Raw genomic sequence first — 56,235 nt, forward strand, 5'->3', positions numbered from 1 at the left:
ACTGCATCATCGGCGCCAATTCGCTGATCGGCGAAGGCAAGGAAATTCCCGACGGCTCCCTGGTGATGGGCTCGCCGGGCAAGGTGGTGCGGGAGCTCACCGAGGCGCAGAAGCGCATGCTCGAAGCCAGTGCCGCGCACTATGTGCATAACGCCCAGCGGTATGCCCGCGACCTGGCTGAGCAGGAAGAATGAACCCGCTCGAACGCCCCGTCGCCTCGCCGTGCGTGAGTATTTGCGCGCTGGATGATGACGATATCTGCACCGGCTGCCAGCGCACCGTGGATGAGATCACCCGCTGGAGCCGCATGGACAACGCCGAACGCCGGATGGTGTTGGGGTTGTGCCATGAGCGGGCGGTGGCGAGCGGGTTGGTCTTTATAGTTTGTGCTAACCCCAGCGGCTGATCATTGAGGTGAAGCGCCGGGCAGTGGTCAGTCCGGTTTTGTGTGTGGTGAGCGGGCTTTCTGCGGTGAGCGGGCTTGCCCCGCGCTGGGCTGCGCAGCAGCCCCAAAACCTGACGCTCTGATCTACCTGAAAAAAAGCACGGCGGTCTTATCATGGCCGCTTCGCAGCCAGGCACGGGCAAGCTCGCTCGCCACATTCAGCGCAGTGCATTACCCTGTGCGGCATTACCCACAGGTCCATCCCCATGCTCTTCCTGATCGCCTATATCAGCAGCGTCGTGCTGATCAACTTCGCCTTCTCCACCGCGCCGCACCTGGATGTGATCTGGTCCGCCTGGGGTGGCCTGGTCTTTATCCTGCGCGATATGGTGCAAACCCGCTTCGGTCACGGCGCGATCATCGCCATGCTGGCGGCGCTGGTGCTGTCGTATATCACCTCGGACCCGGCCATTGCCCTGGCCAGCGCCACGGCGTTTGCGGTGTCGGAGTGCATCGACTGGCTTGTGTTCAGCATCACCAAGCGCCCCCTGCATGACCGCCTGTGGATAAGTTCGGCGCTGAGCATTCCCCTCGATACGTTCATCTTCTTCGGCCTGATCGGCGCCCTCACGCCGGCCGTGGTGGGCACCGCCCTGGCCTCGAAATTCGCCGGGGTCACGGCGGTGTGGCTGATCATGGCCTGGCGCCTGCGCAAACGGGCCGTCGCCAACTGAGGCCAATTTTTACAGTTCATGTAAAATGCCGGCCTTTCTCCCCCATGATCCGCTCCCCTGAGGACCTGAGATGACCCGAATCGGAACTCCATTGTCGCCAACCGCGACCCGCGTTTTGCTGTGTGGCTGCGGTGAGCTGGGCAAGGAAGTGGTAATCGAACTGCAACGCCTGGGCGTTGAAGTGATTGCCGTGGATCGCTACGCCAACGCGCCGGCCATGCAGGTGGCGCATCGCAGCCACGTGATCAACATGCTCGACGGCGCCGCCCTGCGCGCGGTAATCGAAGCAGAAAAGCCGCACTTCATCGTGCCGGAAATCGAAGCCATCGCCACCGCGACGCTGGTGGAGCTGGAAGCTGAAGGCTTCACCGTGATCCCAACGGCACGCGCCACCTCACTGACCATGAACCGTGAAGGCATCCGTCGCCTGGCCGCCGAAGAACTGGACCTGCCGACCTCGCCGTACCACTTCGCCGACACCTTCGAAGACTACAGCAAGGCCGTGCAAGACCTGGGCTTCCCGTGCGTGGTCAAGCCGGTGATGAGTTCGTCGGGCAAGGGCCAGAGCCTGCTGCGCAGCGCCGACGACGTGCAAAAAGCCTGGGATTACGCCCAGGAAGGCGGGCGGGCCGGTAAAGGCCGCGTGATCATCGAAGGCTTTATCGACTTCGACTACGAAATCACACTGCTGACCGTGCGCCACATCGGCGGCACCACCTTCTGTGCGCCGGTTGGCCACCGCCAGGAGAAGGGCGACTACCAGGAATCCTGGCAGCCGCAAGCCATGAGCCCGATTGCCCTGGCCGAATCCGAGCGCGTTGCCAAAGCGGTGACCGAAGCGTTGGGCGGTCGTGGCCTGTTTGGCGTGGAATTGTTCATCAAGGGCGATCAGGTGTGGTTCAGCGAAGTGTCGCCGCGCCCCCACGACACCGGTCTGGTGACGTTGATTTCCCAGGACCTGTCGCAATTCGCCCTGCACGCGCGCGCGATTCTCGGCCTGCCGATTCCTTTGATCCGTCAGTTTGGGCCGTCGGCTTCGGCGGTGATCCTGGTGGAAGGGCAGTCGACCCAGACCGCGTTCGCCAACCTCGGCGCCGCTTTGAGCGAGCCGGACACGGCGTTGCGTCTGTTTGGTAAGCCAGAAGTGAATGGACAGCGCCGCATGGGCGTGGCGTTGGCGCGGGACGAGTCGATCGAAGCGGCGCGAGCCAAAGCCACTCGTGCTTCCCAGGCGGTTGTTGTAGAGCTCTGAAAACATCGGGGGCAAGCTCCGCTTGCCCCCGACAGCGGTCTATCAGACGACCTTGTTCAAATCATTATCCCGCGTCTCTTTCAGGCACAGCACAGCAATCAAGCTGAGCAACGCCGCCGCCGACACATACCCGCCGACATAACTCAGGCCACCCATCGCCACCAGCTTGGTTGCGAAGAACGGCGCCGCCGACGCGCCAACAATCCCTCCCAGGTTATAGGCGGCCGAAGCGCCGGTATAACGTACGCGGGTCGGGAACAGTTCAGGCAGCAGCGCGCCCATCGGCGCGAAGGTCACGCCCATCAGAAACAGCTCCAGCGCCAGGAACAGCGCCACGGCCCAGGTCGAACCGTGGGTCAGCAGCGGCTCCATGGTGAAGCCCGACAGGATCGCCAGAATCGCACCGACGATCAGCACCGGCTTGCGCCCGTAGCGATCACTGGCCAGGGCCGCCAGGGGCGTGGCCAGGCCCATGAACAACACCGCGAAGCACAACAGGGCAAGGAAGGTTTCACGGCTGTAGCCCAGGGTCGACACGCCATAGCTCAGGGAAAACGCCGTGGTGATGTAGAACAGCGCATAGCACACCACCATTGACGCGGCGCCCAGCAGCACCGGCAGCCAATGCTGGCTGAACAATTCCACCAAGGGCACTTTTACCGGCTTTTCCTTGGCGACGGCGTTTGCGAATACAGGGGTCTCGTGCAGCTTCAAGCGTGCATACAGGCCGACCATCACCAGTGCCGCGCTGAGGATGAACGGGATGCGCCAGCCCCAGCTGCGGAACTGCTCGTCGTTGAGGCTCATGGCCAGGATCAGGAACAAGCCGTTGGCGGCAAGGAAGCCAATGGACGGGCCCAACTGCGGGAACATACCGAACCAGGCGCGTTTGCCTTTGGGCGCGTTCTCGGTCGCCAGCAATGCCGCGCCGCCCCATTCCCCGCCCAGGCCAAGACCTTGGCCGAAGCGCAGCACGCACAACAGAATCGGCGCCCACGCCCCGATGCTGTCATAGCCGGGCAGCAAGCCAATCAGCGTGGTGCACACGCCCATCAGCAGCAGTGAAGCCACCAGCGTCGACTTGCGGCCGATACGGTCGCCAAAGTGGCCGAACAGCGCCGAGCCCAGTGGCCGGGCGATAAACGCGATACCGAAGGTCAGGAACGACGCCAGCATCTGCGCGGTGCCGGAGGTCTGTGGAAAGAACACCGGGCCGATCACCAGGGCAGCGGCGGTGGCATAGATGTAGAAGTCGTAGAACTCGATGGCGGTGCCAACGATGCTCGCCGTGGCGACCCGTGCGGTCGAGTTGGTCGGGGCGGCGCTTGCCGTCTCGTTATAGGTGGTGCTCATGGCGGTATCCCTGATGGTCATTGCGCGTTTGGACGCGGATTATTATTGGTCGAACACCCATGGATCAGGGGTATGCGCGGGGCCGCTCGGGATGGGAGCGGGCACCGGTCAGACACGATAAGGCGGTGCCTGGACGCGTTTGGTGCGGGTAGCACACGGTCGGGCGGGGCTTTGGTAAGCCGAGCCGATTATAGGAAGGGGTTTGGAAATACAACAAGAGCTGGCACGCCGCAAATCAAAATGCGGAAGGGGGGGCGTGCCACGCTCCCCCGATTGGATCTTGAAGTGTCGGGAAGTTATACGGCCACCGGCACGTGACTGGTGTGCCAGATCAGCACCTTGCTGACCCGGTTGTCCTCGGTCTCGAGGATTTCCAGGCGATAGCGGCCGATCTTCAGGCATACCGCGCAATCGGGAATGGTCTCCAGCGCTTCAGTCACCAGGCCGTTGAGGGTCTTGGGGCCGTCGCTGGGCAGGTGCCAACCCAGGCTCTTGTTCAGCTCGCGGATGGACGCGGCGCCGTCGATGATATAGCGGCCATCGGGCTGTGCTTCGATGTGCGGGTTGTCCGCACTCTGTTCGCTTTCGAATTCGCCGACGATTTCTTCGAGGATGTCTTCCAGGGTCACGATGCCCAGCACTTCGCCGTATTCATCCACCACCATGCCCAGGCGCCGCTGCTGTTTGTGGAAGTTGAGCAGTTGCAGCTGCAGGGGCGTGCTTTCCGGAACGAAGTAGGGCTCGTGGCAGGCGGCAAGCAGCGCTTCTTTGGTCAGGCTGGCGTCGGACAGCAGATGTTGGATCTGCCGGGTGTTAAGCACTGCCTGGACCTGGTTGATATCGCTGTGGAACACCGGCAGGCGTGTGCGCGGGGACGTGCGCAGTTGTTCGATGATGGCGTCGATCGAGTCGTCCAGGTTGATACCGTCCACTTCGCTGCGCGGCACCAGGATGTCATTGACCGTTATGTTGTCCAGAGCGTGGATACCGGGCATACCGGGAAGGCGGTCGGCGTCGGCGTCCGACTCGGGTTCGTCATCGTGGTCCGGCAGCGGCTCGTCGCTCTTCTTCACCACGCCGGAGGTGCGTGCGAACGGGCGCAATAGCAGCAGGCTGATGCCATTGAGCAGCCAGGCCAGGGGATAAACGATTTTCAACGGCACGCCCAGCAGCGTATTGCCGAAGCCCAGCACCGCTTGTGGATAGCGTGTGGCCAGCGCGCGCGGCAGGTAATCGGCCAGTATCAGCAGCAGGGCGCAGGAAATCAGCCAGCCCAGCCATGGGCCGTTTTGCGCCCAGGCATAGATCGCCAGCAAGGTGCACAGAATTACCACCGCGGCGCGGCACAAGCTGTTGCACAGGATCAGGCTATGGCGTGGGAAGCTCAGGCGCGCGGCGGCCTTGTCACCCTGGCGGGTGCCGGGACGCAGGGCCAGCAAGTGTTGTTGTGCTGCTTCTATGGCGGTAAACAACGCCGCCCATAAGATCAGCAGGGCGATGACCGCAAGCATCGGCTCAAGGGGCAAGTTTTCCATAATCGCTGCCCGTCAGATATGCAGGATGTATTCGCGAACCAGCTTGCTGCCGAAATAGGCCAGCATCAGCAGGCAGAAACCGGCCAGGGTCCAGCGGATCGCCTTGTGCCCGCGCCAGCCGAGACGATTGCGGCCCCACAGCAGGACGCTGAACACAATCCAGGCCAGGCACGCCAGCAGGGTTTTGTGCACCAGGTGCTGGGCAAACAAGTTCTCGACGAACAGCCAGCCGGAGATCAGCGACAGCGAAAGCAGGGTCCAGCCGGCCCACAGGAAACCGAACAGCAGGCTTTCCATGGTTTGCAGCGGTGGGAAGTTCTTGATCAGCCCGGACGGGTGCTTGTGCTTGAGCTGGTGGTCTTGCACCAGCAGGAGCAGGGCCTGGAACACCGCGATGGTGAACATGCCATAGGCCAGGATCGACAACAGGATGTGAGCGAGGATGCCCGGTTCTTCGTCGATCACCTGCACCGTGCCGGTGGGCGCGAATTGCGCCATCAGCACGGTCAGCACGCCCAGTGGGAAGAGCAGGACGAGGAGGTTTTCGACCGGGATCCGATAACAGGCGATCAGGGTCAGTGCGATGACCGCCGCAGCGATCAGGCTGGCGGCGCTGAAAAAGTCCAGGCCAAGGCCCACCGGCGTCATCAGGTGGGTGAACAGGCTCGCGGCGTGGGCCAGCAGGGCGAGGACGCCCAGGCCTACCAGCAGACGTTTGTCGGCCTTGGTGCCTTGGGCCAGACGAGTGGCCTGATAGAAGGTCGCAGCGGCATACAAGATGGCGGCGGCGAGGCTGGGTAGCAAACTGGGTGACAAGGGGACCATAAATCCTGATAGACAAGCCCGAAAGGCGCTGAGTTTGGCACACCCCAGCGTTGCACGAAAGACTCCGAGGCCAGACAGCGGGTGTGCATGGGCGCAGTCTTCGCTATAATCCGCGACCTGCCCACGCCGCAGGCTCGCCGAGCGCTGTTTTTAATAGCGATTTACCACAGCCTGGGCCGCCATTACCTCGGTCTACCATTGCATTTCGATGAATTAGGGCCTGAAAGGATCGCGCATGTTTGAAAACTTGACTGACCGTCTCTCGCAGACGCTGCGCCATGTCACCGGCAAGGCCAAGCTGACCGAGGACAATATTAAAGACACCCTGCGCGAAGTGCGCATGGCGTTGCTGGAAGCCGACGTGGCCTTGCCCGTGGTCAAGGACTTCGTCAACTCGGTCAAGGAGCGTGCGGTCGGCACTGAAGTGTCGCGCAGCCTGACCCCGGGCCAGGCCTTTGTGAAGATCGTCCAGGCCGAACTCGAAAGCCTGATGGGCGCGGCCAACGAAGACCTGAACCTCAGTGCCGTGCCGCCGGCCGTCGTGCTGATGGCCGGTCTGCAAGGTGCGGGTAAAACCACCACCGCGGGCAAGCTGGCGCGCTTCCTTAAGGAGCGCAAGAAGAAGTCGGTGATGGTGGTGTCGGCGGACGTTTACCGTCCGGCCGCTATCAAGCAGTTGGAAATGCTCGCGGGCGAAGTGGGCGTGACCTTCTTCCCGTCCGACCTGAGCCAGAAGCCGGTCGACATCGCCAACGCGGCTATTAAAGAAGCCAGGCTCAAATTCATCGACGTGGTCATTGTCGATACCGCCGGTCGCCTGCACATCGACGAAGAGATGATGGGTGAGATCAAGGCGTTGCACGCCGCGATCAACCCGGTCGAGACGCTGTTCGTGGTCGACGCCATGACCGGCCAGGATGCGGCCAACACCGCCAAGGCTTTCGGTGATGCACTGCCGCTGACCGGCGTGATCCTCACCAAGGTCGACGGTGATGCCCGTGGCGGCGCCGCGCTGTCGGTGCGCGCCATTACCGGCAAGCCGATCAAGTTCATCGGTATGGGCGAGAAGAGCGACGCGCTCGAGCCGTTCCACCCTGAGCGTATCGCCTCGCGCATCCTCGGCATGGGCGACGTGCTCAGCCTGATCGAACAGGCCGAAGCGACCCTCGACAAAGACAAGGCCGACAAGCTGGCCAAAAAGCTGAAGAAGGGCAAAGGCTTCGATCTCGAAGACTTCCGCGATCAGCTGCAACAAATGAAGAACATGGGCGGCCTCGGCGGCTTGATGGACAAGCTGCCGAACATCGGCGGTGTGAACCTGGCGCAAATGGGCAATGCCCAGGGCGCGGCAGAGAAGCAGTTCAAGCAGATGGAAGCCATCATCAATTCCATGACCCCGGCCGAGCGCCGTGACCCTGAGCTGATCAGCGGTTCGCGCAAACGTCGGATCGCCATGGGCTCCGGCACCCAGGCGCAGGACATCGGTCGCTTGATCAAGCAGCACAAGCAGATGCAGAAGATGATGAAGAAATTCTCCGCCAAGGGCGGAATGGCCAAGATGATGCGCGGCATGGGCGGTATGTTGCCTGGCGGCGGCATGCCGAAAATGTAAAAAATTCGCGCGCAGGTTCGCTTGCGCTCCGACCCACAGGGATGTGGGATCTCCAGCAAACCCGCCGTTGGCGGGGGGCTGACTCGCCGTTTTAACCGACGGCTCTCTAGCAGATCTGAATGGCACGCGGTAGGCGCCAGAAAAAGACATTTGCAAAAGTCCGGATATTCCTTAGAATATGCGGCCTTTCGGGCACCTATGCCCGCTGTGCATTTAGATTTGCAGCACCGACTACAGGAACGATGTTCACATGCTAACAATCCGTCTTGCCCTTGGCGGCTCCAAAAAGCGCCCGTTTTACCACTTGACCGTAACCGACAGCCGCAACCCGCGCGACGGTTCGCACAAGGAACAGGTTGGTTTCTTCAACCCTGTTGCTCGTGGTCAAGAAGTTCGTCTGTCCGTGAACCAAGAGCGCGTAGCCTACTGGCTGAGCGTTGGCGCACAGCCATCCGAGCGCGTAGCAAAACTGTTGAAGGACTCGGCTAAGGCCGCAGCCTGAGCAATATGAACGCGACGCCAGCTGTTGCTGATGATTTGATCGTTATCGGCAAGATTTACTCTGTTCATGGCGTTCGCGGCGAGGTGAAGGTGTATTCCTTTACTGATCCGACTGAAAACCTGTTGCAGTACAAAACCTGGACGCTTAAGCGCGAAGGTAGTGTGAAACAGGTCGAGCTGGTCAGTGGACGCGGGAGCGATAAGTTCCTGGTCGCAAAGCTCAAGGGTCTTGATGACCGTGAAGAAGCTCGTCTTCTGGCCGGTTATGAGATCTGCGTGCCGCGCAACCTGTTCCCTGAATTGACCGACGGCGAGTACTACTGGTACCAGCTGGAAGGTCTGAAGGTTATCGATCAACTCGGGCAACTGTTCGGGAAAATCGACCATCTTCTGGAAACCGGCGCCAATGATGTAATGGTGGTCAAGCCTTGCGCAGGCAGCCTGGATGATCGCGAACGCCTGTTGCCCTATACGGAGCAATGCGTGTTGGCAGTCGACCTGGTCGCAGGCGAGATGAAGGTGGAATGGGATGCGGACTTCTAAGCGTGGCTAATCTGCGCATTGAAGTGATCAGTTTGTTTCCCGAGATGTTTTCCGCCATCAGCGAGTACGGCATCACCAGTCGGGCGGTGAAACAGGGGCTGTTGCAGCTCACCTGTTGGAACCCGCGAGACTACACGACGGATCGGCATCACACTGTGGATGACCGCCCATTTGGCGGTGGCCCTGGCATGGTGATGAAGATCAAACCCCTGGAGGACGCGTTGGCTCAGGCCAGGGCAGCAGCCGGGGAGAAGGCGAAGGTAATTTACCTGTCCCCTCAAGGCCGTCAGCTGAAACAGGCTGCGGTACGCGAACTGGCGAATGAGGAAGCATTAATCCTGATTGCCGGTCGCTATGAAGGCATTGACGAGCGTTTTATTGATGCTCATGTCGATGAAGAGTGGTCGATTGGGGACTATGTCCTGTCTGGCGGCGAGCTGCCGGCGATGGTCCTGATAGATGCGGTTACACGACTGCTGCCTGGAGCTTTAGGGCATGCGGACTCCGCGGAGGAAGATTCCTTCACGGATGGTTTGCTGGATTGCCCGCACTACACCCGACCGGAGGTGTATGCGGATCAGCGTGTTCCCGACGTATTGCTAAGTGGCAATCACGCACACATCCGGCGTTGGCGTTTACAGCAGTCCCTTGGTCGGACCTATGAACGACGCGCCGATCTTCTGGAAAGCCGCTCGCTTTCTGGAGAAGAGAAGAAGCTGCTCGAGGAATACATCCTCGCGCGGGACGATAGTTAACAACGTATCGATGGTAGGTCCATTGACTTACCTTAGGAGCACAGCATGACTAACAAAATCATCCTTGCACTCGAAGCAGAGCAGATGACCAAAGAGATCCCTACCTTTGCCCCAGGCGACACTATTGTCGTTCAAGTGAAAGTAAAGGAAGGCGACCGTTCGCGTCTGCAAGCGTTCGAAGGCGTGGTAATCGCCAAGCGTAACCGTGGTGTGAACAGTGCTTTCACTGTTCGTAAAATCTCCAACGGTGTTGGCGTAGAGCGTACTTTCCAGACCTACAGCCCGCAAATCGACAGCATGGCCGTTAAGCGTCGCGGTGACGTACGTAAAGCCAAGCTGTACTACCTGCGTGACCTGTCCGGTAAAGCAGCTCGCATCAAGGAAAAACTGGCTTAAGTCCAGCGTTCCGATGCAGAAAAAAGCAGCCTGCGGGCTGCTTTTTTGTGCCTGGGATTTGATCGTTCCCACGCTCCGCGTGGGAACGCATCCTGTGACGCGCTGCGTCACGACTTCAAGAGCGGACGCAGAGCGTCCAAGACGGCATTCCCACGCAGAGCGTGGGAACGATCTTACGCGCGACACAAATCCGTGTGGGAGCTGGCTTGCCTGCGATAGGATCTACCGGACATCACCGTCATCAGCCTGAGCCCCCATGCCCGCCATTGACCATCCCCTGATCGACCGCTTCCTCGACGCCCTTTGGCTGGAAAAAGGACTGTCAGACAACACCCGCCAGGCCTACCGCAGCGACCTCGCGCTTTTCAACGGCTGGCTACAAGAGAAAAACCTGGAGCTGATCAACGCGGGCCGCGAGCTGATCCTCGATCACCTGGCCTGGCGTCTGGAGCAGAACTACAAGCCGCGCTCCACGGCGCGATTTCTGTCCGGCGTGCGGGGCTTTTATCGCTACCTGCTGCGGGAAAAGTTGATCGGCGTCGATCCCACCCTGCAAATCGACATGCCGCAACTGGGCAGGCCCTTACCCAAATCCTTGTCGGAAGCCGATGTCGAGGCCTTGCTCGCGGCCCCCGACCTCAGCGAAGCCATCGGCCAGCGTGACCGCGCGATGCTGGAGGTGCTGTACGCCTGCGGCCTGCGGGTGACCGAGCTGATCAGCCTGACCCTGGAACAAGTCAATCTGCGTCAGGGCGTGCTGCGGGTGATGGGCAAAGGCAGCAAGGAGCGGCTGGTGCCGATGGGGGAGGAGGCCATCGTGTGGATCGATCGCTATATGCGTGATGCCCGTGGCGAATTGCTCGGCGGGCGCCCCAGCGACGTGCTGTTTCCCAGCCAGCGCGGCGAGCAGATGACCCGCCAGACGTTCTGGCATCGCATCAAACACCAGGCCAAGGTCGCCGGGATCGGCAAGACGCTGTCGCCCCACACGTTGCGTCATGCGTTCGCTACCCATTTGCTCAACCACGGCGCCGATTTGCGTGTGGTGCAAATGCTGCTCGGCCACAGTGACTTATCCACCACTCAGATCTACACGCACGTGGCGCGTGCACGCTTGCAGGAAATGCACGCCAAGCACCACCCGCGAGGCTGACATGGCGCACAATATTATTCGGGTGGGAACTCCCATTCTCGTAGCTCGCAAAGTTGGGAGAGGAAAACGAGATGTTCTACAGAGTTGACTTTTCCAAGTGGTTAATAGTACTTGGGAATCCCAATGCTAATGCTGGAACAAATCCATATAGCTCACCATCGTTCAGACGTCCTAATTTTTTTAGTGCATGTTGAAACGTATTGGAAATATCAAGGCCGTCCCTGGTTAATGATGCGAAAAAATTTTGGACGCCGATGTCTATGCGGTCGCCGAGAAAACGTGGGGTTCTGGATGAGCAATGCGCTACCGGACTAGAAATGGTAAGTGAGTCCCCAGTAGTTTCGCCCCAAAGAAACAAGTCGCCGAATGCGCTGATGGCGATAACATGATAGTTATCAGTTTTTGAGAATTTTGTTCCCTTGAGCCAATTGCTCAGTACTGCCTCATTAAGGCTGGGGTTGACGGTCCAAAACAGTCCGTCAGCATAGCCGCACCAACCATGCATTTTCCAATACTTTAATAACTGACTTGGAAGTTTGTTCTTGTAGAAGTTCAGGGTTTCATCTGTAACCTCCGTTTTATCGAAGCTTGGGCCAAATTCTTCCAGGAAGCACGCAAACGCATCATCCATATTTCCCTCCTTATTTACAGCGAGGCGGAGGTGCATTGATTTGCGGCCGAGCGGTGCAGCGCCGAGGAGCCGTTGTTGCGGCAGCTGGATAACCGCTAGGTGGCTTGCCACTATGCGAGACAATTTGTGGCCTGAAGCAACCAAGCCTCCCCCCTGTAGGAGCAGGCATCAGTTGAAATTAGCTCTGCCGCCCTTCCTGGCAGATTGCGCATCAGTTTGGCCGGAGGTTTTTCTTTTTTCTGCGACACCAAAAGTGCTGTTTTTAAAATAGGCAATTTACCCAGCGCATCGAATGTATCCGAAACTGCAAAACTATATTTTTGGAATTATCAGCTCTTCTAACTCGGACACCTGAGATAAAAAAGTCAGGTGTTCAACAGCGTTAACTTTCTCTATCCTTGCAAGCGTACTTTGACCGCCTAATGCAAGAGCCGGTGTAAATCCGTACATTTCCCCTTCGTGCAGTCTGCCTAATTTATTTTTCGCGACATCAAACAAATTTTCGTAGTCATTACTTTTAACAGTCAGGCCACTAAAAAAACACCGCACACCAAAATCAAACTGATCACCTGTAGAAATTGGCACTCGACGAATGTAATAGGCATCTACCGAGGATATTTTTAGAGAATATCCTGACTGCTCCCCCCACAAGTACAAAGTGCCAAAAGCGCTTCGAGCAATGACATGATACACATCGCCACCCCCTAGCTTTCTTCCTTTAAGCCATTCACCGACAACAGATTCATATTCTTGTGGATTTACGGTCCAGAAAGCACCTTCTGCATACCCACACCATCCGTAGGTTTCCCAATAGGTTAATAGTTGGTCGGGCAATTTCCCCCTATACCGGTCGATGGTCGAGGGGGGGACATACCGTCGATCATAACCGGGGCCGAAAGTACTTAGAAAAAAGTCGAAATCTTCATCCATAATTCACCTATTTACACCGTTTCAACTGAGTATTGATTTTTGTGCGCTCCTGCTCTACTTGGGCAATACTGCCCGCAACCTTATCCAATTCAGAAACCCTACTTCGCCATTGAGCTCCAATACTTGAATTTACTTGCCGATCACCAAAGTCCCCAATAACATCCATGCCCCCTGAATAAAGATCCGGATTATGAAGAGCGGCTAATTTTTTCATTTTTTCGCGCGCAATCTCTGTTGCCTTTGACATAGCGCTAGCGGGTGACCACTACATAATGCCAAGCGTCCATTTCTCTTACTCCCCCATTCTGCGTGGGTATGACCCGTTACTTTTCAGGGGAGGCTAACGACCTGGCACAAACAATTGTGGGGCTTTCTTAAATCAGGAACGGTCTGATGTGCTTGCTAGAAAACCCTTACAGACACTTCATGCATTGATCTATCTGTGGGCAGGGAGCAGCTTCAATTCTTTAGCTGTGGCTGCCCTGCGGCCCAACTGTGGTAGGCTTTGCCGGTTAGCAAGGGGGACGGTCGCAGCCCGTGTTTCCAGATGGGTGTTCCATACCCGCCCCTGCATCTGCCTTCAGGAGTTCCCATGCGCTTGACCCAGATTATTGCCGCCGCAGCCATTGCGTTGGTTTCCACCTTTGCCTTCGCCGATGACGCTGCCGAGCAGACCATTCGCAAGAGCCTGGCCAACCTGCAGCTCGACACCCCGATCGAAAGCATCAGCGCCAGCCCGATGGCCGGCCTGTACGAAGTCAAGCTCAAGGGCAGTCGCGTGCTGTATGCCAGTGCCGATGGCCAGTACATCGTCCAGGGCTACCTGTTCCAGTTGAAGGATGGCAAACCGGTCAACCTCACCGAAAAAGCCGAGCGCCTGGGCGTGTCCAAGCTGATCAATGGCATCCCGGTGGCTGAAACCGTGGTTTACCCGGCTATCGGCGAGACCAAGACCCACATCACCGTATTCACCGATACCACCTGCCCGTACTGCCATAAACTGCATGCCGAAGTGCCTGCATTGAACAAGCTCGGCGTGGAAGTACGCTATGTCGCGTTCCCGCGCCAGGGCCTGGGTTCACCGGGTGACGAGCAGTTGCAGGCGGTCTGGTGCTCGGCCGACAAAAAAGCGGCCATGGACAAGATGGTCGACGGCAAGGAAATCAAGGCCGCCAAGTGCGCCAACCCGGTCTCCAAGCAGTTCGCCTTGGGCCAGTCCATTGGTGTGAACGGTACGCCGGCCATCGTTTTGGCTGACGGTCAGGTGATTCCGGGCTACCAGCCGGCACCACAAGTTGCCAAACTGGCGCTGAGTGCCAAATAAACCAGCATCGTCGAACCTTTGACGATCATGGCCTGCTGCTAAGCCTGTGGGTCATTAATTGAGAGCCGCAGTCGTGCGGCTGTTTTCCACGGCCGACCTAGCGTCGGCCGTTTCATGGGGAGTTCTTCAGTGAAACCGGTCAAAGTAGGCATCTGTGGGTTAGGGACCGTCGGTGGCGGCACCTTCAACGTACTTCAGCGTAACGCTGAAGAAATTTCCCGCCGTGCAGGGCGCGGGATTGAAGTGGCGCAAATTGCCACGCGTTCGCCAAAGCCTCAGTTCCAAACGACCGGTATTGCGATTACCAACGATGTCTTCGCCGTGGCCACCAACCCTGAGATCGATATCGTCATCGAGCTGGTCGGCGGCTACACCGTGGCCCGCGAGCTGGTGCTCAAGGCCATCGAGAACGGCAAGCATGTGGTCACCGCCAACAAGGCGCTGATCGCCGTTCACGGCAACGAGATCTTCGCCAGAGCCCGCGAAAAGGGCGTGATCGTGGCGTTCGAAGCGGCCGTGGCCGGCGGCATCCCGGTGATCAAGGCGATACGTGAAGGCTTGTCCGCCAACCGCATCAACTGGGTGGCCGGCATCATTAACGGCACCGGTAACTTCATCCTCACCGAAATGCGCGAAAAGGGCCGTACCTTCGAAGACGTATTGGCCGAAGCCCAGGCCCTGGGCTACGCCGAAGCCGACCCGACGTTCGACGTGGAAGGCATCGACGCCGCGCACAAGCTGACCATCCTGGCATCCATCGCTTTTGGTATCCCGCTGCAGTTTGACAAGGCCTACACCGAAGGCATCACCAAGCTGACCACGGCCGACGTGAATTACGCCGAAGCCCTGGGCTACCGCATCAAGCACCTCGGTGTCGCGCGCAGCACCCCGGCCGGTATCGAGCTGCGTGTGCATCCGACGTTGATCCCGGCCGATCGCCTGATCGCCAACGTAAACGGCGTGATGAACGCGGTGATGGTCAACGGCGACGCAGCCGGTTCGACCCTGTTCTACGGCGCCGGCGCCGGCATGGAGCCGACCGCGTCGTCGGTGATCGCCGACCTGGTAGACGTGGTTCGCGCCATGACCAGCGACCCGGAAAACCGTGTGCCGCACCTGGCGTTCCAGCCGGATTCGCTGTCGGCCCACCCGATCCTGCCGATCGAAGCCTGCGAAAGTGCCTACTACCTGCGCATCCAGGCCAAGGATCACCCGGGCGTGTTGGCTCAGGTGGCCAGCATTCTCTCGGAGCGTGGTATCAACATCGAGTCGATCATGCAGAAGGAAGTCGAGGAGCAAAACGGCCAGGTGCCGATGATCCTGCTGACCCACCGCGTGCTTGAACAGCACATCAACGATGCTATCAAGGCGCTCGAAGCGTTGCAGGGCGTCGTTGGGCCGGTCGTTCGGATTCGCGTCGAACATCTCAATTAATTCAGTTGCAAGTGCCACGCTACACGCTGCAAGTAAAAGCCGAACCGCTTCAACTTGCAGCTTGTAGCTTAAAGCTTGCAGCTCAAACCGAAGGTTTGCTTTCATGCGCTACATCAGCACCCGCGGCCAGGCACCGGCCCTGAATTTCGAAGACGTCCTGCTGGCGGGCCTCGCCACCGACGGCGGCCTGTACGTGCCGGAAAACCTGCCACGTTTCACCCAGGAAGAAATCGCCTCCTGGGCCGGCCTGCCGTACCACGAGCTGGCGTTCCGGGTCATGCGCCCGTTCGTCACCGGCAGCATTCCGGACGCGGACTTCAAGAAGATCCTCGAAGAGACATACGGTGTGTTTGCCCACAGCGCCATCGCGCCGTTGCGTCAACTAAATGGTAATGAGTGGGTCCTTGAGCTGTTCCACGGCCCGACCCTGGCGTTCAAGGACTTCGCCCTGCAATTGCTGGGTCGCCTGCTGGACTATGTGCTGGCCAAGCGCGGCGAGCGCGTGGTGATCATGGGCGCCACGTCCGGTGATACCGGTTCGGCGGCCATCGAAGGCTGTAAGCATTGCGAAAACGTCGACATCTTCATCCTGCACCCGCACCAGCGAGTGTCGGAAGTGCAGCGTCGCCAGATGACCACGCTCTTTGGGGACAACATCCATAACATCGCCATCGAAGGCAACTTCGATGACTGCCAGGAAATGGTCAAGAACAGCTTCGCTGACCAAAGCTTCCTCAAGGGCACACGCCTGGTGGCGGTGAACTCGATCAACTGGGCGCGGATCATGGCCCAGATCGTCTACTACTTCCACGCCTCCCTGCAGCTGGGTGGCCCTGCGCGTTCGGTGTCGTTCTCGGTGCCGACCGGTAACTTCGGCGATATCTTCGCCGGTTACCTGGCGCGCAACATGGGCCTGCCGATCAACCAGTTGATCGTCGCCACCAACCGCAACGACATCCTGCATCGTTTCATGAGCGGCAACGGGTACGTCAAGGAAACCCTGCACGCCACCCTGTCGCCGTCCATGGACATCATGGTGTCGTCGAACTTCGAGCGCCTGCTCTTCGACATGCACGGGCGCAACGGTGCGGCGATTGCCGGTTTGATGGACAGCTTCAAGAGCGGTGGCGGTTTCAACGTCGAGCAAGAGCGTTGGACCGAAACTCGCAAACTGTTCGACTCCCTGGCGGTTGACGATGCACAGACCTGCGAAACCATCGCTGAGGTCTACGCCCAGACCGGCGAGCTGCTCGACCCGCACACCGCCATTGGTGTGAAGGCGGCGCGCGAATGCCGTCGCAGCCTGGATATCCCGATGGTGATCCTCGGGACCGCCCACCCGGTCAAGTTCCCGGAAGCGGTGGAAAAGGCCGGTGTTGGCAAGGCCCTGGAACTGCCGGCACACCTGGCGGACCTGTTCGAGCGTGAAGAGCGTTGCACGGTGTTGGCCAATGACCTGAAGGCTGTGCAGGCATTTGTCAGCCAGCATGGCAATCGGGGCAAGCCGTTGTAAGGCAAGTCGCCAGTGTAAAAACGCCGCTCTCCCTGTCTTGGGTCAGCGGCGTTTTTTGTTTATAGCTCGGGCTCGGAAGGTGACATGCTCGGTTATATGAGCAATTTGATCGCTATCCCTGTGACCGACGCAATCGTTGCGACGACTGCCATTGCCACACCCACCCTAAAAAAGCGGCCCGTTGCGTAAGCATTTATGTGCCACCGTTTTTTGCCTGTCATGTTGCAAGCGCATGCTGGAAACGTCATCCCCCGGCAACCCCGCGAAAACGAAAAAGCGAACTTTCCTGCGTCACAACCAGTCACTTAGGAAAGAGGCAGCTCCCGTTTACAAGAATGTTTGCGAACTATTGAGTGGTGATCAAAATGGAAAGTATCAGCCTATTGCTCGAAGAAGCACTGAGCCCTTATCAGGTGACGTTGACCACCGCTGGTGTGCAGGACGAGTGCCTGGTGACCGTGAAAAACCCTGCCGGCGCGATCGTGGTCGAACGAGACGTCGACCGTGCGCAATTGATGGACAAACGCCTCCTGGTGGATGTGGTGGACTGCCTGCTGCGTGACATCAAAATTGCTGAAGGGCGTGTAGAACCTTCGGTTATCGCCGCCCTGCGCAACGCCGCCCAGACCCGCGGCGCCGCTCGCGCATGAAGAATTGTTCACCGTTGGAAACTTCCTACAGCGTGGCCGGTCAGATTTCGTAACAGCAAGAGCGAGCATTGTGCTCCGGTGTTCGTGGCTTGCTGTACTGGTCTTTGTTGGCCACGTTTAACCCCGTCGTGTCTCCCCACACTTCGGGGTTTCTTTTTGCCTGCGATTTGTCAGGGCGCGTCCCGATAGAACCGGGGGGGATCGGTCAGGTACTGCGCGCGCAATGCGGGGTCGAGCCAGTTGGCGTAGGCGTGCAGCAGTTTATCCTGAGGCAGCTTGCTCAGCACCCCGTTGAGATGCTCGATGACCTGATGACCTTGAGGTGTATCGGAGCAACCGATATGAACGCGCTGATAGGGCATGGCGCCGGCAATCGGATAGAACGCCAGCGTCAGCGGATCGATGCCTTGGCGCAGGGCGTGATAGCGAATTTCGGTCCAGTAACCCAGCACCGCTTCCAGGCGCCCCAGCCGCTGCATCTGCAACAGGCTGCCGAGGGCATCATTGCCGTAGTGCAGCACGCGGTAGTGGGCGTCAGTACGCGCCATCACGCCATCGATGAAGGTCCCATAGCTGCGCTCGGCCACCATGCCCAGACGCGTTTGTTCGTCCTGCAGCAAGGCCGTGAGGTCGATCTTGCCTTGCGTGACCAATGGCGCGAGCGCAGCCTGACGGTCCTGGCGCACCGCCACGCCATTACTGACGATGGAAAATGCCGGACCTGAATACACCACCCACTTGGCCCGCTGCGGAGTCCACAGCAGGCTGGGATCGCAGCTCAGGGCAGGGGCCTGGAGCATTTGCAGGCCGCGTGCCCGGTTGACGTGCACGACCTTGTGTTCGTATTCGGGCAGGCGCTCGATCAGCATTGGCAGCAATTCGTCGATGGCGCCCTGGCCCTTTTGCGGGCCGTCGAAGAAGGTCAGCGGCGGCAGGTCGCTGATCAACCAGGTCAAGGTGTCGGCCGCCTGCAGCGGCAGCGGTGCCAGCCCGAACAATGGCATACACAGCCCAAGCAGCCAGCGGCACGCCATTAGCTTGTGTACGCCATCAGATGGCACCGTGTTCGCGTAAACGGCTGATGGCCGCTGCGTCGTAACCCAGTGCGTTGAGCACCACGCTGTTGTGTTCGCCCAATTGCGGTCCGACCCATTCACAACTGCCGGGGGTATCCGACAGCTTGGGCACGATGCCCGGCATCTTGAAGTCTTTACCACCCGGTAATTGCGCCTTGAGGAACATCTCCCGCGCCAGGAATTGCGGATCGCCAAGCATATCTTCGGCACTGTAGATCCGGCTGGCGGGCACTTCGGCCTTATTGAGCTGCTCCACCACGTGTTCCAGTGGCAACGAGTTCACCCAGCGGTCTATCACCCCGTACAGCTCATCACGGCGTTCGTCGCGGCCGTCATTGCTGGCCAGTTGCGGGTCATTGGCCAAATCATCGCGGCCGATGGCGCACATGAAGCGCTTGAAGATCGCGTCGCCGTTGGCACCGATCTGCACATGCTTGCCGTCCGCGCTGGTGTGGATCGAGGAGGGCGTGATGCCGGGCATGATGTTGCCGGTGCGCTCGCGGATAAAGCCAAACACGTCGAACTCGGGGATCATGCTTTCCATCATGGCGAAGATGGCCTCATACAGCGCCACATCCACCACTTGGCCGACGCCGCCGTTGACTTCGCGATGACGCAGCGCCATCAACGCCCCGATCACCGCCCACAACGCGGCGATGGAGTCACCGATGGAGATCCCGGTGCGCACCGGCGCGCGGTCTTCGAAGCCGGTGATGTAACGTAAACCGCCCATGGATTCGCCAACGGCACCAAACCCGGGCTGGTCCTTCATCGGCCCGGTCTGGCCAAAGCCCGAGAGGCGCACCATCACCAGTTTCGGGTTCAGCGCGTGCAGGGTTTCCCAGCTCAGCCCGAGCTTTTCCAGCACGCCGGGGCGGAAGTTCTCGATGAGGATGTCGGCGTCTGCGAGCAGCTGTTTGAGAATCGCCAGACCCTCCGGGTGCTTGAGGTTCAGCGTCAGCGACTTCTTGTTGCGCGCCTGCACGAACCACCACAGCGAGGTGCCCTCATACAGCTTGCGCCATTTGCGCAGCGGGTCGCCGCCATCCGGGGATTCAACCTTGATCACCTCGGCACCGAACTCCGCGCAGATGCGTGAGGCGAACGGGCCGGCGATCAAGGTGCCGAGTTCGATGACTTTGAGGCCTGCAAGCGGTTTGGCATTAAACGACATGGGGATCCTTTCGGGTGCAGAGCGGGTGTGTGAAGCCTTTTAACATAGCCGAGCGGGCCAGGGATAAGGATGATGCAGCGCAGGATTCGTTGAATGGCCCCGCCATCGGGTAGACTGGCCGCCTTTCCCTGTCTTTAGAAGCCCGTTCATGGCCCAGCCGTCCACGACCTACAAATTCGAACTCAACCTCACCGACCTTGATCGTTCGGTGTACGAGAGCGTCAAACAGACCATCGCCCGCCACCCCTCGGAAACCGAAGAACGCATGACCGTGCGCCTGTTGGCCTACGCGCTCTTTTATAACGAGCAACTGTCTTTCGGGCGCGGTCTGTCAGATGTAGACGAACCAGCTCTGTGGGAAAAAAGTCTGGATGATCGGGTGCTGCACTGGATCGAAGTCGGTCAGCCCGATGCCGACCGCCTGACCTGGTGCTCACGTCGCACCGAACGCACCAGCCTGCTGGCGTACGGCAGCCTGCGTGTATGGGAAGGCAAAGTGGTGCCCGTGGCGAAAAACCTGAAGAACGTACACATCGCCGCCGTGCCGCAGGAAGTGCTCGAAACCCTGGCCAAAGACATGCCCCGCGTGATCAAGTGGGACGTGATGATCAGTGAAGGCACGGTCTTCGTCACCGACGACCGTGGCCAGCATGAAGTGCAGCTTGAGTGGTTGGTCGGCGAACGCGATTGATCTGATCGCCACCGGTTACCTGTTTTATTCCTGAATCAGAAGAGAAGCTCCCGTCACCCCATGCGTATCGACCCTCGCCCGTTGCCTGCCGTCTTGCCGTTTCTTGGTGAATTGCCCCCGTTGTTGACCCGTCTTTACGCCGCGCGCGGCGTTCAATCGGAGGTCGAGCTGGATAAGAGCCTGGCGCGGCTGATTCCCTATCAGCAACTCAAAGGCATCGATGCGGCGGTGGACCTGCTGGTGACAGCGCTCGAACAGCGCCAGCGCATCCTGATCGTCGGCGACTTCGACGCCGATGGCGCCACCGCCAGCACCGTGGGCACGCTGGGCTTGCGCTTGCTCGGGGCGGCGCATGTCGATTATCTGGTGCCCAACCGCTTCGAATATGGCTACGGCCTGACCCCGGAAATTGTCGCGGTGGCCCTGCAGCGTGAGCCGCAACTGCTGATCACCGTGGATAACGGCATCTCCAGTGTGGAAGGTGTGGCAGCGGCGAAAGCAGCGGGCCTGCAGGTACTGGTCACCGACCACCATTTGCCCGGCGAGGAGCTGCCGGCGGCTGACGCCATCGTCAACCCGAACCAGCCCGGCTGTGAATTTCCAAGCAAGGCCCTGGCTGGCGTGGGCGTGATCTTTTATGTGCTGATGGCCCTGCGTGCGCGTCTGCGCGAGCTGGGGTGGTACGCCAACACACCGCAGCCGAATATCGGCGACCTGCTCGACCTGGTGGCCCTGGGCAGCGTCGCCGACGTGGTGCCGCTGGACGCCAACAACCGCATCCTGGTGCATCAGGGCCTGGAGCGGATTCGCGCGGGACGTGCGCGGCCGGGGATCAAGGCGATCCTTGAAGTGGCCAAGCGCGACGCCGCGCGCATCACCTCAACGGACCTGGGCTTTATCCTCGGGCCGCGCCTCAACGCAGCCGGGCGCCTGGACGATATGAGCCTGGGCATCGAATGCCTGCTCACCACGGATGTCGCCGCCGCCCGGGAAATGGCCGCGCAACTGGACGGCATGAACCAGGACCGCAAATCCATCGAGCAAGGCATGCAACGCGAGGCCCTGGCCCAGCTCAAGGACTTGCCGGTGGAATCGATGCCTTACGGCTTGTGCCTGTTCGACCCGCAATGGCACCAGGGCGTGATCGGCATCCTGGCGTCGCGCATGAAGGAACGCTATTTCCGCCCGACCATCGCCTTCGCCGACGCCGGTGACGGCCTGCTCAAGGGCTCAGGACGCTCTGTGCCGGGTTTTCACATCCGTGATGCGCTGGCAGTCGTCGCCAGCCAGCACCCGCACCTGATCGCCAAGTACGGCGGCCACGCGATGGCGGCGGGGCTGACGCTGCCTGAGGCCAATTTCCCACTGTTTGCCGAAGCCTTTGATGCCGAAGTGCGTCGGCAGCTGCGCGAAGAAGACCTCACCGGTCGTCTGCTGTCCGACGGCTCCCTGGCGGTGGAAGAGTTTCACCTGGAGCTGGCCCGCGCCCTGCGACATGCCGGGCCGTGGGGCCAACACTTTCCCGAGCCGTTGTTTCACGGCGTATTCCAGCTGGTCGAGCAGCGGGTGGTGGGGGAGCGGCACCTCAAAGTGGTGCTCAAGAGCGAATGCGGGTCGGTGAAACTCGATGGCATTGCGTTTGGTGTGGACCGGGAAGTGTGGCCAAATCCGACGGTGCGTTGGGTCGAAGTGGCCTACAAGCTGGACGTGAACGAGTTTCGTGGCAATGAAACCGTGCAGTTGATGATTGCGCACATCGAGCCGCGCTGAATCTACGCAACAGTGCAAAAACAAATACGGGAGGGGGCTTACCCCCTCCCGTATTTCAAGCCATGTAATACCAGGGATTACTCAGCTTTATCCTTGGCTTGGTGCTTGACGATGATATCCACCAACCGCTTGGCCAGCGCCGGATAGTTTTCATCGAAGTGATGCCCACCCGGCAATTTGATTGCCTCACCCACCGCGGTCTTGTCGGTGCAGCCACTCTCATCGGCTTCTTCCGCGCCGTAGATGCACACCACTTTTTCCGGCGGCAACTTGGCCATCTCCGGGCCGGTGGCGGCTTCTTTGCCGGCATTGCCAAGCCAGCCTTCCACTTCGATCTCAAAGCTGCCGGTGCGGGCGAAGGCCAGCAGGATGATCGCGTCGACGCGCTGCTGTTCGTTCGCCGGCATACGGTTGTAGATCGCTGGCAGCACGTCGGCGCCGAATGAATAACCGGTCAGCACGAAGCGCTGAGTGCCCCACTTCTGGCGGTAGTGCTGCATCAGCTCGGCGAGGTCCTTGGCGCTTTGTTCGGGGGGTTTGTGCTGCCAGTAGTAGCGCAGGGTGTCGATGCCGACCACCGGGTAGCCGATCTTGGCCATTTCACCGGCCACGTCGCGGTCCAGGTCACGCCAGCCGCCGTCACCGGAGAGGAACAGGGTCACGGTGTCTTTGGCCTGGCCCGCCGGTACTTCAACCACCGGAATCGCCAGCCCGCCGTTGTCCGAACCCACCAGTTGCTTGCGCAGCTCGTTGTTCAGCACTTGCGGGTAGTGAATGTCGTAGTCGCTGATGCTGGTAGTGGCGCGCGGTGTGTCGCGTACGAAACTGGCGCTTTCATCGTCAGGGTTGTCGTTCCAGGCCACCAGCCAGTTGCCGTGGGCGGCCGTCTTCGGCAGGGGGTCCTTGCAGCCTTCCTGCACCAGGGTGAAACCGACGGAGATGGCGTTGGCCTTGTCGTCGTTCTGAGCTGCCAGCCAGCGCCAGGCGAGGGCGGCGCCAGGACCGATGCCGCTGACCAGCGTCGCTGGGCCCTTGAGCTGGCCCAGGGCGCTTTGCAGCGCTTGTTCCTGCAGCGTGCAGTCGTCTTTTGGCAGGATCACCTGGACGATCTGCGCCTTGCCACCCTGGCTCAGTGCGATGAGTTGGCTGTCGGTCAGGGTTTCATCGGCCATCACCGCCACGGCGACGCGCGCTTTGGGGGTGCCGGCCGGGGTGACGCGGGTCATCACCGAGCCATCGGCCTGGGGCAGTTGCTCCAGGATCGGCTGCGGGGCAGGGCGGTTCCAGAACCAGAAGCCACCGCCCAGAACCAGCGCGAGCAGCACTAAAAAGGCCAATACATACCGCCACGAGCGTCGAGTCATCAGCGTTTCACCAATCCAGTCAAGCCACCCGCGATCAGGGCGGCGGTGTCGGCCAGTGCCACCAGCGGATCAAGACCCGCGGGCACAGCCATGTATCGGGGTTCCCAGTCAGGCTGGAACTTGTCTTTGAAGCGGCGCAGACCTTGGAAGTTATACAGTTGCTCACCGCGGCGGAACACCATCGAACCCAAACGTTGGGTCAGCGGTGCGCCACGTCGCGGCTGCAGGCCCGACAGCGGCACCATGCCGAGGCTGAAGCGTGCATAACCGTGACCCTTATAGTGCTGAATCAGGCCGACCATCATGAACTCCATGGTCAGCTTGGGTGCATCGGGGTGGGCGCGCATCAGGTCGAGACTGGCCAGGTCGTGGTTGTAGGTCTCAAGCAGATTGGCGAAGGCGACCGGCCGCCCTTCGAAGCGAATGATCGCGATACGAAAGTGCTTGAGGTAGTCATCGCTGAAGCGGCCCAGGGAAAAGCCCTTTTCGCGCACATTCTTACCGGTAAGCCAGGCATCCGAGATAACTTTTAATTCATCCATCGGCGCTGTGCCCGGCTCGCAGATCTCCAGCGACAGGCCGTCGCGGGTGCCACGGTTCCAGGTGTAGCGCAAATCCTTCATCTCTTTGCCCTTGGCTTCCAGGTCAAAGCGTTTCAGGTCGACGCGGGCTTCTTCGCCCAGCTTGATCGCGGTGAGGCCGATATCCATGTAATACGGCAGGTTCTCCGCGCGCACCTGGTAGAACACCGGGCGGGCGTGGTGGATGTCGCACAGGTCACGGAATTGCCAGATCATCTCGGCGCGCGGTTGGGTCGGGCCGATCGGGTCATACAAGGCCACCAGGCTGCGCCCGCGACGGGCATACATCAGGAACGCTTCGTCGTTAGGGTGAAACAGCAGCGCCTTGTCACCGGTCAGAGCCAGGCCGCCGTCGGGTTGGGACGAGGCCATCAGGATCTTGCTCGCGCGTTCCAGCTCATCCGGGGTCGGCAGGTGGATCACCGGGCGCGCGGTGCGCAGCAGCCAGGTCAGCGAAACGATCACCAGCAGTACGGCGGCACCCAGCAATGAGCGCAGGCCACGGGGGGCGTTGGCGTCGAGGGTGAACTGCCACCACAGTTGATGGCTGTACGGCACGTCCTGATAGGCAAACAGCAGCAGCCAGATCGAGGCGCCCAGCACGCAGACGCTGGCCACCAGATACAGCGGCGAAAACGGCAGTTCGGTCAAGCGGCTGGCGCGGTAGAACGAGCGCCGGAAGATTGCCAGCAACACCGCCGTCATGGTCATCAGGCTGGCTTCTTCCCAGTCAAAACCTTTGAGCAGCGAGAGCAGGGCGCCTACCAGCAACAGCACCATGGTCAGCATCCAGGCGGCCGACAAACGCCGACGCAGGCCCTGGGCCAACAACAGACAAAGCACGCCGATAAGGCTGGCGCCAAAGTGCGAGGCGTCAATCAGGCGGTGTGGAATCAGGAAGCCGATGTTTTCCAGGCGTGAGTCGATTTCTGGCGTGGCGCCGGAAAACAGCAGAACCACGCCGGACAAAAAAACCAGTACGGCCAGCACCGGTGCCGCCAGACCCGAGGCAACGCGCAGGCTCTGCTGGGTCTGGAACAGCCGTTGGGCTTCGTTGACCAGCAGGAACACACAGGCGATCAGCAGCGGTAATACCACGTAGATCATGCGGTACAGCAGCAGGGCGGCTGCCAGTGGCGCGGCACCGAGCTTGTCGGCGAAGGCGGCCAGCAGAATTGCTTCGAACACCCCCACACCACCCGGCACATGGCTGAGTACGCCGGCGGCCAGAGCCAGCAGGTACACCAGCAGGAATGGGCCGAAGGGCGGAGCTTCCGGCAGCAGCATATAAAGGACGGTGGCGGCTGCGGCGACGTCCAGTGCGGTGATGATCAGTTGCAGAAACGTCAGGCGACGGCCCGGCAGGCGCAGGGTGCGACGGCCGACCCTGACCAGCAGGTTGTCCGGATACGGTTGTTCCGGCAGGCGGCGGCGATAAATACCGACGCACAGCATTGCCGATAACAGCAGCACAGCACCGGCAACGCCGCCGAGCAGACTTTGCGGCAAATGCAGGTAGGTCGATGCGGCCGGCAAATTGCTCAGTGTGGCCAATGCAGCCAGTGGCGGCAGGGCACAACCCAGGGCAAGGCTGGCGAACACGGTCATGTGGGCCACTTCTGACGCGCCGATGCCATGTCGTGCATATAAACGGTAACGCACCGAACCGCCCGAGAGCATCGACAGGCCTATGGCATTGCCGATGGCAAACGCGGTGAAGCCGCCCAGGGCCAAGGTTTTGGCGGGCAGTGTCACTCCGGCGTAACGTGCGCCGGAAAACTCATAGCCCAATAGAATGATGAACCCGGCGACCGCTGCCGCGAATGCACCCAGCAAGGCCGGCTTGGGCACTTCCAGGATCGAGTCATGGAGCGCGTAGAGATCCAGCTCCAGCAACAGGTGTCGGCAGGCGATCAGAGCGATTGCGAACAGCAGTAATGTGACGGCCAGTCCGATGGGTTGCCGGTACTTGCTCAACAGATCCAGCCAACGCAAACGGGTGGGGGGGATCGGTTGTTCTGCTGTGACGGTGTCTTTTGGTTCAGACGAGTTGGCGCGCATCAATCACCTCGTGGATTGTGCGCGACAGGATGGGGGTATCCAGCCAAGTTACCAATCCCTATGGACAAAATAATTACAAATATTAACGCGGATCGCCGGGGGCGGCGACTGCGGCCATTGGTCGTAGAGACATAAGCATAGCGTGTGAAGAGATGGACTCTACAGAACCGTGTACGGTTTCATGAAAGATGCCATGCCATTGTTTCAGAAGAACTTTTTCGCCGGATACAAAAAAGGCCACTCTTTCGAGTAGCCTTTTTTGATGTTTGGTTGCGGGAGCCGGATTTGAACCGACGACCTTCGGGTTATGAGCCCGACGAGCTACCAGACTGCTCCATCCCGCGTCTGTGGGCGGCATTCTACAGCCCAGCGGCGAGGTGTCAACCGTTAATCAACCGCCGAGTCAAAAAAGTGTGAAATAGCGGACAAGTAACCTAAGTTCGCGATTGAAAACGCTTTTTGTAGTGCGGGCTTGACTCGCGCCGGGCTGCGGACAGTGCGTAGTGAAGTGCACGGTATCTGGTGTGTGGCTGCTTTGCATTGCGGCGAGGGTCAAAACCCTCGCGCCACAAAAACAAAAAAGGCCACTCTTTCGAGTAGCCTTTTTTGATGTTTGGTTGCGGGAGCCGGATTTGAACCGACGACCTTCGGGTTATGAGCCCGACGAGCTACCAGACTGCTCCATCCCGCGTCTGTGTGTCGGCATTCTACAGCGGAACGCGGGTGTGTCAACTCCTAATTCAAGAAAACGGCTTGTGGTTCAATCGCTTAGCTCTCCATTGGGGCTTGTTTTGAGCGCGCGGGCCAGTCGGGCCGCGGCTTGCAGCTCTATTGGAAGGCCAAACTCGATTGAAAAAACAAATCCATCGGGAAGTTTTCCTACCGCTTGGGCGGAAGATTCAAACTACTGGTGCTATATACAGGGGTGAATGCGATACTGCCCGCCCGTTGGATTACACCTTCTTTTATATGACGCAGCGCAAAATCATCCACGTCGACTGTGATTGCTTCTACGCCGCCATCGAGATGCGTGACGACCCGAGCCTCGCGCAAAAACCGCTGGCGGTGGGCGGCTCGGCAGATCGGCGGGGCGTGATCGCTACGTGCAACTACGAGGCGCGGGCCTATGGGGTGCGCTCGGCGATGTCATCGCGTCATGCCTTGAAGCTCTGCCCGGACCTGACCATCGTCAAGCCGCGTATGGATGCCTATAAAGAAGCGTCGAAGGAAATCCAGACGATCTTTCGCGACTACACCGACTTGATCGAGCCGTTGTCGCTGGATGAGGCCTACCTCGACGTCTCCGAATGCTCGCATTTTGGCGGCAGTGCGACGCGGATCGCTCAGGATATTCGCCGCAGGGTCTCCAACCAATTGCACATCACCGTCTCCGCCGGCGTGGCGCCGAACAAATTCCTGGCCAAGATCGCCAGTGATTGGAAAAAACCCAACGGTCTGTTCGTGATTACCCCGGATCAGGTCGAAGACTTTGTCTCCCAACTGCGCGTGAGCAAATTGCACGGCGTGGGCAAGGTCACCGCCGATAAGCTGGCGCGCCTGGGGATCGAGGACTGCCTGCAACTGCGCGAGTGGAACAAGCTGGCGTTGGTGCGTGAATTCGGCAGTTTTGGCGAGCGGCTCTGGAGCCTGGCCCGTGGGATCGATGACCGGGTGGTGCAAAACGACAGTCGTCGGCAGTCGATCAGCGTGGAAAATACCTACGATGCGGACCTGCCGGATCTTTCAAGTTGCCTGGCGAAGCTGCCGGAACTGATGGAGACCCTGGCCGGGCGCATGGCCCGCATCGATAGCAGCTACCGCGCGGGCAAGCCGTTCGTGAAGGTGAAGTTTCATGACTTTACCCAGACCACGCTGGAGCAGGCCGGGGCAGGGCGGGACCTGGAGAGTTATCAACAGCTGCTGACGCAGGCGTTTAACCGGGGCGGAAAACCGGTGCGGTTGTTAGGGATTGGTGTGCGGTTGCTGGACCTGAGCAGCGGTAACGAGCAACTCGAGTTTTCCTGGTAGTCATCGGATAAAAATGTGAGTGCCGGCAAGCCAGCCCCCACATTTGATCTCCACAGATCTTGGGCTCAGCGTGCCCCTGGATCCGCCACCAACCGCCCCGCATCCTTGGTCAGTGCTTGCAGAAATTCCTGCTGCAACTCCGGATCATTGCGGGTCAGTTCGATCAGGCTTTGTTCCAGTTCACTGGCTTCTTCTTCCAGACCCAGTTCCGACAAGCGTTTGACTCGATGCACCCACTGGCTGACTTCGTCGTCTTCCAGATCGTCGTAGATCAGGCCGTGAGCTTCGAGCAGCTTGCCGCGCAAGGTGCTGCTGATCGCCAGGGTCGAGTCCGAGTGCACATCGTCCTGGCCATCTTCCACACTGATCTTCAACGTGGTCACGCGGTTCAGGTCTTGTTCGGCAAACGGGCTGTCCAACAGGTTCAGGCGCAGGACGCCGTTGCGGTCGGTGGTCAGCTCATGGGTCTGTCTGCCGGCAATGACCTGTACCGGGCGCTCGCTCCAGGGCAGGCTCGAATACTCCACGCGTTTGTCGCGCTGGACTTCATCGATACCCGCCAGGTTCTGTTGCGCACGGCCATGGGATTGCACGTTCATGAACGGGTTGAGCCCGTCCACGCCGTAGGTCAGCCAGTCGTGGGTCATGCTGGTCGGCAAGTGACCGAGCGCGAAGATATTCGCCACGTTGGCACCGGCGCCTGCCACCAGCGCCACTGCTCCCAGGGGCATCTCGTAGAGTTTCCGCCAGGGCTGGTAGGGCGTGTAGCGGTCATAACGACGGGTAACTTCGAACTCAGTGACCTCAAAGGTCTTTTGCTCGTGAATGCGCACCCGGCGTTGCGGCAGCTCCAGCACTTTGGGTTCGCCTACGTCGATCTGCAGGCTGTGGTCGAGCAACTTACGCTCGACCCGCTCCTCGTGCTCACTGCGTTGCGACATCTGGTTGGCGCAGCCGCTGACCAGCAGGGCGCCGCACAAGGCGGCGCCCCCCAGGGCTCTGGTGTTTCGCTTGAACATGACTTCTCTTGATCTGGTTTTCAGCGACGAATACGCGCCTGAAGGAAAGACAGCACGTCAGCCACCGGCAACGGTTGGGCTTCGGCTTCGGTCCGGCTTTTGTATTCCAGATTGCCATCGGCCAGGCCGCGGTCACTGACCACGATGCGGTGGGGGATGCCAATCAGTTCCATGTCGGCGAACTTGATGCCCGGGCTGGTTTTCTTGTCGCGGTCATCAAGCAGCACTTCAAAACCGGCGGCCGTGAGTTCGGCATACAGTTTGTCGGTGGCTTCGCGTACTTGCTCGGTTTCGTAGCGCAGCGGTACCAGGGCTACCTGGAACGGCGCCAGGGCGTCACTCCAGATGATGCCTTTCTCGTCGTTGTTCTGCTCGATGGCAGCGGCAACCACGCGGGAGACACCAATACCGTAGCAGCCCATGTCCAGGGTGATCGGCTTGCCGTTCTCGCCCAGCACTTCGCACTTCATCGCCTTGCTGTACTTGTTACCCAGCTGGAAGATATGCCCGACTTCAATGCCGCGCTTGATTTCCAGGGTGCCCTTGCCATCCGGGCTTGGGTCACCGGCGACCACGTTACGCAGGTCGGCCACGGTCGGCACCGGCAGGTCGCGCTCCCAGTTCACGCCGAAGTAGTGCTTGTCGTCGATGTTCGCACCAATGGCAAAGTCGCTCATCAGCTCGACCGAGCGGTCGATGATGATCGGCAACGGCAGGTTCAGCGGGCCCAGGGAACCGGCGCCGGCGCCAATCGCGTCGCGCAGGTCGGCATCGGTGGCCATGACCAGCGGGCTGGCCACGCCAGGTTGCTGGGCGGCTTTGATTTCGTTGAGTTCGTGGTCGCCACGCACCACCAGGGCGATCAGCTTGCCTTCTTCCTCGGCGCGCACGATCAGGGTCTTGATGGTCTTTTCAATCGGCAGATTGAATTTTTCCACCAGGGCCGCGATGGTCTTGGTCTCAGGGGTGTCTACCAGGCGCAGCTCTTCGGCCGGGGCAGAGCGCGAGGTTTCACGCGGTATGGCTTCGGCTTTCTCGATGTTCGCGGCGTAGTCGGAACCGTTGCTGAACACGATATCGTCTTCGCCAGACTCGGCCAGCACGTGGAACTCGTGGGAGCCGGCGCCGCCGATGGAGCCGTTGTCCGCTTCAACCGGTCGGAACTTCAGGCCCAGGCGCGTGAACACGTTGCAGTAGGCCTGGTGCATGCGGTCGTAGGTGACCTGCAGCGATGCCTGGTCGGCGTGGAACGAGTAGGCGTCCTTCATGATGAACTCACGGCCACGCATCAAGCCGAAGCGTGGGCGGATTTCATCACGGAATTTGGTCTGGATCTGATACAGGTTCAGCGGCAGCTGTTTGTAGCTGCTCAGCTCGTTGCGCATCAGGTCGGTGATCACTTCTTCATGGGTCGGGCCCGCGCAGAAGTCGCGGCCATGACGGTCCTTGAAGCGCAGCAACTCAGGGCCGTACTCTTCCCAGCGCCCGGATTCCTGCCACAACTCAGCCGGTTGAGTGCTCGGCATCAACACTTCGAGAGAGCCTGCGGCGTTCATTTCTTCACGAACGATGGCTTCGACCTTGCGCATCACCTTCAAGCCCATGGGCAGCCAGGTGTACAGGCCCGAGGCCAGTTTGCGGATCATACCGGCGCGCAGCATCAGCTGATGGCTGATCACGACTGCGTCGGAAGGCGTTTCTTTCTGTGTGGCGAGCAAATATTGACTGGTACGCATGGTAGGCCGTTGTCGGTTGCTTGGACTTGAAATGACTTGGGATTGTACGGGCGCAAACTGCCGCCGTACAGGCATCAGAATCCAGGGCTGTCTGTAGGCGCAGAGCTTGCCGCGGCGAGGGGCGCCTGCTGGCTACAAAAGCCCTGTCTTTACAGGGCTATTGCTCTTCAGTCGGAGGACTCAAGCGAAGTCGCCGATTCTCCTGATACCAATGCAGCGCAATCAGCAGCAGCGTCGGCACGCCCAACATGCAGGTGATCAGGAAGAAGTTGTGATAGCCGAACTTCTCCACCATGACCCCTGAATACCCGCCGATCAGACGTGGCAACAGCAGCATGATCGAGCTGAGCAGGGCGTATTGGGTCGCGGAGAACTTAAGGTTGGTCAGGCTCGACAGGTAGGCCACAAACGCCGACGTGGCCAGGCCCGAGCTGAAGTTATCCAAAGAGATGGTGAAGATCAGCATCTGCAGGTCCGGGCCCATGTCGGCAAGCATCACGAACAGCAGGTTGGTGCCGGCCGACGTGATACCGCCGATAAACAGGATCGGCAGGATGCCGAAGCGCACGATCAGCAGGCCACCCATGCCGGCGCCGAGCAGGGTCATGATCAGGCCGAAGATCTTGCTGACCCCGGCAATCTGGTCCTTGGTAAAGCCCTGGTCGATATAGAACACGTTGGCCATCACGCCCATCACCGTGTCGGACATGCGATAGGTGGCGATCAGCCCCAGCAGCAGCAGCGCTTGCCAGCGGTAGCGCAGGATAAAGTCGTTGACCGGCGTCAGCACTGGTGCAAGGCCGCGGCGCCCCATGGCCGAGAGGCACAGTGCGGTGAGCGTGATATAGAGGATGGCGCGCAGGAAGGCGCGGTCTTCCATCAGCAGGTCCCACAGGCTGACGCCCTGGAACAGCACGCTGGCGAAGTCGGTGTTGAATAGCTGGGTAAACATGGCCGGCACGGACACCAGCAGCACGATGAGCACAAATACCGACGCCAGTTGATGCACGAAACTGTAGCGCCCGGCCTGCAACTGGGTGCGCAAGGGCACATTCGGTTCGCGCATGAACAGGGTGGTCAGCAGCGCAGGGATCATCAGCACGCCAAACAGCACATAGGTGCCGGTCCACGCCGCGTGCTTATAGTTGAAGCCGGTGGAGCCGAAGCCTTCGGCAAAAAACAGTGCGCCGGCCGTGGCCAGCAGGGCAGCAATGCGGTAGCCCGACATATAGCTGGCGGCCAGTGCGGCCTGGCGGCTGTCGTCGGCGATTTCCAGGCGATAAGCATCGACAGCGATGTCTTGGGTGGCGGACGCGAAGGCCACGATCACCGCGATAGCAATCAACCAGGACAAGTGTTTTTGCGGGTCGCAGAAGCCCATGCCGATCAATCCGAGGATCACCAGCGACTGGGACAGGACCAGCCACGAACGACGCCGTCCGAGTTTGCCGAGCAGCGGCAGGCGCCATTGGTCGAGCAGTGGCGACCATACCCATTTGAAGGCATACGCCAGGCCGATCAGGCTCGCATAGCCGATGGTCTCGCGAGCCACACCGGCCTCGCGCAACCACACCGAAAGCGTCGAGAACACCAACATGTAAGGCAAGCCGGCGGCAAAGCCGAGCAACAACAGCACTAACGTCGAGGGGCTGGCATAGGCAGCGAGCGCGGCGCGCCAGGTTTTACGGGGCATGGGCTGGAGTCTGCCTCAGGTTTGCGGAAACAAAGCGCGCACTCTAACCGCTGTGCTCTACCGGGCGCCAGCCATGGCGCCGAATATCAACGCGATTATTCAGGATGCTGACACCCTCACTGCGCAAGCGTGCGCGCTGTTCGTCGCCCGATGCGCTGCCCACCGGCAGGCTTATCCGACCGCCGGCACCCAGCACGCGGTGCCAAGGCAATGTGGAACCCTCGGGCAGTTGGCTCAACGTGCGCCCGACCCAGCGCGCCGCACGTCCCAGGCCGGCCAGTTGGGCCAGTTCGCCGTAACTCACCACGCAGCCTTCGGGCACTTGCGCCAAAGTCAGGTACAGCGCGGTGCGGCGCATCTCGGCGGGGCTTTGCGGGGTTTCGTCAGCGTGCGTCACTGTGAGGCTATCCGTTGAAATCGTCGGCATTCTTGTAAGAATCATCTGCAAACATGGCGGTGAGCATTGAACTCAACCCGGATACTCGAGTCAGTCCTTGCTAAGACGTTATCTAACACGATAATGCCCTCTTTTTCGCCAACCTCGAGCCTTGAATCTGCTTATGTTGTCCAGAACCCTGCTGTGCCTTGCTGTTTTCAGCGCCTCCACGCCTTTGCTCGCAGATACCGTCTGGTTGAAAAACGGTGACCGCCTGACCGGCAAGATCAAGGTCTTCGACGGCGGCAAGCTGCTGATCCAGACCGATTATGCAGGCGCCATTCCCGTGGACTGGAAGCAGGTCAAGACCCTGGAGAGTGACCAGGAGTTGCTGGTCAAGCAGGATGCCTACGTCGGCGAGAAGGCCAAGTCCCTCAAGGCGGCAGATGACGGCAAAGTGGTGCTGGCCAATGGCGAGGCGCCCAAAACCGTTGATTTGGCAAGCATCCAGCAGATCCTCAAGCCCAAGCCGGTGATCGAAGACCTGGTGTGGAAGGGCAACGTCGACATGGCGCTGGACTACAAGCGCGCCGAGAAAGACACCAACGACTACGACGTCGACTTCAAGACTACCGCGCGCCATGGTCAATGGCGCCACACCGGCCAGGGCGAATACAACCGCGAATTCCAGGACGAAGTGACCACCACCGACAACTGGGCCCTGGAATACGACCTGGACCGTTTCCTCACCGAGCACTGGTTCTGGCAGGGCCGTTTGACCTACAAGCGCGACAAAGTTGAAGACCTGGCCCGCCAGCGCACCGTGGGTACCGGCCCGGGCTACCAGTTCTGGGACGATGAACTGGGCGCGTTCTCCCTTGGCTCGCTGATCAACCGCACCGACTATGAATATGCCGAGGGCGGCAAAGACAACTTCTATTCGGTGGCCATGAAGTGGAACTACAACCGTTACCTGGTCGGCAAGACGGTCGAGTTCTTCACCAACGGTGAACTGGGTCGGCCAATCGACGGGCCGGTCGACTACTCCCTCGATGCGGAAATGGGCTTGCGTTACAAAGTCACCGAGTGGGCCTCTCTCAACCTCAAGGCCGAGCGCGACGTCATCAGTGGCGACTCCGACAGCAGCTTGAGCAAGACCCGTTACACCGCAGGCTTCGGTGTGGCCTGGTAACAGAGCCCCTGGCAACCGGCGCTTATATTGATTACCTTGTGTTGAGATCCATTCCCATACGCAGTGGGCGGCTGAATACCCGAGGAGTCATACGTTGAGCGCACAGGTTGCCAAGAACGCCCGAGAGCTGTTGCTCAAGGAATACCGTGGAGCTCTCTCCACACTGTCCAAGGCCATGCCCGGCTTTCCCTTCGGTTCGGTGGTGCCGTATTGCCTGGATGAGCAGGGCCGCCCGCTGATCCTGATCAGCCGCATTGCCCAGCACACCCACAACCTGCAGAAAGACCCCAAGTGCTCCCTGTTGGTGGGCGAACGCGAGGCCGATGATGTGCAGGCCGTAGGGCGCCTGACCTACCTGGGCGAAGCCGAGAAGCTGCAAGAGGCCGACGCCATCGAGGCGGCCGCCGAGCGTTATTACCGCTACTTTCCCGAGTCCGCCAACTACCACAAGGCCCACGATTTCGATTTCTGGGTACTCAAGCCGGTACGCCACCGGTATATCGGCGGTTTCGGCGCGATTCACTGGGTTGACCAATTGACCCTGGCCAACCCGTTCTTCGGCAACGCTGAGCGCAGCATGGTCGAACACATGAACAGCGATCACGCCAAGGCCATCGCCCATTACGTCGCGCTGGCGGGCTTGTCTGCCAGCGAGCCCGCGCAATTGGTCGGCATCGACAGCGAAGGCATGCACCTGCGCATTGGCCAATCGCTGCACTGGTTGCCCTTCGCCGAGCCTTGCAACACACCGACACAAGTGCGCGAAGCCTTGGTTTCATTGGCCCACGCCGACGCTTGGCCGAAAAAAGCGGTGGCTGACGCTTGAATTCACACAATGGCGACGTCATCTAGGGTGGACTGGCAAGGCATTCTTGCGTTGAGGAACCATTTGATGCGCCCTTTTTTATTGCTCTTTCTGCTGTTCCCGGTGTTGGAGCTGTTCGTATTCGTTCAAGTCAGCAGTGCGATTGGTTTTTTCCCCGCCCTGTTGCTGATCATTCTCGGCTCGATGCTCGGCGTTCTGGTGCTGCGCGTCGCCGGTCTGGCCACGGCGCTGCGTGCCCGTGAAAGCCTGAACCGTGGCGAACTTCCGGCGCAAACCATGCTCGAAGGCCTGATGATGGCCCTGGCCGGTGGTCTGCTGATTCTGCCGGGCTTCATCAGCGACGTAGTCGGGCTGGTGATGCTGCTGCCGTTTACCCGCAAAGTGCTGGCCAACAAGATGCGCCAGCGCGCCGAAGAGGCCGCGATGCGCCAGCGTGCGTTCGCCGACGACCTGCAACCCCGTGGCGGCCCGGCTCCGCGCCAGCCGTTGGGGCGAGAAGGCGATGTGATCGAAGGCGAGTTCGAGCACCGCGACAACAAATAACCGCTTCACTGGCACGGCACCTTCGGGTGCCGTGTCTCATTTACCGACCGACAGATGCAAAAAAAATCCACCACGCCCCCTTGTAATCAGCTTGTGCGCCCTTATGTAACGGTCACCGCAAGGTTTCTGGTGGTGACACCAGACAGACTTCCGCGTCTTGCTTGGCGAGGCGCGACCGGCAACGCCGGAATACAACCCGCCGGTACTTATACCGGCCGATGAAAAACACAATTAGGAGAGATCGACAATGAGCAAGCTTCGTCCTCTGCACGACCGCGTCGTAATCCGTCGCAGCGAAGAAGAAAAGAAAACCGCTGGCGGTATCGTCCTGCCAGGTTCGGCTGCTGAAAAAGCCAACCACGGTGTGATCGTCGCTGCAGGTCCAGGCAAGACTCTGGAAAACGGTGATGTACGTGCGCTGGCCGTTAAAGTCGGTGACAAGGTTGTCTTTGGCCCGTACTCCGGCAGCAACACTGTGAAAGTCGACGGCGAAGACCTGCTGGTAATGGCTGAGAACGAAATTCTCGCCGTTCTGGAAGACTGATTTTCCCGCTCATTTTCCCGTTACTACAAAGTATTTAAGGAATATCGATCATGGCTGCTAAAGAAGTTAAATTCGGCGATTCCGCCCGTAAGAAAATGCTCACCGGTGTCAACATCCTGGCTGACGCAGTAAAAGCGACCCTGGGCCCTAAAGGCCGTAACGTGATCATCGAGAAGAGCTTCGGCGCTCCGACCATCACCAAGGACGGCGTTTCCGTCGCTAAAGAAATCGAACTGGAAGACCGTTTCGAAAACATGGGCGCGCAGCTGGTCAAAGACGTTGCCTCCCGTGCCAACGATGACGCAGGCGACGGCACCACCACCGCCACCGTTCTGGCTCAGTCGATCGTCAACGAAGGCCTGAAAGCCGTCGCTGCCGGCATGAACCCGATGGACCTCAAGCGCGGTATCGACAAGGCGACCATCGCCGTCGTAGCTGAGCTGAAAAACCTGTCCAAGCCATGCGCCGACACCAAGGCCATCGCTCAGGTAGGCACCATCTCCGCCAACTCCGACAGCTCCATCGGCGACATCATTGCCGAAGCCATGGAAAAAGTCGGTAAAGAAGGCGTGATCACCGTTGAAGAAGGCACTGGCCTGGAAAACGAACTGTCGGTTGTAGAAGGCATGCAGTTCGACCGTGGCTACCTGTCCCCGTACTTCGTCAACAAGCCGGAAACCATGGTTGCCGAGCTGGAAAGCCCGCTGATCCTGCTGGTCGACAAAAAGATCTCCAACATCCGCGAAATGCTGCCAGTACTGGAAGCCGTGGCTAAAGCCGGCCGTCCGCTGCTGATCGTTTCCGAAGACGTTGAAGGCGAAGCCCTGGCGACCCTGGTTGTGAACAACATGCGTGGCATCGTTAAAGTCGCGGCCGTCAAGGCTCCAGGCTTCGGCGACCGTCGCAAAGCCATGCTGCAGGACATCGCCGTATTGACCGGCGGTACCGTTATCTCCGAAGAGATCGGCCTGAGCCTGGAAAGCGCCACCCTGGAAAACCTGGGTAGTGCCAAGCGCGTGACCATCTCCAAAGAAAACACCATCATCGTTGACGGTGCTGGCGTTGACGGCGACATCCAATCGCGCATCAACCAGATCCGCGCCCAGGTTGCCGAGACTTCTTCGGACTACGACCGTGAAAAACTGCAAGAGCGTCTGGCCAAGCTGTCCGGCGGCGTTGCAGTGATCAAGGTTGGCGCTGGTTCCGAAGTTGAAATGAAAGAGAAGAAAGCCCGCGTTGAAGACGCCCTGCACGCAACCCGCGCAGCCGTCGAAGAAGGCGTGGTACCTGGCGGTGGCGTTGCGCTGATCCGTGCTCTGGAAGCCTTGGTTGACCTCAAGGGCGACAACGCTGACCAGAACGTCGGTATCGCTGTGCTGCGTCGCGCCGTTGAGTCTCCACTGCGTCAGATCGCTTCCAACAGCGGCGACGAGCCAAGCGTTGTGGTCAACGAAGTGAAGAACGGTAAAGGTAACTACGGTTACAACGCCGCCACCAGCGAATACGGCGACATGGTTGAAATGGGTATCCTGGACCCAACCAAGGTCACCCGTTCGGCGCTGCAAGCAGCCGCTTCGATTGCTGGTCTGTTGCTGACCACCGAAGTTGCGATTGCTGACAAGCCAAAAGCTGAAGGCTCGGCTGGCGGCGGTATGCCAGACATGGGCGGCATGGGTGGCATGGGCGGCATGATGTAAGCCAGCCTTACCCCTGTACTGAAAAAGCCCCGCCTGCAGTGATGCAGGCGGGGTTTTTTTACGCCCTGCTTTTTTTCGGCGTGACGGTGCATCAGCCTGACAGCCCTTTTGTGGGCAGCGAGTGAAGCATCAGTGAAAAAGCCGTGAAGCGCGTCAATCGGTTGAAAATACCAATGAAGTCGAGCTCACGCCCTAGTCGTGAGCCACACTTGCCCTTAAGCTGCGCGAGCCATCACGGCCGTTACCGCGTACGGAGACACCGCCATGCGAATTTTATTGGTTGAAGACAACCGCGATATTTTGGCCAATCTGGCGGATTATTTGGGGCTCAAGGGCTACACCGTCGACTGTGCGCAGGACGGCTTGTCCGGCCTGCACCTGGCGGCCACCGAGCATTACGACCTGATCGTGCTCGACATCATGCTGCCGGGTATCGATGGCTACACCCTGTGCAAGCGTCTGCGTGAAGACGCTCGCCGCGACACGCCGGTGATCATGCTCACCGCTCGCGACCAGTTGGACGACCGGCTGCAGGGCTTCAAGTCCGGCGCCGACGATTACCTGCTCAAACCCTTTGCTCTCTCGGAGCTGGCAGCGCGCATCGAAGCGGTGCTGCGCCGTGCTCAGGGTGGCGGGCGCCGTGCCCTGCAAGTCGCCGACCTGCATTACGACCTCGATACCCTGGAAGTGACCCGCGAAGGGCGCCTGCTTAAGCTCAACCCGGTCGGCCTCAAGCTGCTCGCCGTACTGATGCAAAAAAGTCCCCATGTGCTGCGCCGGGAAATCCTCGAGGAAGCGCTGTGGGGCGATGATTGCCCGGACAGCGACAGCCTGCGCAGCCACGTTCATCAATTGCGCCAAGTGATCGACAAGCCCTTTGCCAAGCCGTTGCTGCACACGGTGCACGGTGTGGGCTACCGCCTGGCCGAGGGACGTGATGGAGTTTAAGCAAAGCCTTGCCCAGCGGATCATCATTGCCTTTGCGTTGATGAGCGCGTTGGTGGCGGGGGCGTTCGCCATGGGCATCGTTGCGACGGTGCACCTGGTGGAAGAGAAGCTGATCTCAGCGGGCCTGGGCGGCGACCTGCAACGGCTGCTGTTGATGGACAGCGTCGAGGACTGGCGCCACCGGCCCGAACCGGACCAACTGTTCTATTTCAGCGGCGGGCGGGGAGATTTTGAGCTGCCCAAAGACCTTCGGCACCTGGAACCGGGTTTTCACGAGGTGTTTCGCGAGTCGCTCTCTTACCACGCCATGGTCGAAGTGATCGACGGCCGGCGTTATGTGCTGCTGCAGGATCAAAGCGATTTCGAAGAACGTGAGCGCGTGCTGTTTGCCGTGGTGCTGGTGGGCTTCGTGCTCAGCTTGGCGCTGGCGGTGTTCCTCGGCTGGGTACTGGCACGCAAAGTGATGGCGCCGGTGGTGCGTCTGGCCCGCCAGGTGCGCCATCGCGACCAGTTGCTGGGCCTGGCGCCGCCGCTGGCGCCGGACTACGCGGCCGATGAAGTAGGTGAGCTGGCCGTGGCCTTCGATGCCACGCTGGGGCGACTGCGCCAGGCCTTGTCCCGCGAGCAGATGTTCACCAGTGATGTGAGCCACGAACTGCGCACGCCCTTGATGGTGCTGGCCAGTTCCTGCGAACTGTTGCTGGAAAACCCGGCCATCGATCAGCGCGGGCGCAATCAAGTGCAACGCATTGCCCGCGCCTGTGAAGAGATGCGCGAGCTGGTGCAGACCTTCCTGATGCTGGCTCGCGCCGAACACAACGACGGGGCGATGTCGCCCCAGGTGACCCTTACCCAGGTGGCCGAGGACCTGCTTGGCATCTGGCGTGAGCAGATCGAACACAAGGGCCTGGAACTGATCTACCACCCCGGCAACCCCCTGGACACACGCTACAACACCACCTTCCTGCACGCGGTGATGGGCAACCTGCTGCGCAACGCCCTGCATTACACCGAGCAAGGGTTTATTCGCCTGACCCTCGAGCCAAGTGGGTTTGTGGTGGAAGACAGTGGCGTCGGCATTCCCGAAGAAAAACGCGAAGCGATGTTCGAGCCATTCGTACGCGGTAGCGAGAAGCGCGGTGATGGCCTGGGCCTGGGGTTGTCGTTGGTGCAGCGCATTTGCGAGAACCAGGGATGGCGCGTCAGCCTCAGTACCATGGACCCCAACGGTTGCCGCTTTCACGTGGAATTAGGTCAGGCCAAGGCCTGACCGCTGACACTGCCGCTATCCTGCCAGACATCCCCGTCATTCGGCGAAGATGGCCCCATGCTATTGCTTGTGTCTGTAAAGTCTTGAAATGTATGGGGTTGGACAGGACGAGTTTTTCACACACGGTTGACCTGTTGATCACAGTTCGGTGCTTAAGGTTGTAGGCATCAGTAACTGGAGATCAGTGATGTCTAACCCCATCAAGCTCGAATTTTCCGAAAAATACGACGACGAACACGCGCAGGAATATTTGCTCAAACATCAGGACAATCTCGCGCGCCGCCTGTCCCATAAACGCGACGAGCAATTGGCCCGTGGTGCGCTGGCGATGGCCGGTGAGCCAGGCCTGGTGCTGGACCTGCCGTGCGGCGCCGGACGCTTCTGGCCTTTACTGGCGGAAAAACCCAACCGCGTGATTATTGGCGCCGACAATTCGGCATCTATGCTCAAGGTCGCAACCGTCGCCCAACCGGCGGAAGTGGTGAAACGGGTACGGCCCTTGCAGACATCTGCTTTCGACATCGATCTGCCTGATAACTCGGTCGACAGCATCTTCTGTATGCGCCTGTTGCACCACATTGGGGATCCGGCGCACCGGTTGGCGATATTGCGGGAATTTCAGCGGGTTACCCGCGACAGCGTGATCGTTTCGCTGTGGGTCGACGGCAATTTCAAAGCCTGGAAACGCAAGCGGCTCGAAGCGCAGCGTCGCAAGAAAGATGAGCAGGACGGTTACCAAAACCGGTTTGTGTTACCGGCTGCTACTGTCGAGGCAGAATTTGAGCAGGCCGGGTTCCGTGTTCAGGAATCCCTGGACTTCATACCGCTCTACGCCATGTGGCGGGTGTATGTATTGCGCAAGAGGTAACAGGATGGCAGTTGAGTGCGTAGCAGGCAGTCACGTAACTCCCGAAGAAAGGTTCGATTACTTCTGGCGCCAGCAGGGCGAGTGGGTCGAAGAGCCCAATCGTCGGCGCGGCGGTGAAAGTGGTGTGCAGCGGGTGACGAGCGCCAATGGCCGCTTGCTCTACAGCAAACGCCAGACCGGTCATATTTACCGCAGTTGGCTGCATCCCTTCGGTCGCCCTACCGTGCTGCGTGAGCGCGACGCTCTCAAGGGCCTGCGTTTGCTCGACGTGCGCGTGCCGGAACTGGTGTTCTGTGAGGCACGCCGTGATGCCGAGCACCAATGGAAGGCATTGTTGGTCACTTCGGCCCTCGACGGCTTCGACGAAATTGAAAACTGGTACGCCGCAGGCGGCCGTGAACGCTACGGCGAGTTGCTGCACGAACGCCTGCTCAAGGAATTGGCCGGCACCCTTGCCCGTATGCACAAAGGGCGCTGGCAGCATGGTTGCCTGTATATCAAGCATATTTTCGTACGGGTGACGGGAGAGGGCGACTCGGCCAACGTCGAGGTAGCCTTGCTGGATTTTGAAAAGTGCCGCCAACGCTTGACCGCCTATCGCGCGGCTTCCCACGATATGCAACAGCTGCGTCGCCATTCGTCGTGGAGCGATAGCGACTGGGCAAAACTGAGCTACTTTTACGAGACGGCGTTTGGCAGCGCTATCAAGGGTTTAACCAAATGAAGCTAGAAATAGCACGAGGTGTGTTCCTGGTGGGGGCATTAGGCGTTGCAGCCTTGGCCCTGGCCGCGTGGGAACAGCCTCGCACACAGGTACTCAGCGCTACGCAGGAGGGTGCGCAATGCTTGTTGCCGCGCGTCGCCAAGGCGAGTGTGGCAGCCAAGCCGGACCACGAGCTGCTGCTGTTCATGTTTGGACTGTCTCAAGGGATGAGGCCGCAAAGTTGAAACGATTCAACCCCCCAAGAAAGGGCCTTGCGATGCGAGGCCCTTTTTTTGTCTGGCAAACCGGTTTAAATCAAGTGCAGGTGGTTGTCCCAGAGCCCCGCCGGTAGCTCCAGCGGCGTGGCTGCCAACGGCGTCTGGCGGCAATCATAGAAACGGCAACGGCCTTGGCCCGATGTCACCACAAACCCATCCGCCACCGCGCCGACGCCGGCGCAGTCCGGCAAGGGCCCGTCCAGACGCAGCTCGCCGCTGTCCATATCCCAGATGAAGAAGCGATTGCCGCGCGGTGCGGTCAGCGCCACCAGGCGTAACTCGCTGTGCACGGCGACGCTGGCGGTGTAGTGCCCCATCGCCTGCAACTGCGCGTCCGCCACCGGAAAGGCCACGAATGGCTGTCCCGGCCGCTTGATCGCCAGCAACTCGGAACGCTCGTGGGACGGCCCCATGAATTGCTGCCCGGTGACGATGGTGCCGTCGCTGGCGATGCCCATATGGCGCACGCTGTTCATCTGTTGGGCCAGGGTTTCCTTGCTGATCAAGGTGCCGTCGCGGCGCATCAGCACCAGGCTTGGTTCCATGGCGTTGAGGTTCATCTCCACGCGACTTTCGGCTTCGGTGCGGATACCGCCATTGGCCACGATCAACGTTTCGCCGTCGGGCATCCACGACACTTGGTGCGGGCCGATGCCATGGGTGGAAAGCTCACCACTGTGCACCAGGCGCTCGCCTTCGAACCTATACACGCCGAGCAGGCCACGGCCGGGGTCGGATGTGTCGTTCTCGGTGGCGTAGAGAAAGTCGCCGCTCTTGTGAATCACCGCATGGCCGTAGAAATGGCGGTTGGGCAGCGACGTGAGGGTTTGCAGCAAGGCGCCATCACGCAGGTCGATCAGGTAGCTCTCGGTGCCCGGCCGACGGGCGACAAACAGCGCAATCGGCAGCGTCGGGTGGTTGATGATGTCATGGCAGCGTTGGCCGACCCGGGTGGCAAACACTTGCTTGCCGTCCAGGCGATAACCCACGGCGTAGTGCCCGCCTTCTGCATCATCGCGCGCCGACAGCAGCAGCGGGCCCTTGTCTTTGCTTTTGAACAGGGTCCAGCCACCCAGAGTGAGCGCACTGAGCAGCACGCTGCCAACCGCCAAAACCTGTCGCCTGAGCATCATCAGTCACCGTCGTTGGCGTTAAAGCCCAGTTGGATGCCCAGCGCCTTGGCCAGGTCGCCCTCGTGCAGGCGGTGGACGACGTTGAGGCTGTCATAAATGTCGTTGAGTTGCTGGCGTCCGGCGTCATCGCTCAGCAGTTCGTTGAGGGTGCGCTGATTGCTGGCGAACAGCTTCAGAGACGCTGCGTACGCCGCGTCAATCTTCTCGGCCAACGGCTTCTGGTCTGAAGGCAACAGGCCACGCAAGCCCTTGTTATCGACACCGACCCACACAGTCTGGGCAGCTGCGAGGCTGGCTTCCAGGCTTTGCAGGGATGATTGACTGCGCCATGCGTCGGCCTGGAATGGCTGCGGGATACCTTTGGTCTGGCGGCCCATCGGCGTGCCGAGTTTTTTCTTGAGGGTGTCCAGTGCGGTCACTTGCACGCGCAGCAGGTCGGCAATGGCTTCGTGGGAATCGGCGTAGCGCTGGTTGGGAAACTTGGTCATCTGCGCCAGCATGCCGTCGGTGCTGTTCCAACTGGCCAGGATTTCCTCGGCCAAGGCTTTCTGACGGTCGCCGATCGCCACCAGCAGCGGGCAGTAACGGGCTTTCTGCGTGTCATCAGCGAGGTCGGTCTTGGCGTCGTAGAGGATGTATTCGTAGGCCGACAGGCCTTGCACCACCACGCTGGACTTGGCCAGGGCGGCGCCGTCGATCTGTGGCTGGGCTTCGACCAGTTGCTCGACCTGACGACCGACCAGGTTTTTCTTGTCCGGCCAGAACTGCACCTGCCACGAACGGTTGCCTTCGGCCAATGGGCCGATCAGCAGCGGTTGCAGTTCGGCCCAGGCTTTTTGCGCGTGGAGGAAGTCGGCACGGGCGGTGTCCAGGCTTTCCTTGCCTTGGCAGTAGGCCAGGGCACTGACGGCCAACTGACGGTCGGCTTCGACCCAGCGGCTGTAGGTCGGCAGGATCACTTGTTTGGCGATCGCCGCCGAGGTGACCGCTTGCGGGTCCTGGGGCGAGCAGGCGCCAAGGGCGAGGGCGGCCAGGCTGGTGAACAACAACTTGGGACGGAACATGTCGAGCTCCCTTCTGTAATTGGGGCGAAGCTTATAAAGAATTCAGGAAGGCCAGCAACGCAGCGCGCTGCTCGGCATTAAAGGACAACACATGCTGCTGCGCGGCTTGTGCCTCACCGCCATGCCAGAGCACGGCTTCAAGCAGATTGCGGGCGCGGCCGTCATGCAAAAACTGGGTGTGACCACTCACGGTTTGCGTCAAGCCGATGCCCCACAACGGCGCAGTGCGCCAGTCGCGGCCACTGGCCTTGAATTCGGTGCGGTTGTCGGCAAGGCCTGGGCCCATGTCGTGCAGCAGCAGGTCGCTGTAGGGCCGGATCACCTGGCTGGCCAGTTCGGGTTCGGCCGCGTTGGTGGCGGTGGTGAATGTCGGTTTATGGCAACCCTGGCAACCGGCCTGATAGAACAGGTTCTTGCCGGCCAGCACCTGCGGGCTGTCGACGTCACGGCGCACGGGCACTGCAAGGTTGCGGGTGTAGAACAGCACCAGACGCAGGATGTTATCGCTGACTTCCGGCTCGCCATCGGGGCCGTTGCCGTTGGGCGCCTGTTTGCAGGCCACCTGGGTGTCGGTGCAGTCATCGAAGGGTCTCAGGGACGTGGAGAGGCCCATATCACCTGAAAATGCGTGAACATTTTGTTGATTGAGATTCGGTTGCCCGGCTTTCCAGCCGAAACGCCCGAGGACGGTCCTTTGTTCGGCGTCGTCCCACACCCGGTTCGCACGGCCGACGATGGCGCCTTTGTCGGCCGTGCCCGCGTCGGTGTTGCGCAGGATGTCGGCGTCGCTGATGGCCTCGAGCAGACCCAGGCCGATCATCGGCGGCGCGATGCGCGCCGAGAAGCGCGTGTCTGGGTGCATCGGCCCATAGCCGAGCTGGGTGATCTGCAGGTCCGGCTTGCGCAACTCCACTACCGTGCCGTCCTTGAAGGTGACATTGACCGGCGTGTAGTCGACGCGCACCTTGCCCTCCGGCGCCACGCCGGGCACGGCCATGTCCTGCAGTTGCCCGCCGTACACCGGCTCCGGCACGACGCCCGCCTGTTCGATGAGCCTGGCGTAGGCGGGGGTGTCAGGGATCGACAGACGCACCAGCATCGACACCGCGTTGGCCGCGTCGGGCAGCGGCGGGTGGCCGCGGCCGTCCTTGATATGGCAGTTCTGGCAGGCGTTGGTGTTGAACAGCGGGCCCAGGCCGTCACGGGCCGTGGTGGTGGACGGCGCGATCACCCAGGGGCTGCGAAAGAAACTGTTGCCGACGCTGAAGTCCAGGCGGCGCGTCGGTGACAGGTTGGCCGATGGCAGCGAAAACGCGTTCTGGTCACGCTTGTTCACCGTCGCCGCGCCGCCTGCCCGCGCCTCGCCAGGCTCGGCCTTGGAAAAGCGTGGGGCGTCATCGCACGCCACCAGGCCCAAGGCCATGCATGCAACGGACAGACGAACAAGCGAACGAACCATCGAGTTTCCTGAATCAGGTCGAAAAATGTGGTCGCAAAGTCTAACAGGGCCGGGGGGAATGAATAAGAGCAATTATCGTTTGGTGGTAGCCGATTCATTCCCGCTAGAATGACCGCACATTTTTTTCTGGAGGTGGCCAATGCAGGCTCTCGACGCTTTGCTCAACCGTGTTTCCGTGCCGCGTTTGCTGGAGCCGGCACCGACCCAGGCGCAGCGCGACGTCCTGTTCGCCGCCGCCATGCGCGCCCCCGACCACGGTCAACTGCGCCCGTGGCGTTTCCTCACGGTAGAAGGTGCGGCCCGTGAACACATGGGCACGCTGCTGGCCGAGGCTGCGCGCCTGCAAGACCCCGATGCGCCGCAAGCCGCTATCGACAAGGCCCAGAACGGCCCGTTGCGCGCGCCGTTGGTGGTGGTGGTGATTGCCCGCCTGCAGGAACACTTCAAGGTGCCCAAATCCGAGCAACTGCTGGCGGCGGCCTGTGCGGCACACGGCATTCTGCTGGCCGCTTATGCCCAAGGGATCGGCGCGGTGTGGCGCACCGGTGAGTTGTCGTACTCCGCCCACGTCGCCAAGGGCCTGGGGCTGACGGCGGATGAGCAAGTGATTGGCTTCCTCTATCTGGGTACCCCGCAGAACCCGCCGCGTACGGCCGCCAAAGAAGACCTGACGCAGTTTGTCAGCGCCTGGACCGGCCTTTAAGGCACGGATGCTGTGGGAGGTGGCCCTCCCACAGGGGTGTTTTGTTGTGATTTAAACCTTGAACTGATCCATGAGTTTCATCTGCTGGCTGGCCAGCGCATTGAGTTGGCTGCTGATGGCCGCCGATTCGGTGGCCTGGCCGGTGAGGGTTTCGGTCACGGTGCGAATCGCCGACACGTTGCGGTTGACCTCTTCGGCCACGGCGCTCTGCTGTTCGGCGGCGCTGGCGATTTGCAGGTTCATGTCGCTGATCACGGTGACGGCGTCGCTGATCTTGCCCAGGGCCTGCACCGCCTGATGGATCTGCCCGGCATTGTTCTGGGCCTGGTTTTGGCTCGAGTGCATGGTTGCCACCACGCCACGGGTACCGCTCTGGATACGCTCGATCACCTGGCGGATTTCTTCCACCGAATCCTGGGTGCGCTTGGCCAGGTTGCGCACTTCGTCAGCCACCACCGCGAACCCACGCCCGCTTTCCCCGGCGCGTGCCGCTTCAATCGCGGCGTTGAGCGCCAGCAGGTTGGTTTGTTCGGCAATGCTGCGAATCACTTCGAGCACGGAGCCGATCTGCTCGCTGTTGACCGCCAGCGCCTCGACTTCGCCCACGGCCTTGCTGACTTCTTCGGCCAGGGTGGTGATGTCGCGGGTGCTTTGTTCGATGATCGACATGCCCTCACGCGCCGACTGGTCAGCCCCCCGCGCTGCGCTGGCGGCATGGGACGCGCTGTTGGCCACGTCGTGGGCGGTGGCGCTCATTTCATTGGAGGCGGTGGCCACTTGGTCGATTTCGCGAAACTGCACCTGCATGCCTTCGCTGGTCTGGCGCGCAATGGCCGAAGACTGGTCCGCCGTGCCGCGGGCTTCGGTGATGCTTTGCTTGATCTGCGTGATGGTCGGTTGCAGCTTGTCGAGAAACCGGTTGAACCAGTTCACCAACTCGCCCAGTTCGTCTTTCCTGGCGTAGGCCAGGCGTTGGGTCAAGTCGCCGTCACCGCTGGCGATGTCCTTGAGCATGGCGGCCACACTGTTGATCGGGCGGGTTACGCCGGTGGCGGTCAGCCAGATCAGCAGCAACCCGAGCAGGGCGGCGGCGGCCGCCACCAGCAAGGTTTTGAGAGTGCCTGCCGCCTGGGCGTTGTCGAGCATGGCGTGCAGCTTGACGTTATCGGCCAGCATCACGGCTTTTGGCAGCTCGATTACCACGCCCCACGACTTGGCTTCGGCAATCGGCTTGACCGGGTACACGGCGCGAATGGTGTCGTCCTGTGTGCGGATCATGCGAGTGTCGCCCGCCAGCAATTGAACAATTTCTTTGCTTTCGGCGCCGAGGGTGTCGGCCAGGTTTTTGCCGACCTTGGCCGGCTCGCCACTGTAAGCGGCGATCAGGCCGGTGCTGGAGAGAATTTCCAGCTTCGCCGCGCCGTTGAACAGGTCTTTCTGCGCGGCGTCAGTGGTCGCTTGCAGGGCGGTGAGGGCGATGTCGACGCCGACGACGCCAATGAGTTTGCCTTCTACGAGCAGTGGCATTGCAAGGGTGGTCATCAGCACGGGTTTTCCGCCCACGGTATCTTCATACGGGTCCAGCAGGCAGGTGTTGCGGGTGTCCCGTGGGCAGGTGTACCAGATGTTGTAGGGCGTTCCGCTTAACGTGAGGGTGGTCTTGTTCAGGTCTTCCTCGACCATGACCGTGTTCAAACCGTCGCCGCCGGCGCGGCTCCAATAGCTGGCGAAGCGCCCTTTGTCGTTGGAGACCCGCGCTTTGTCATCGACGAATTCGCTGTCCCTGCCGTCCAGGCCGTTGGGTTCGAACGACAGCCAGAACCCCAGCACTTTGCTGTTACGGTCAAAGGTGGTCTTGAGGCTCTGGTTGATGTCTTCGCGCAGCGCGCCGGCGTCCACCCCACGCTTAGCGGCCATAACGCGCAGGCCCTTGATCTGGTCAGCCAGCGCGGTCAGCGCCACCAGGCTGTCGCCGAAGGTCTTTTGTAATTGCACCGCCTGTTCGGCGGCCTTGGCTTGCAGCAGTTGTTCGACGCTGGCAGTGAGCATGCGCGAGCTTGAGTTGCTGACCAATCGATCGTTCTGGTTGGTGTTGTAGAGGTTGATGCCAACCACCAGCGCAATCACCCCCAACAGACAGAGGCCTGACAGCAGCACAATTTTCAAGCGGATTGAGAGGGTCTCGAACATAGGTCACTCACGAATGGACGGGTTGGAATGCCCAGCACGCCCACGTCCATTCGGCGCCTTATCCGGAGCATCGGCGCTGTAGAAGGTTTCATGAGAAATAGGCGATGAGCGGTAGGGGAATACCGACAGGCTCTGTTACGCGGGCTTTGCGAGCTGTTCGGGGCGTGACCAGATCCACAGGTTGCCCAGGCTCATTCCGGCAATGGCCAGGTAAATCGGCCAGCCATGGTCGAGCATCACCAGCATCAGCGTCGCGCACAGCAGCATGCTCACGGTGGCGCTGACTTTGGCCCGGCGCGCGATGATTTTGCCGTTACGCCAGTTGGACAGGATAGGGCCGAACAGGTGGTGGTTTTCCAGCCAGGCGCTGAGGCGTGGCGAACTTTTGGTGGCGGCCCAGGCGGCCAGCAGGATGAATTCGGTGGTAGGCAAACCCGGAATCACGATCGCCACCAGCCCGATGCCCAGGCTGACATAGGCCAGCAGGCCGAAGAGGACCTGTGCGATTTTTGAGGTGGATTGGGTTTTGCCGGTCATGGGAGCGATTTACAGGAGGGATGGAATATTCGGATTGGAATCGTATCAACCTGTGAGAGCAAGACCGCTCCCACAGGGTTAATCGCATTCCAAACCCGGCGTCAGGCCAGTTCGGGGGTCGTAGCGTACGCCTGTTCCAGCAAGACGGTGAAGCGCACAAACGCGTCGACCGCGCCTTTGTCCATCGCGGTTTCTTCTTCGGCGCTCAGTTGCAGCGCGTCAAGGGTGCGCGTGAAGCTTTTCCAGCCTTCGGCACGACCACCGACCGGCTCACCCAGATGGCGGGCACCGAAGGTTTCGCTCAGGCCCAGGCCCACGGCGCGCTTGATCAGGAACGCAGCGCCCAGTTTTGAGCCTTCGGACACAAACAGCCAACCCAAGGCTTCGGCCTGGCTCGGGTTGTTCACCGCGCCGGCCACTGGTGCGGGCACGTCGGTGTCCAGGTCGGCAAGGTCGAGTTTGGCGGCTTCGGCGCGGCAGCGCGCGGCCAGGTCAGGGACGATCTTGATCAGTTCGGCATCGTTGTACAGGGCAACCAGCTCCGACTGGAACAGGTACTGCGCCACCACGAAACGGGCAAAGTTGGCCTGGGTTTCGAACGGCGCGTGGGCTTTGACCAGTGCATCCAGTTTGGTGTGTGGCTCGTGGGTGATCTGGTTCAGGCGCTGGGAGCGCAGGCTTTGGCGTTCTGCAGTAGGAGAAGCGGTCATGAAAAAGTCCTTGAGAAGGTAGGCGCCTTGTTGCCCTGAAGAGAGCTGTTATCAACTAGACGAACAAGAAGACGCGGCACAGTAAAAAATCCTCACCTCGCCGATGAAATGTCGGCGAGGTGAACGGCGTTGTCAGATGTCCCAGATCAGGTTGATCGCGAAGTTGCGGCCCGGCTGAGTCAGGCGGTCGAGGTTGGCGGGGCCTGTTACGGCCGCTTCGCCGACACTGTCGTAGCTGCGTACGTCATCCCAGTTCCAGTACTTCTTGTCGGTCAGGTTGTACAGACCGCCGTTGACGGTCACGTCGTCGGTGACTTTGTAGTAGGCGGTCAGGTCGACCACGCCGAAGCCTGGCGTCTTGAACGGCGCGCGGGTGTCGCCGTCAGGTGCGTGGAAGGTGGAGCTGTCGACGCGATTCTGTTTCTTCACCAGGGTCCAGCTCAACAGGCCGCCATAGGTGTCCCTGTCGTAGCCCAGGCCGAATACGCCCTTGAGCGGGTTGACGCTGTTGAGTGGTTCGCCGTTTTCGTCGTTGCGACCGTAGGCATAGGACACCGAACCCAGGGTGTACAGGCCGTTTGGCGCGCCGAAAGCGTCCAGGTTCAGGCGACCCTTGGCTTCGGCGCCCTTGATGGTGGCGCGCTTGATGTTCACCGCCTGGAACTGCTCGACAGTGGCACCGACCACGGCGTTGTCTTCGTCGATAAAGTTGCGGTACTTGTTGTAGAACACCGCAATTTCGAAGGAACCCTCGTCGAAGTTGCCGCGAAGGCCGCTCTCGATGCCTTTGCTGGTCTCCGGCTTGAGGTCCGGATTGGGCTCGACGGTGTAGCCCAGGTTCAGGTTTTCAAAGCGTCCGTAGAGCGCCTTGGCCGATGGTGTGCGGAAACCTTCGGCGTATTGCCCGAACCAGGTGTAGTGGTCCGTCAGCGCGTAGGTCAGGCCAAACTTGGGCGTCACGCGGTGCCAGGTTTTTTCCTTGTCGCTGACCGTGTCCGCACCCGTTGGGTTTACCGTATTGAGGAATTCCTGGGTGAGCTTGGGCTTGAGCTGGGTGTAGTCGTAGCGCACGGCAGGCAGGAAGGTCCATTTGTCCCAGGTGATCTGGTCCTGGGCGAACAGCGAATAGGTGTTGATGGTCGGGTCGGGGAAATCGCTGGATTTTTTCACGCTGTCGCTGGCGACCGGGCTCGGCGCGCCAATGGCGGTGCAGCCGCTGCCGACGGCCACGCAGGTCGCACTGCCTTCGCGCGAGCCGGTGACTTTTTGCTGCTTGAGCGTTGTGCCGTAAGTCACTTGGTGGTCGGTTTCACCGAGACTGAAGGCCTTGTCCAGCTGGGCATCGAAGACCCACTGTTTTTCTTCGTAAAGCGTGTCGCGGGTGCGCAGGACACGACGGCCCGACTGGTAGATCTCGGCGGTGGTCTGGTCGGTCTTGGCGATCTGGTAGTTGAGGCTGGTCTTAAGGCGGTCTGCCAGCGGTGACTCGAGGGCCACGCTGTTTTCCAGGCCGAAACGTTCGCGGGTGATGGTGTCGTTGCCGCGACGGTCACGGTACAGGTTGAAACCCCGTCCGCCGATGAACGGGCCGCCCACCGCGTTCTTCAGGTTGACGTCGCGATCGTCCTTGTACTTCTCGTACGTCAGGCCCAGGCGATTGTCATCGCCATAGTTCCAGCCCAATTTGGCCAGGATGTTGGTGGTGCGTGCCTCTTCCGGGTTGGCGCCGGTGCGGTCCAGGCCGGTGGCGTTGTTGCCGTTATAGGACTCGGTTTCATGGCCGTTGCGCTGGCTCAGGTGCAGCAAACCGTCGAAGTCCTGCACGCGGCCGGCGAAGGTGCCGGAAGTCAGCCAGCTCTCGTCGGCGGAGCTGTAGCCGGTTTTCAGGCGGGCGCCGACATCCTGGCCGGGCTTGATGATGTCATCCGCGTCGAGGGTGAAGTAGCTCACCGCGCCGCCGATGGCGCTGCTGCCGTAGAGGGCCGAAGCCGGGCCACGCAGGATTTCCACGCGCTTGACGATTTCCGGGTCGACGTAGTTGCGACGGGTCTTGGCGTAGGGGCCGTTGAAGAAGTTGCCCGGCACTTCCACGCCGTCCACCTGGGTGAGGATGCGGTCGCCATCGATGCCGCGGATGTTGAACCCGGCGTTACCTGCGCGCGTGCCGGCGCCACCCACCGATACGCCGGGCTCGTAGCGCACCATCTCACGAATGGTGTTCACGTTCTGGCGGTCCAGCTCCTCGCGTTCATGCACGCTGACGGTGCTCGGTACGCTGCTCACGGGCTGCTCGTTGCGGGTGGCGCTGATGGTGACCTGCTGCAGGTTGAGGGTGCTGCCGGCTGCGCGCTTTTCCAGCACGATGTTGTGACTGCTCAGTTTGCGGTAGCTCAGGTTGGTCCCCACCAACAGGCGCTCCAGGGCTTTTTCCGGCGACAGTGGGCCCTTCACGCCAGGCGACGACACGCCTTGACCCAGCTCGGCGGGCAGGCCGACTTGCCAGCCGGTCACCGCGGTAAAGGCGTTAAGTGCCGAGACCAGCGGTTGCTGCTCGATGCTGAAGGTGTAATTGCCGTAGCTGCGCGAGGCCGGTTCGGCGGCGCTGGTGGTCATCACCGGCGCACCGGCCAACAGGATGGCGGCGGTCAGCAAGGACAGGACGGGTGAAGAAGACCGGCGGTTGAAACGAGAGGACATCGAGAGCGCTCCGGGTACGAATCTTATAGTTGCGAACCGAATCAAATAGGAATCAGTTGCATTGGCTAAGACGAGACGTACCACCGCAGGCTATCGAGTAAAAATTATTCTCATTTAGTTGAGGATCACCAGCGCCGGGTATTCCGAGAGCTTGGCCGACGTGATGTGCGCCAGGGAGCGCACCACGTCAAGGGGCTGGTCCAGACGGTAATTGCCGGTGACCGCAACGCTGGCCAGTTGCTCGTTGGTGTTGACGATCCAGCCGGGGTAATAACGGCGCAACTCGGCGAGCACTTCGCTCATCGGGCAGTTTTCGAAGATCAGCCGGCCTTGCACCCAGGCCAGGTCCTTGGTGGCATCCAGCTTGGCCGGCGCGCCGAAGCCTTTGGGGCCGATGCGGATGCTTTCGCCCGCGCTCAGGCGTACGCGGGCATCGTTGAAGGTGTTGCTCAGGTCCACATCACCGCGCTGCACTTGCACTTGGGCTTCTTCGCCATTGAGGTAGCGCACGGCGAAGGCGGTGTCGCGCACGCTGGCGCGCACCGGGCCGGCGTCGATTTGCAGGGGCAGGCCGTGGCTTGGCGCGACGTCGAAAAACGCTTCGCCCTGGTACAGGCGCACGATGCGCTGGTGATCCTGGATGCGGCTGGAAAACGCCGAGTTGGTGTTCAGCAGTACGTTCGAGCCGTCGTCCAATTGCAGGCGCTGGCGTTCGCCCACCACGGTGAGGTGGTCAGCTTGCAGGCGCACCGGCAGGTTGCTGAAACTGAACAGGCCGATCAACAGCACAGCGGCCGTGGCGAGCGGTTTCCAATGGGGTTTGATCCGGCGCCAGGCGCTCGGCGTGCGCGGCACCGCCAGGGCCACGGCGGCGCTGTGCACCGGTGCGCCGCCCCAGGCGGACTGGGCCTTGCCGAACGCATGGACGTGGGCCGGGTCGCTGGCCAACCAGGCTTCGAACTCGGCTTGCTGCCCGGGCTGCGGGCACTGCAGCGCGATCAGCCAATCGAGGGCCTGGTCCATAGCCGTGTCTTGCAACACCTCATGAGCCAGCTCATGGGGGCGAAGTTTATTCGGGTCCGTCACGGTGTTCCTCGGGTCTTCGCCACGTTCTATTGATCTTTCTTACGGCCTGGATCGACACGTCTGTCGGATGCAGCTTAAGGCCGATCCAGCCGTTCGGCCACACCTACGCAGATGGCCATGATCAATTTGAGTTCCTTTTGCACGGTGCTCAAGGACACGTCCAACTGATCGCCAATCTCCTGGTAGCTGCAACCGTGCAGGCGGCTGAGGATGAAAATCCGCTGCTGACGCGCGCTCAACTGGCCGAGGCTGACGCTCAGGTGCTCGAGCAATTGCTCGGCCTGGGTGGCATCTTCGGGAGTACTGGTGGGGGCGGCGACGCTTTGCAGAATGTCCAGCGGGACATCTTCCTGCAACGTACGCGCCTGGATCCTGCGTGAACGCAGGTGATCCAGCGCCAGATTGCGCGCGGTTTGATAGACGAAGGGTTCGAGGTGATCGATCGGCCGTTCGCTGAGGGCCCGGGTAACGCGCAGGTAGGTTTCCTGCAGGAGGTCCTCGGCGGTGCTGTGGTTATTCACCATCCGCTGCAAGGTGCGTAGCAGAATCACCCGTTGGGTGAGAAAGACGTGGTTGAAGCGAGATTGGCTCACAGGAGTACCAGACCGATTTGCAGTTAATGATAATGCTTATCATCAACTGAAATGGCAAGTGGCTATTTCTGCGGGCCTGCATCGTCAAATGCGGGAGGGGGCGAGCCCCTCCCATAGGGATTACTCGGCGTTACACAGCGCCAGGCAGTTATCCAGCATGCGGTTGGAGAAGCCCCATTCGTTGTCATACCACGCCAGCACTTTGAGCAGCTTGCCGCTGACCTTGGTGTGGTTGGCGTCGAATATCGACGACAGCGGGTTGTGGTTGAAGTCACTGGAGACCAGCGGCAGGGTGTTGTAACCGAGGATCTTCGAGTGCTGGCTGGCTTCTTTGAGCAGCGCGTTGACTTCGTCGGCCGTGGCGTCTTTTTTCAGTTGAACGGTGAGGTCCACCAGCGACACGTTGATCACCGGTACTCGCACGGCCATGCCGGTCAGCTTGCCTGCCAGTTCCGGCAGCACCAGGCCTACTGCTTCGGCGGCGCCGGTCTTGCTCGGGATCATGTTCTGGGTGGCCGAACGCGCGCGGTACGGGTCGGTGTGGTAGACGTCGGTCAGGTTCTGGTCGTTGGTGTAGGCATGAATCGTGGTCATCAGGCCGCTTTCGATGCCCAGCTCGCGGTGCAGCACCTGGGCCACCGGGGCCAGGCAGTTGGTGGTGCACGACGCATTGGAGATGATCTGGTGGGATTGACGCAGAATGTCATGATTCACGCCGTACACCACGGTGGCGTCCGCACCCTTGGCGGGGGCCGAGATAATGACCTTGCGCGCGCCGGCGGTAATATGGGCGGCGGCCTTGTCACGGTCGGTGAACAGACCGGTGCATTCGAACACCACGTCGATCTTGTGCGCAGCCCACGGCAGGTCGGCGGGGTTGCGAATGGCACTCACGGCAATCCGGTCACCATTGACGGTCAGGCTTTCCTGATCGTGGGCGACCTCTGCGTCGAAGGTACCGTGCACGGTGTCGAATTTGAGCAGGTGGGCATTGATCGAGCTGTCGCCCAGATCGTTGATGGCGACGATCTGCAAATCCTGGCGATAGCCTTGGGTATACAGTGCGCGCAGGACATTACGGCCGATACGGCCAAAACCATTGATTGCGATACGAAGAGTCATTGGAAAGTGCCTGTCGTCGATTTGTTGTAAGAATTACAAGATTATTCGCATAAAAATAGAAAACAAGCCTTTTTAGTGGCAATATTTTGTTCAATCTACAACGAGTGACCTGAATCAACTGGTCCGATGATTCAAACGACACCCCTGCCATCCCATGCGCTGCGGGCGTTTGATCAGCATAGACACTCAGGTCGCCACATCCGTTAGCCTGGAGTTCTACACATGCATCCCCGCGTTCTTGAGGTCACCGAACGGCTTATCGCCCGCAGCCGCGCCACCCGCGAGGCTTACCTTGCGCTCATTCGCGGCGCCGCCAGCGACGGTCCGATGCGCGGCAAGCTGCAATGCGCCAATTTCGCCCATGGCGTGGCGGGTTGCGGCACCGAGGACAAAAACAGCCTGCGCATGATGAATGCCGCCAACGTGGCAATTGTTTCTTCGTATAACGACATGCTCTCGGCGCATCAGCCGTACGAACATTTCCCGGAGCAAATCAAAAAAGCCCTGCGCGAAGTCGGTTCGGTGGGGCAGTTCGCCGGCGGCACCCCGGCCATGTGCGACGGTGTGACCCAGGGCGAACCGGGTATGGAGCTGAGCCTGCTCAGCCGTGAAGTCATTGCCATGTCCACGGCGGTGGCGCTGTCCCACAACATGTTCGACGCCGCGCTGATGCTGGGCATCTGCGACAAGATCGTCCCCGGCCTGATGATGGGCGCACTGCGCTATGGCCACCTGCCGATGATCTTCGTGCCGGGCGGGCCGATGCCGTCGGGCATTTCCAACAAGCAGAAGGCCGATGTGCGCCAGCGCTACGCAGAAGGCAAGGCCAGCCGCGAAGAGCTGCTGGAATCGGAGATGAAGTCCTACCACAGCCCCGGCACCTGCACCTTCTACGGCACCGCCAACACCAACCAGTTGCTGATGGAAGTGATGGGCCTGCACCTGCCGGGCGCGTCGTTCGTCAACCCGTACACGCC

Annotated in this window: 53 protein-coding genes and 2 tRNA genes (2 of these 55 only partly in view); 29 read left to right on the forward strand and 26 right to left on the reverse strand. The window is 60.4% G+C overall.

The genetic code is table 11. The features are described 5' to 3' along the window. From KZX66_RS12820 to purT, 4 genes are all read left to right on the forward strand, one after another. Positions 1 to 194 carry the 3' end of a gamma carbonic anhydrase family protein gene (locus tag KZX66_RS12820; protein WP_248079850.1) on the forward strand. Its footprint begins 331 nt before the window's first position, so the window shows 194 of its 525 coding nt (coding positions 332–525); the start codon falls outside the window, past its left edge; its stop codon occupies positions 192 to 194. Beyond that, a complete protein-coding gene (locus tag KZX66_RS12825) occupies positions 191 to 406 on the forward strand; it encodes a DUF1289 domain-containing protein (RefSeq protein WP_248079852.1) in 216 nt (71 codons plus the stop codon). Before KZX66_RS12820 ends, KZX66_RS12825 begins: the two co-directional genes overlap by 4 nt. Before the next feature lie 245 nt (positions 407 to 651). Then, the gene (locus tag KZX66_RS12830; RefSeq protein ID WP_248079854.1) at positions 652 to 1,119 is read left to right on the forward strand and encodes a VUT family protein; all 468 of its coding nucleotides are present in this window, start codon (positions 652 to 654) and stop codon (positions 1,117 to 1,119) included. A 70-nt stretch (positions 1,120 to 1,189) separates the two neighbouring features. Further along, positions 1,190 to 2,371 carry a formate-dependent phosphoribosylglycinamide formyltransferase gene (gene purT, locus KZX66_RS12835; RefSeq protein ID WP_054918313.1) on the forward strand — a complete coding sequence of 394 codons (1,182 nt, stop codon included), beginning with the start codon at positions 1,190 to 1,192 and terminating at the stop codon, positions 2,369 to 2,371. Between the two features lie 42 nt (positions 2,372 to 2,413). On the opposite strand, the gene KZX66_RS12840 is transcribed toward purT, so the two are convergent. The 3 genes from KZX66_RS12840 to ccsA form a co-directional block, all read right to left on the reverse strand. Then, positions 2,414 to 3,724, reverse strand: coding sequence for an MFS transporter (locus KZX66_RS12840; protein WP_248079856.1), 1,311 nt, complete (start codon positions 3,722 to 3,724; stop codon positions 2,414 to 2,416). Between the two features lie 296 nt (positions 3,725 to 4,020). Beyond that, positions 4,021 to 5,259: a transporter associated domain-containing protein gene (locus tag KZX66_RS12845; protein WP_248079858.1), complete on the reverse strand. Its 1,239-nt coding sequence runs from the start codon at positions 5,257 to 5,259 to the stop codon at positions 4,021 to 4,023. 12 nt (positions 5,260 to 5,271) lie between these two features. After that, complete coding sequence (gene ccsA / locus KZX66_RS12850; protein WP_248079860.1) at positions 5,272 to 6,084, reverse strand: cytochrome c biogenesis protein CcsA; 813 nt, start codon at positions 6,082 to 6,084, stop codon at positions 5,272 to 5,274. Positions 6,085 to 6,319: 235 nt separating this feature from the next. On the opposite strand from ccsA, the gene ffh reads away from it, so the two are divergent. From ffh to xerD, 6 genes are all read left to right on the forward strand, one after another. Further along, positions 6,320 to 7,696, forward strand: coding sequence for a signal recognition particle protein (gene ffh, locus KZX66_RS12855; RefSeq protein ID WP_248079862.1), 1,377 nt, complete (start codon positions 6,320 to 6,322; stop codon positions 7,694 to 7,696). Positions 7,697 to 7,946: 250 nt separating this feature from the next. Next, positions 7,947 to 8,198 carry a 30S ribosomal protein S16 gene (gene rpsP, locus KZX66_RS12860; protein WP_003175899.1) on the forward strand — a complete coding sequence of 84 codons (252 nt, stop codon included), beginning with the start codon at positions 7,947 to 7,949 and terminating at the stop codon, positions 8,196 to 8,198. A 5-nt stretch (positions 8,199 to 8,203) separates the two neighbouring features. Further along, positions 8,204 to 8,740 (forward strand): ribosome maturation factor RimM, encoded by a 537-nt coding sequence (rimM, locus tag KZX66_RS12865; protein ID WP_024077236.1) that lies wholly within the window; start codon positions 8,204 to 8,206, stop codon positions 8,738 to 8,740. Then, on the forward strand, positions 8,722 to 9,495 hold the full coding sequence (gene trmD / locus KZX66_RS12870; RefSeq protein ID WP_248079864.1) for a tRNA (guanosine(37)-N1)-methyltransferase TrmD: 774 nt from the start codon (positions 8,722 to 8,724) through the stop codon (positions 9,493 to 9,495). The genes rimM and trmD overlap by 19 nt, the downstream gene beginning before the upstream one ends. 45 nt (positions 9,496 to 9,540) lie before the next feature. Next, positions 9,541 to 9,891 carry a 50S ribosomal protein L19 gene (rplS, locus tag KZX66_RS12875; RefSeq protein WP_003175895.1) on the forward strand — a complete coding sequence of 117 codons (351 nt, stop codon included), beginning with the start codon at positions 9,541 to 9,543 and terminating at the stop codon, positions 9,889 to 9,891. A 256-nt stretch (positions 9,892 to 10,147) separates the two neighbouring features. Then, positions 10,148 to 11,044, forward strand: coding sequence for a site-specific tyrosine recombinase XerD (gene xerD, locus KZX66_RS12880; protein WP_248079866.1), 897 nt, complete (start codon positions 10,148 to 10,150; stop codon positions 11,042 to 11,044). 76 nt (positions 11,045 to 11,120) lie between these two features. On the opposite strand, the gene KZX66_RS12885 is transcribed toward xerD, so the two are convergent. The 3 genes from KZX66_RS12885 to KZX66_RS12895 all read right to left on the reverse strand — a co-directional run bounded on the left by KZX66_RS12885 (position 11,121) and on the right by KZX66_RS12895 (position 12,852). Continuing rightward, positions 11,121 to 11,675, reverse strand: a complete 555-nt coding sequence (locus tag KZX66_RS12885) for a GAD-like domain-containing protein (protein ID WP_348983804.1) — start codon at positions 11,673 to 11,675, stop codon at positions 11,121 to 11,123. 312 nt (positions 11,676 to 11,987) lie between these two features. Further along, positions 11,988 to 12,605, reverse strand: coding sequence for a GAD-like domain-containing protein (locus KZX66_RS12890; protein ID WP_248079868.1), 618 nt, complete (start codon positions 12,603 to 12,605; stop codon positions 11,988 to 11,990). Positions 12,606 to 12,612: 7 nt separating this feature from the next. Beyond that, entirely contained in the window at positions 12,613 to 12,852 is a 240-nt protein-coding gene (locus KZX66_RS12895) for a polymorphic toxin type 15 domain-containing protein (RefSeq protein ID WP_248079870.1), read from the reverse strand. Between the two features lie 345 nt (positions 12,853 to 13,197). Between KZX66_RS12895 and KZX66_RS12900 the strand changes: the two genes are divergently transcribed. From KZX66_RS12900 to KZX66_RS12915, 4 genes are all read left to right on the forward strand, one after another. Beyond that, complete coding sequence (locus tag KZX66_RS12900; protein WP_010207987.1) at positions 13,198 to 13,929, forward strand: thioredoxin fold domain-containing protein; 732 nt, start codon at positions 13,198 to 13,200, stop codon at positions 13,927 to 13,929. A 129-nt stretch (positions 13,930 to 14,058) separates the two neighbouring features. After that, the gene (locus KZX66_RS12905) at positions 14,059 to 15,363 is read left to right on the forward strand and encodes a homoserine dehydrogenase (RefSeq protein WP_248079872.1); all 1,305 of its coding nucleotides are present in this window, start codon (positions 14,059 to 14,061) and stop codon (positions 15,361 to 15,363) included. Between the two features lie 103 nt (positions 15,364 to 15,466). Beyond that, positions 15,467 to 16,876 carry a threonine synthase gene (thrC, locus tag KZX66_RS12910; RefSeq protein ID WP_248079874.1) on the forward strand — a complete coding sequence of 470 codons (1,410 nt, stop codon included), beginning with the start codon at positions 15,467 to 15,469 and terminating at the stop codon, positions 16,874 to 16,876. A gap of 365 nt (positions 16,877 to 17,241) precedes the next feature. Next, positions 17,242 to 17,526, forward strand: a complete 285-nt coding sequence (locus tag KZX66_RS12915) for a DUF3509 domain-containing protein (protein ID WP_248079876.1) — start codon at positions 17,242 to 17,244, stop codon at positions 17,524 to 17,526. 170 nt (positions 17,527 to 17,696) lie between these two features. Here the strand turns inward: KZX66_RS12915 and KZX66_RS12920 are convergent, their stop codons facing one another. Both KZX66_RS12920 and KZX66_RS12925 read right to left on the reverse strand, forming a co-directional pair. After that, positions 17,697 to 18,560: a TIGR02285 family protein gene (locus KZX66_RS12920; protein ID WP_248079878.1), complete on the reverse strand. Its 864-nt coding sequence runs from the start codon at positions 18,558 to 18,560 to the stop codon at positions 17,697 to 17,699. A 16-nt stretch (positions 18,561 to 18,576) separates the two neighbouring features. Continuing rightward, positions 18,577 to 19,776 carry a CaiB/BaiF CoA-transferase family protein gene (locus tag KZX66_RS12925; RefSeq protein WP_248079880.1) on the reverse strand — a complete coding sequence of 400 codons (1,200 nt, stop codon included), beginning with the start codon at positions 19,774 to 19,776 and terminating at the stop codon, positions 18,577 to 18,579. Positions 19,777 to 19,924: 148 nt separating this feature from the next. Here KZX66_RS12925 and KZX66_RS12930 point away from each other — a divergent pair, with 148 nt between their 5' ends. Both KZX66_RS12930 and recJ read left to right on the forward strand, forming a co-directional pair. Continuing rightward, positions 19,925 to 20,467, forward strand: coding sequence for a YaeQ family protein (locus KZX66_RS12930; protein ID WP_248079882.1), 543 nt, complete (start codon positions 19,925 to 19,927; stop codon positions 20,465 to 20,467). Between the two features lie 60 nt (positions 20,468 to 20,527). Beyond that, complete coding sequence (gene recJ / locus KZX66_RS12935; RefSeq protein ID WP_248079884.1) at positions 20,528 to 22,237, forward strand: single-stranded-DNA-specific exonuclease RecJ; 1,710 nt, start codon at positions 20,528 to 20,530, stop codon at positions 22,235 to 22,237. Between the two features lie 77 nt (positions 22,238 to 22,314). On the opposite strand, the gene KZX66_RS12940 is transcribed toward recJ, so the two are convergent. The 4 genes from KZX66_RS12940 to KZX66_RS12955 form a co-directional block, all read right to left on the reverse strand. Further along, positions 22,315 to 23,601 (reverse strand): AcvB/VirJ family lysyl-phosphatidylglycerol hydrolase, encoded by a 1,287-nt coding sequence (locus KZX66_RS12940; RefSeq protein ID WP_248079886.1) that lies wholly within the window; start codon positions 23,599 to 23,601, stop codon positions 22,315 to 22,317. Then, positions 23,601 to 26,243 (reverse strand): bifunctional lysylphosphatidylglycerol flippase/synthetase MprF, encoded by a 2,643-nt coding sequence (mprF, locus tag KZX66_RS12945; RefSeq protein WP_248079888.1) that lies wholly within the window; start codon positions 26,241 to 26,243, stop codon positions 23,601 to 23,603. Before mprF ends, KZX66_RS12940 begins: the two co-directional genes overlap by 1 nt. 267 nt (positions 26,244 to 26,510) lie before the next feature. Further along, positions 26,511 to 26,587, reverse strand: a tRNA-Met gene (locus KZX66_RS12950). Between the two features lie 270 nt (positions 26,588 to 26,857). Next, positions 26,858 to 26,934 (reverse strand) — tRNA-Met (locus KZX66_RS12955). A gap of 278 nt (positions 26,935 to 27,212) precedes the next feature. Here KZX66_RS12955 and dinB point away from each other — a divergent pair. Then, on the forward strand, positions 27,213 to 28,271 hold the full coding sequence (gene dinB, locus KZX66_RS12960) for a DNA polymerase IV (protein ID WP_248079890.1): 1,059 nt from the start codon (positions 27,213 to 27,215) through the stop codon (positions 28,269 to 28,271). A 65-nt stretch (positions 28,272 to 28,336) separates the two neighbouring features. Here the strand turns inward: dinB and KZX66_RS12965 are convergent, their stop codons facing one another. From KZX66_RS12965 to KZX66_RS12980, 4 genes are all read right to left on the reverse strand, one after another. Continuing rightward, entirely contained in the window at positions 28,337 to 29,290 is a 954-nt protein-coding gene (locus KZX66_RS12965) for a hypothetical protein (protein WP_248079892.1), read from the reverse strand. A 20-nt stretch (positions 29,291 to 29,310) separates the two neighbouring features. Continuing rightward, positions 29,311 to 31,026: a proline--tRNA ligase gene (locus KZX66_RS12970; RefSeq protein ID WP_248079894.1), complete on the reverse strand. Its 1,716-nt coding sequence runs from the start codon at positions 31,024 to 31,026 to the stop codon at positions 29,311 to 29,313. 157 nt (positions 31,027 to 31,183) lie between these two features. Beyond that, entirely contained in the window at positions 31,184 to 32,719 is a 1,536-nt protein-coding gene (locus KZX66_RS12975; protein ID WP_248079896.1) for an AmpG family muropeptide MFS transporter, read from the reverse strand. Between the two features lie 43 nt (positions 32,720 to 32,762). Beyond that, positions 32,763 to 33,146, reverse strand: a complete 384-nt coding sequence (locus tag KZX66_RS12980; RefSeq protein WP_248079898.1) for an MGMT family protein — start codon at positions 33,144 to 33,146, stop codon at positions 32,763 to 32,765. 133 nt (positions 33,147 to 33,279) lie between these two features. Here KZX66_RS12980 and KZX66_RS12985 point away from each other — a divergent pair, with 133 nt between their 5' ends. The 10 genes from KZX66_RS12985 to KZX66_RS13030 all read left to right on the forward strand — a co-directional run bounded on the left by KZX66_RS12985 (position 33,280) and on the right by KZX66_RS13030 (position 41,931). Next, positions 33,280 to 34,287: a DUF481 domain-containing protein gene (locus tag KZX66_RS12985; protein ID WP_248079899.1), complete on the forward strand. Its 1,008-nt coding sequence runs from the start codon at positions 33,280 to 33,282 to the stop codon at positions 34,285 to 34,287. 94 nt (positions 34,288 to 34,381) lie between these two features. Beyond that, positions 34,382 to 35,113 carry a HugZ family protein gene (locus KZX66_RS12990; RefSeq protein ID WP_248079901.1) on the forward strand — a complete coding sequence of 244 codons (732 nt, stop codon included), beginning with the start codon at positions 34,382 to 34,384 and terminating at the stop codon, positions 35,111 to 35,113. A gap of 66 nt (positions 35,114 to 35,179) precedes the next feature. After that, positions 35,180 to 35,656 carry an FxsA family protein gene (locus tag KZX66_RS12995; RefSeq protein ID WP_248079903.1) on the forward strand — a complete coding sequence of 159 codons (477 nt, stop codon included), beginning with the start codon at positions 35,180 to 35,182 and terminating at the stop codon, positions 35,654 to 35,656. A 247-nt stretch (positions 35,657 to 35,903) separates the two neighbouring features. Next, the gene (locus KZX66_RS13000) at positions 35,904 to 36,200 is read left to right on the forward strand and encodes a co-chaperone GroES (RefSeq protein ID WP_003175874.1); all 297 of its coding nucleotides are present in this window, start codon (positions 35,904 to 35,906) and stop codon (positions 36,198 to 36,200) included. Positions 36,201 to 36,250: 50 nt separating this feature from the next. Next, the gene (gene groL, locus KZX66_RS13005; RefSeq protein WP_034109202.1) at positions 36,251 to 37,897 is read left to right on the forward strand and encodes a chaperonin GroEL; all 1,647 of its coding nucleotides are present in this window, start codon (positions 36,251 to 36,253) and stop codon (positions 37,895 to 37,897) included. 264 nt (positions 37,898 to 38,161) lie between these two features. Continuing rightward, positions 38,162 to 38,845, forward strand: a complete 684-nt coding sequence (gene colR, locus KZX66_RS13010) for a response regulator transcription factor (protein WP_248079904.1) — start codon at positions 38,162 to 38,164, stop codon at positions 38,843 to 38,845. Further along, complete coding sequence (locus tag KZX66_RS13015; protein WP_248079906.1) at positions 38,835 to 40,115, forward strand: HAMP domain-containing sensor histidine kinase; 1,281 nt, start codon at positions 38,835 to 38,837, stop codon at positions 40,113 to 40,115. Before colR ends, KZX66_RS13015 begins: the two co-directional genes overlap by 11 nt. Positions 40,116 to 40,302: 187 nt before the next feature. Next, on the forward strand, positions 40,303 to 40,983 hold the full coding sequence (locus KZX66_RS13020; protein WP_248079907.1) for a class I SAM-dependent methyltransferase: 681 nt from the start codon (positions 40,303 to 40,305) through the stop codon (positions 40,981 to 40,983). Between the two features lie 4 nt (positions 40,984 to 40,987). Then, a complete protein-coding gene (locus KZX66_RS13025) occupies positions 40,988 to 41,707 on the forward strand; it encodes a lipopolysaccharide kinase InaA family protein (RefSeq protein ID WP_248079909.1) in 720 nt (239 codons plus the stop codon). Next, positions 41,704 to 41,931, forward strand: a complete 228-nt coding sequence (locus KZX66_RS13030) for a hypothetical protein (RefSeq protein ID WP_248079910.1) — start codon at positions 41,704 to 41,706, stop codon at positions 41,929 to 41,931. Before KZX66_RS13025 ends, KZX66_RS13030 begins: the two co-directional genes overlap by 4 nt. A 65-nt stretch (positions 41,932 to 41,996) precedes the next feature. On the opposite strand, the gene KZX66_RS13035 is transcribed toward KZX66_RS13030, so the two are convergent. From KZX66_RS13035 to KZX66_RS13045, 3 genes are read right to left on the reverse strand one after another with little or no spacing between them, the layout of a single operon-like run. Continuing rightward, the gene (locus KZX66_RS13035) at positions 41,997 to 43,094 is read right to left on the reverse strand and encodes a DUF1513 domain-containing protein (protein ID WP_248080199.1); all 1,098 of its coding nucleotides are present in this window, start codon (positions 43,092 to 43,094) and stop codon (positions 41,997 to 41,999) included. A gap of 2 nt (positions 43,095 to 43,096) precedes the next feature. After that, a complete protein-coding gene (locus KZX66_RS13040) occupies positions 43,097 to 44,161 on the reverse strand; it encodes an imelysin family protein (protein WP_248079912.1) in 1,065 nt (354 codons plus the stop codon). Between the two features lie 31 nt (positions 44,162 to 44,192). Continuing rightward, complete coding sequence (locus KZX66_RS13045; RefSeq protein ID WP_248079914.1) at positions 44,193 to 45,620, reverse strand: di-heme oxidoredictase family protein; 1,428 nt, start codon at positions 45,618 to 45,620, stop codon at positions 44,193 to 44,195. Positions 45,621 to 45,759: 139 nt separating this feature from the next. Between KZX66_RS13045 and KZX66_RS13050 the strand changes: the two genes are divergently transcribed. Next, a complete protein-coding gene (locus tag KZX66_RS13050; RefSeq protein ID WP_248079916.1) occupies positions 45,760 to 46,323 on the forward strand; it encodes an NAD(P)H nitroreductase in 564 nt (187 codons plus the stop codon). 51 nt (positions 46,324 to 46,374) lie between these two features. On the opposite strand, the gene KZX66_RS13055 is transcribed toward KZX66_RS13050, so the two are convergent. The 7 genes from KZX66_RS13055 to gap all read right to left on the reverse strand — a co-directional run bounded on the left by KZX66_RS13055 (position 46,375) and on the right by gap (position 55,258). Next, positions 46,375 to 48,513: a methyl-accepting chemotaxis protein gene (locus tag KZX66_RS13055; protein WP_248079917.1), complete on the reverse strand. Its 2,139-nt coding sequence runs from the start codon at positions 48,511 to 48,513 to the stop codon at positions 46,375 to 46,377. 135 nt (positions 48,514 to 48,648) lie between these two features. Further along, positions 48,649 to 49,050 carry a YbaN family protein gene (locus tag KZX66_RS13060; RefSeq protein ID WP_248079919.1) on the reverse strand — a complete coding sequence of 134 codons (402 nt, stop codon included), beginning with the start codon at positions 49,048 to 49,050 and terminating at the stop codon, positions 48,649 to 48,651. 101 nt (positions 49,051 to 49,151) lie between these two features. Beyond that, positions 49,152 to 49,760, reverse strand: a complete 609-nt coding sequence (locus KZX66_RS13065) for a biliverdin-producing heme oxygenase (RefSeq protein WP_248079921.1) — start codon at positions 49,758 to 49,760, stop codon at positions 49,152 to 49,154. Positions 49,761 to 49,892: 132 nt separating this feature from the next. Then, complete coding sequence (locus KZX66_RS13070; RefSeq protein WP_248079923.1) at positions 49,893 to 52,457, reverse strand: TonB-dependent receptor; 2,565 nt, start codon at positions 52,455 to 52,457, stop codon at positions 49,893 to 49,895. A gap of 114 nt (positions 52,458 to 52,571) precedes the next feature. Further along, positions 52,572 to 53,543 carry a FecR domain-containing protein gene (locus KZX66_RS13075; protein ID WP_248079925.1) on the reverse strand — a complete coding sequence of 324 codons (972 nt, stop codon included), beginning with the start codon at positions 53,541 to 53,543 and terminating at the stop codon, positions 52,572 to 52,574. Between the two features lie 74 nt (positions 53,544 to 53,617). Then, positions 53,618 to 54,136: a sigma-70 family RNA polymerase sigma factor gene (locus KZX66_RS13080; RefSeq protein ID WP_248079927.1), complete on the reverse strand. Its 519-nt coding sequence runs from the start codon at positions 54,134 to 54,136 to the stop codon at positions 53,618 to 53,620. A 120-nt stretch (positions 54,137 to 54,256) separates the two neighbouring features. Then, a complete protein-coding gene (gene gap, locus KZX66_RS13085) occupies positions 54,257 to 55,258 on the reverse strand; it encodes a type I glyceraldehyde-3-phosphate dehydrogenase (protein ID WP_248079929.1) in 1,002 nt (333 codons plus the stop codon). A 222-nt stretch (positions 55,259 to 55,480) separates the two neighbouring features. On the opposite strand from gap, the gene edd reads away from it, so the two are divergent. Continuing rightward, on the forward strand, positions 55,481 to 56,235 hold the beginning of the coding sequence (gene edd / locus KZX66_RS13090) for a phosphogluconate dehydratase (RefSeq protein WP_248079931.1). Its footprint extends 1,072 nt past the window's final position; the window shows 755 of its 1,827 coding nt (coding positions 1–755); the start codon lies at positions 55,481 to 55,483; its stop codon lies beyond the right edge, outside the window.

Source organism: Pseudomonas sp. EYE_354 (genome assembly GCF_023148575.1).
Classification (GTDB): Bacteria; Pseudomonadota; Gammaproteobacteria; order Pseudomonadales; family Pseudomonadaceae; genus Aquipseudomonas.

Bases quoted from the DNA above. Each gene is read 5' to 3' on its own strand.
- KZX66_RS12825 (WP_248079852.1), top strand. From the start codon at position 191: ATGAACCCGCTCGAACGCCCCGTCGCCTCGCCGTGCGTGAGTATTTGC.
- KZX66_RS12830 (WP_248079854.1), top strand. From the start codon at position 652: ATGCTCTTCCTGATCGCCTATATCAGCAGCGTCGTGCTGATCAACTTC.
- purT (WP_054918313.1), top strand. From the start codon at position 1,190: ATGACCCGAATCGGAACTCCATTGTCGCCAACCGCGACCCGCGTTTTG.
- KZX66_RS12840 (WP_248079856.1), bottom strand. From the start codon at position 3,724: ATGAGCACCACCTATAACGAGACGGCAAGCGCCGCCCCGACCAACTCG.
- KZX66_RS12845 (WP_248079858.1), bottom strand. From the start codon at position 5,259: ATGGAAAACTTGCCCCTTGAGCCGATGCTTGCGGTCATCGCCCTGCTG.
- ccsA (WP_248079860.1), bottom strand. From the start codon at position 6,084: ATGGTCCCCTTGTCACCCAGTTTGCTACCCAGCCTCGCCGCCGCCATC.
- ffh (WP_248079862.1), top strand. From the start codon at position 6,320: ATGTTTGAAAACTTGACTGACCGTCTCTCGCAGACGCTGCGCCATGTC.
- rpsP (WP_003175899.1), top strand. From the start codon at position 7,947: ATGCTAACAATCCGTCTTGCCCTTGGCGGCTCCAAAAAGCGCCCGTTT.
- rimM (WP_024077236.1), top strand. From the start codon at position 8,204: ATGAACGCGACGCCAGCTGTTGCTGATGATTTGATCGTTATCGGCAAG.
- trmD (WP_248079864.1), top strand. From the start codon at position 8,722: ATGGGATGCGGACTTCTAAGCGTGGCTAATCTGCGCATTGAAGTGATC.
- rplS (WP_003175895.1), top strand. From the start codon at position 9,541: ATGACTAACAAAATCATCCTTGCACTCGAAGCAGAGCAGATGACCAAA.
- xerD (WP_248079866.1), top strand. From the start codon at position 10,148: ATGCCCGCCATTGACCATCCCCTGATCGACCGCTTCCTCGACGCCCTT.
- KZX66_RS12885 (WP_348983804.1), bottom strand. From the start codon at position 11,675: ATGGATGATGCGTTTGCGTGCTTCCTGGAAGAATTTGGCCCAAGCTTC.
- KZX66_RS12890 (WP_248079868.1), bottom strand. From the start codon at position 12,605: ATGGATGAAGATTTCGACTTTTTTCTAAGTACTTTCGGCCCCGGTTAT.
- KZX66_RS12895 (WP_248079870.1), bottom strand. From the start codon at position 12,852: ATGTCAAAGGCAACAGAGATTGCGCGCGAAAAAATGAAAAAATTAGCC.
- KZX66_RS12900 (WP_010207987.1), top strand. From the start codon at position 13,198: ATGCGCTTGACCCAGATTATTGCCGCCGCAGCCATTGCGTTGGTTTCC.
- thrC (WP_248079874.1), top strand. From the start codon at position 15,467: ATGCGCTACATCAGCACCCGCGGCCAGGCACCGGCCCTGAATTTCGAA.
- KZX66_RS12915 (WP_248079876.1), top strand. From the start codon at position 17,242: ATGGAAAGTATCAGCCTATTGCTCGAAGAAGCACTGAGCCCTTATCAG.
- KZX66_RS12920 (WP_248079878.1), bottom strand. From the start codon at position 18,560: ATGGCGTGCCGCTGGCTGCTTGGGCTGTGTATGCCATTGTTCGGGCTG.
- KZX66_RS12925 (WP_248079880.1), bottom strand. From the start codon at position 19,776: ATGTCGTTTAATGCCAAACCGCTTGCAGGCCTCAAAGTCATCGAACTC.
- KZX66_RS12930 (WP_248079882.1), top strand. From the start codon at position 19,925: ATGGCCCAGCCGTCCACGACCTACAAATTCGAACTCAACCTCACCGAC.
- recJ (WP_248079884.1), top strand. From the start codon at position 20,528: ATGCGTATCGACCCTCGCCCGTTGCCTGCCGTCTTGCCGTTTCTTGGT.
- KZX66_RS12940 (WP_248079886.1), bottom strand. From the start codon at position 23,601: ATGACTCGACGCTCGTGGCGGTATGTATTGGCCTTTTTAGTGCTGCTC.
- mprF (WP_248079888.1), bottom strand. From the start codon at position 26,243: ATGCGCGCCAACTCGTCTGAACCAAAAGACACCGTCACAGCAGAACAA.
- dinB (WP_248079890.1), top strand. From the start codon at position 27,213: ATGACGCAGCGCAAAATCATCCACGTCGACTGTGATTGCTTCTACGCC.
- KZX66_RS12965 (WP_248079892.1), bottom strand. From the start codon at position 29,290: ATGTTCAAGCGAAACACCAGAGCCCTGGGGGGCGCCGCCTTGTGCGGC.
- KZX66_RS12970 (WP_248079894.1), bottom strand. From the start codon at position 31,026: ATGCGTACCAGTCAATATTTGCTCGCCACACAGAAAGAAACGCCTTCC.
- KZX66_RS12975 (WP_248079896.1), bottom strand. From the start codon at position 32,719: ATGCCCCGTAAAACCTGGCGCGCCGCGCTCGCTGCCTATGCCAGCCCC.
- KZX66_RS12980 (WP_248079898.1), bottom strand. From the start codon at position 33,146: ATGCCGACGATTTCAACGGATAGCCTCACAGTGACGCACGCTGACGAA.
- KZX66_RS12985 (WP_248079899.1), top strand. From the start codon at position 33,280: ATGTTGTCCAGAACCCTGCTGTGCCTTGCTGTTTTCAGCGCCTCCACG.
- KZX66_RS12995 (WP_248079903.1), top strand. From the start codon at position 35,180: ATGCGCCCTTTTTTATTGCTCTTTCTGCTGTTCCCGGTGTTGGAGCTG.
- KZX66_RS13000 (WP_003175874.1), top strand. From the start codon at position 35,904: ATGAGCAAGCTTCGTCCTCTGCACGACCGCGTCGTAATCCGTCGCAGC.
- groL (WP_034109202.1), top strand. From the start codon at position 36,251: ATGGCTGCTAAAGAAGTTAAATTCGGCGATTCCGCCCGTAAGAAAATG.
- colR (WP_248079904.1), top strand. From the start codon at position 38,162: ATGCGAATTTTATTGGTTGAAGACAACCGCGATATTTTGGCCAATCTG.
- KZX66_RS13015 (WP_248079906.1), top strand. From the start codon at position 38,835: ATGGAGTTTAAGCAAAGCCTTGCCCAGCGGATCATCATTGCCTTTGCG.
- KZX66_RS13020 (WP_248079907.1), top strand. From the start codon at position 40,303: ATGTCTAACCCCATCAAGCTCGAATTTTCCGAAAAATACGACGACGAA.
- KZX66_RS13025 (WP_248079909.1), top strand. From the start codon at position 40,988: ATGGCAGTTGAGTGCGTAGCAGGCAGTCACGTAACTCCCGAAGAAAGG.
- KZX66_RS13030 (WP_248079910.1), top strand. From the start codon at position 41,704: ATGAAGCTAGAAATAGCACGAGGTGTGTTCCTGGTGGGGGCATTAGGC.
- KZX66_RS13035 (WP_248080199.1), bottom strand. From the start codon at position 43,094: ATGCTCAGGCGACAGGTTTTGGCGGTTGGCAGCGTGCTGCTCAGTGCG.
- KZX66_RS13040 (WP_248079912.1), bottom strand. From the start codon at position 44,161: ATGTTCCGTCCCAAGTTGTTGTTCACCAGCCTGGCCGCCCTCGCCCTT.
- KZX66_RS13045 (WP_248079914.1), bottom strand. From the start codon at position 45,620: ATGGTTCGTTCGCTTGTTCGTCTGTCCGTTGCATGCATGGCCTTGGGC.
- KZX66_RS13050 (WP_248079916.1), top strand. From the start codon at position 45,760: ATGCAGGCTCTCGACGCTTTGCTCAACCGTGTTTCCGTGCCGCGTTTG.
- KZX66_RS13055 (WP_248079917.1), bottom strand. From the start codon at position 48,513: ATGTTCGAGACCCTCTCAATCCGCTTGAAAATTGTGCTGCTGTCAGGC.
- KZX66_RS13060 (WP_248079919.1), bottom strand. From the start codon at position 49,050: ATGACCGGCAAAACCCAATCCACCTCAAAAATCGCACAGGTCCTCTTC.
- KZX66_RS13065 (WP_248079921.1), bottom strand. From the start codon at position 49,760: ATGACCGCTTCTCCTACTGCAGAACGCCAAAGCCTGCGCTCCCAGCGC.
- KZX66_RS13070 (WP_248079923.1), bottom strand. From the start codon at position 52,457: ATGTCCTCTCGTTTCAACCGCCGGTCTTCTTCACCCGTCCTGTCCTTG.
- gap (WP_248079929.1), bottom strand. From the start codon at position 55,258: ATGACTCTTCGTATCGCAATCAATGGTTTTGGCCGTATCGGCCGTAAT.